The organism is Mucilaginibacter sp. GW821-FHT07H05 (assembly GCF_059418485.1).
This window is the reverse complement of record NZ_JBWKPY010000001.1, coordinates 346027-403697: the sequence shown is the minus strand read 5'-3', so window position 1 is coordinate 403697 and position 57671 is coordinate 346027. Positions and strand designations below refer to the sequence as shown.

Below are 57671 nucleotides of genomic sequence, written 5' to 3'. Positions count from 1 at the left end.
ATCATCCGGCACACCGGCCATAACTGCCTTAATATCTTCGGGGACGGCCTCGCGGTTAAAGGTAGCTATGCAAATAACCGTAAGCATTATGCATATTATCAGCAATGCTTTTACATTGCTGTGCAAATTTTTTATCCTGTAAACTATATCGGGCATAGATCTATATTGCCGGCAGATGCCATCGTAACAATGTAAAGATGGCGTAAGAGGCAAAAAAGGGTGAATGAATTGGTTGAAATGTTTTCATGAGAGCGTTCCCAATATATGGGAGCATTCCCAAAGAAATATAGCCTGACGATAGCGGTCCATCCCCTGGCGCGCCGGCTATATTTGACAGGCATGAAACAGGAAATTTAATCGCCCCTCATGCATCAATTACAAACCAAATAAACCTACTTACCAATGGAATTTGCGGGAAGAAGAAATTTCATAAAACTGAGCGGACTGGCAGCTTCAGCCCTATTGCTACCGGTTTATGCCGATGCGCATTTGCTTCATGCAGACGATAATCATAAAGCTGATGAAAATATTACCGATCCTGCCTACGATTTTAACGATCTGCATAGCCTGGGTTACAACCTGTTGAAACGATGGGGCGATGGCATGCTGGCCATACAGGTTACCGACCCTAAACTAAAAGGCGTGTATGGCGGTTTTTTATGCCCTGCCTGCGCCTGCGTACACGGCCGTAATGCCGATGCCATATTCCCGATGATGTATCTGGCGCATCGTACAAAAGATAAAAAATACCAGGATGCCGCCATTAGGTTGTACAATTGGATGGAAAGCAAGGTGAGCATGCCCGATGGATCATGGGTGAGCGAGATCAGCGTGAGCGACTGGACGGGTATTTCGGTTTTTACTGCCGTAATGCTGGCCGAAACATTAACCCATTTTGGCGATATGCTGGACAAAGCCACTAAACAAAAATGGGATGCCCGGCTAAAAAAGGCGGCCGGGTTTTTGTATCGCGATTTTACCATCCACACGGGAAATATCAACTACCCGGTTACCTGCAGCTATGCCTTAGCTTTGATAGGCACCTATTTTAACGAGCCCCGCTATATAGCCCGCGGGAAGGAACTGGCCTACCAATGCCTGGAATATTTCACCCCTAAAGACCGTTTTTTGTTTGGCGAAGGGCACCCTGAAAAAGAACCATCCCCACAGGGCTGCTACTCGATTGATTTGGGTTATAATGTAGAAGAATCATTGCAGGCACTGGTTTTTTATGCCAAGTTAACTAAGGACGCCAAAATACTGGAAATAGTTTTAGCGTCGCTAAAAACCCACATGGAGTTTATGTTGCCCGATGGCGGCTGGGATAACAGCTGGGGTACGCGTAACTTTAAGTGGACCTACTGGGGAAGCCGCACCAGCGATGGCTGCCAGCCCGGCTACGCCCTGATGGCCGGGCACGACCCCCGCTTTTACCAGGTAGCTTTACGCAACACACAGTTGCTGCATAACTGTACGTATAATAACCTGCTGCATGGCGGCCCCCATTTTGCCAAACATGGCGAGATGCCTTGTGTGCATCATACCTTTTGCCATAGTAAGGCGCTAACGGTAATGTTATTAAAAGCGCCAAAGGTTAACCCTGCCAGCGCTGCAGCAAAAACACCAAGGCAACTGACTTATGGAGTAAAATCATTCCCCGAACTGCAAACCTGGCTGGTAAGCAAAGGAAAATGGCGGGGTACGGTTACCGCTTATGATGAGGAATACCTGATGAAATCGGGCCATGCTACCGGCGGCGCTTTGAGCATGCTTTGGCACGAAGCGCTGGGGCCAGTTTTGGTAGCCAGCATGACCATCTACCAAATGGTTGAAAATTTTAACCAACAAAGAGATAAAGACCCGAACACCAGGTGCCTTACCCCCCGTTTTGAGCTAATGCAGGACAAACGCCTGTATACCAACATCCACGATTTGAAAGCGGAAGTAAAACAACAGGAAAAGGATGGGCGCATTTTATTTGAGACCCGGTCTGCTTTGCTGGATGATAGCCAGGCACCCTTAAAAAACAACCCGGTAACTTGCCATATAAGTTATAGTTTTACAGATACGGCCATAAAAATCACAGCCGAATATCAGGATAAGGGCGATGCGAAACCTAAATACATGCTGCCCGTTATTGCCACCCAGGAAGAAAAAATGACTAAAGTATCCGACAGTGAACTCAGCATTGCCAAAGCGGGCGGCACCTTGCGGATTAAATCAAATGTCCCGTTCAGCCTGTCCCCTACGCTTGACGGGCGGATATTTAATTTTGTACCCGGTATGATGGCTATTCCGCTGGAGTATAGTGGCCAAAAAATTGAAATAACGTTATCAGTGGGATAAACATTTTGTTACCATTAGGTTACCCGATTTGCAGCAAGCGCCAATGACTTTGCCCGTATATCCGGATAATCTTTGTCACAATCGCTATACACGATAAGTTTATTTAGCAAATAGCAATAGTATTACGTTCAGTCCACAATACTTTGAGTACCTTTGCAACACATGAGGCAACTAAAGATCACCCAATCCATTACCAATCGCGAATCCCAATCGCTTGACAAGTATTTAAGCGAGATAGCCAAGGTGGATTTAATAACGGCGCAGGAAGAAGTTATCCTGGCACAAAAGATACGTGAGGGTGATAAGGTGGCGCTGGAGCGCTTAGCCAAAGCCAACCTCCGTTTTGTGGTATCGGTAGCTAAACAATACCAAAACCAGGGCCTTACACTGGGCGACCTGATTAACGAAGGAAACCTGGGTTTAATTAAAGCCGCCGGCCGTTTCGATGAAACTAAAGGGTTCAAATTTATTTCGTACGCCGTTTGGTGGATCCGTCAGTCTATTCTGACTGCCGTTGCCGAGCAATCGCGGATTGTGCGCCTGCCCCTTAACCAGGTAGGTTCGCTGAATAAGATCCGTAAATCGTCATCGAAACTGGAGCAGCAATTTGAGCGTGTACCTACGCCCGAAGAGCTGGCCGAAGATTTGGAAACTACGCCTGAAAAGATCTCGGACGCATTAAATAATGCGGGCCGTCATATTTCAGTCGACGCGCCATTTGTAGCAGGCGAAGAAAACACCCTGCTGGATGTTTTACAAAGCAGCGCTGCCGGTACAGACAGCGACCTGATGATTGATTCGCTTACACAGGAGATCAAAAGATCGTTAGGCATATTAGCTGAGCGGGAAAGACAAGTGCTTGTTTTGTTCTTCGGTTTAAACAGTGTTGCAGCGCATTCACTGGAAGAGATCGGCGAAAAATACAGCCTTACCCGCGAACGTGTACGCCAGATAAAAGATAAAGCGCTGATGCGTTTACGTCAAAACTCAAAGTCGAAATTATTACAATCATACCTATAAGCTAATAGCTTTTATTGGATATTAAAAAGGCCTGTTGATTTTTAATCAACAGGCCTTTTACTTTAAATACGCTTTAATGATCGGTTATTTCTTACCTATTACGTAAAACACCGACATGGTAAGGCCATCGTTAGCAAACCCGGCGCTAATGTTATTATAGGTAGTATTGCCCGTTGCCACGCCATTCTGTTTAGAATGAACGTAATTTATACCAGCTAATGATGCTGCTATGCCCAATTTTTTAGTAGGATAAGCTACCAGCTCAAGGCTAAGGTTGCCACTGTAAGCGTTAGTTTTAGTATCGTAATTATAGAAGTTGTTTGGGAACGAGTAGCTGACTTTTGTATTACTATGCCCATAAGTGAAGTGGCCGCCAGTGCGCAAACCTATTTTGCCATCATATAAAAAATATTTGCGCATATAAACGCCTGCGCTGTAGCCGTGGTCATCTTGTTTAGATGCCGTTGTATTATTATTTTCCTGGCTGCTTGTATTGTAATTTAATAAAAAGCCAAGGTCAATATCTTTAGCGACAAAAAAACTGTAATCGGGCCCGATATTAAAAGAAGTAGTTTTTTGCGATTGATTAAATGAGGGATTGTTATTATTATCAATTTTAAGATGAGCGAAACTCAAGTTAAGGCCCAGGTTTTGTGTGCCCTTTTCGGTTTGGGCGTTGGAGATTTTGACTACGCATAGCAGTGCAATAATTGCGATTAGGATTTTTTTCATGTGTTTGGGTTTTTGTTGTTTTGTTGATTGAACGGTGAAAAAATGGCGATATTTTGCCGAAAAAATAAAAGTTAATTATTTGTTAAAAGGCCCGAAAGTAATATACCATATTCGTAAAAACAGCGTTTTACTGAGTTTCTGCCCATAAAAAAACTCATTAACCTGACTAACAGGTCAGTATTTTTAATACCTTTCCTTCATGTCCTCTTTAACCGATTCATCAGCCATATTCCACTACCACCGGGCTATGATCAAAACGCATGGCCCGCAAAGCAGCTATGCCCAGGGCTGGCGCGATACGGAAAGCCAGTTGATCCGGTTTAAACAATTAGCAGCAATAGCCGATCTGAACGGTCACTCCGTTTTAGATGCCGGCTGCGGTTATGCCGACCTGCTGCCGTATTTACAAGGCCTCTATCCGCAGTTACGCCATTATTGCGGTATTGAGCAGATTCCCGAATTACTGGACGAGGCGATGAAACGCTATGGCAATATCCCCGGCACAACCTTTATATCAGGCAATTTTATAACCCGCAACCTGCCGCTGATGGATTATGTACTGGCCAGCGGATCCCTCAATTATGCCAGCAGCGACCCCGAATTTATTTTTAAAGCCATAACCAGGCTGTACCATAGCTGCAATAAAGGCTTAGCTTTTAACCTGTTACAGCATGTTCCAATAAATGGCCTGCTGGTTGCTTATGATCCGCAGGAAATATTAAACTATTGTGCCCAGATAGGTAAAGATGTATCATTAAAACAAGGCTATACCGACGAAGACTTTACGATATGGATGTACCATTAAAGATCACCGCTTATGTGATATTTATATTACACAGTTAATTTCATGCCGGTACATGGTATCTGCTACCTTTTTTGTTTATTATATTTGATAAAATGAAGCGCCGCATCAAATACCTACTGGCTTTCAGCCTTTTACTGTTATCGGCTATCGGCCGGGCGGCTTCCATATTAATCCCGATGGACGATGTGCAGAAGGATCACTTAAAATCGTACGGCATTGCTTTTTGGGTATTAAAAAATGGCGGGACGGTAGACTGGCTGCTGAATTACCGCGGCGGCAGCTTTATGACCAAATACGATAAAAAAACCGAAGATGAATGCAAGGTGCGCGGCATTACTTTCGAGGTTTTGGCCGATGCCAGCGTAAACAGCATCCTGGTACAGATCAGCGATCCATCGGTAAATATGGATGTGGTAAAGCTGGAGAAAGTCCCCAAAATAGCCCTCTATTCGCCCAAAAGCAAGGGCAATATGGAAGACGCCGTTGAACTGGTACTAAAATATGCCGAGATACCCTTTGATTATGTTTACGATACCGAGGTAATGAAAGGCGACCTGATGAAATACGACTGGCTGCACCTGCACCACGAGGATTTTACAGGCCAATACAGCAAAATGGGTGGTTTTGGCGGAGGTTTCCGTGGCGGTTATGGCGGCGGCGGTTATCCCGATTTTAATGGCGGAGGTGGTGGCGGACGCCCGGATTTTAATGGCGGCGGAAACCGGAATACCAATCCCGAAGACAACCAGGAGAGCAAGGTAGTGCAGGAGGCGACGGCCAAAAAGCTGGGCTTTAAAAAAGTATCTAAAATGAAGCTGGCAGTGGCGCAGCGCATCCGCGATTTTTGCGCTAACGGCGGCTTCTTATTTGCCATGTGTTCGGGCGCGGATAGTTTTGACATTGCACTGGCCGCGGCGAATACCGATATTGTGGATACCCAATACGATGGCGACCCGCCCGATGAAAACGCGCAATCAAAGCTTGATTTTAATCAGACGCTGGCTTTTCAAAACTTTAACGTGGTGATTGGCCGCGGGCGCAGGTTTAGTGATATTGATGTATCGGATACACGGAATGTGGAACGGTCGCGTGATTTTTTTACGCTGTTTGATTTTTCGGCTAAGTGGGATGTGGTGCCCAGTATGCTAACACAGGACCATGACCATGTGATAAAAGGTTTTAAAGGCCTGGCTACAGCTTTTGATAAAACCAAGCTAAAGCCTGGCGTTACCATTATGGGCGAATTAAAATCGGCTAATGAGGCCCGTTACATTCACGGCGAATATGGCAAAGGCCAGTGGACCTTCTACGGTGGCCACGACCCCGAAGATTATCAACATAGCCCTAACGAACCACCAACCGACCTGGCCCTGCACCCCAACTCGCCCGGTTACAGGCTGATCCTGAATAATATATTATTCCCGGCCGCTAAAAAGAAGAAACAAAAAACCTGATTGGCATCATCGCTTTACAGCGATTCGTCTTTTTCCTGCTTATCTTCTTCGGGCTTTAATTCAGATGCCATTAAATCCTTCTCAAAGCTTTTTTTATCTTTCAGGTTACGTCTGATCAACCATATGACCAGGATGATCATTAACAATATAAATAAGCCAAGCCACCAATTATTAAAAACCATAGTTCACAATTTAATTAAGGTAATTTAAACATTATATATAAAATGCAGGTTAAATTGGGGTGAAATATTTACTATCGCACCAGCAGCTTACTAAAGGCCAAACTATCGCCCCGGAAGGCGTTAAAATCAACTGTGTGGTTAATGCCGTTCACTTTTGCCCTATCCGAGTGCTGCCAGAACTGCCAGTTGGTTTTCGGGTCGATCGCTAAATCGGCCTGGTGGTAATTGGCTATCCATAAAGTATATTGATCAAAGTATCCCGCCAGGTAATCGGCATAAAAGCTAAGGTTGGTATAAATAACCGGCCTGATCTTAGTTTGCGATTCTATATGGTTTAAAAAAGCTTTCAGCTCTTTACGCATGGTAGCAGGCGATGTATTGTTCAGCACTTCAATATCGGCTACAGGCGGCAGGTCGCCTTTTTCGGTCTTCGCGTTTTGCAGGAAAAACCGCGCCTGCCATAATCCATTCTTTTCCGGGTGAAAAAAGTGATATGCCCCGCAGGTTATCCCCACTTTGGGTGCTTCGCGCCAGTTACGTTTAAAATAAGGATCAACCGTAAGCAAACCCTCGGTAGCCTTTACAAAGGCAAAACTGATATGCACGCTGTCTTCCTGCATGGCTTTAACCCTCTGCCAGTCTATTTTACCCTGCGCGTAGGATACATCAATACCATGGATATGATATTTGGACGGGATGCGGATCTGGAAACTTTTATAGGTGCGGTAGTGCGGGTTTTCGCCTATATCCTTAAACCATTGCCAGGTGGTAGAAAATAGTTTCAGTACATATCCATAATAAAAGGGCGACAGGATGATCAGCAACAAAACAATGGCCACCCGCCATAGCAAGCGATTGCGCTGCGTATTTTTGCGCTTAGCCGGGGCCCTCTTCTTCGGGGTAGTTTTTGCTTTTGGGATAGTAGTTTTTTTGGGGACTGCCACGCCGCTAAGTTAAGCAACGGATGGCTTAATCAAACAACTCGTCCATCCATTTATCGTGTACAAATTGATAACTTAATACTGGCTTTATCTTAATGCTATCAACAGTTTTTTGATCAGGCAATTCGTTTTTAAAAGTTGGCACCGCTAAACCAATTGTTTGTGTGGCGCGCGTATAAAAAGCGGCACGGGTTGGATGATCGGGCGCGGAGGCATTGAATACCTGCCCCCAGGCATTTTTTTCAAGCACAGCTAAGGCAACATCTACCGCGTCATCCAAATGCAGCAGGTTAACCGGGCTAAGGCCATTAGGAACATCCTTTTTCCCGGCAAAAAAACGCCCCGGGTGACGACCCGGCCCTACCAGGCCGCCAAAGCGGATAATGGCAGCTGAAAAATCAGCCTGGTTTTGGAAAAGCTGTTCAGCCTGCAGCAGTAATTTACCCGAACCATCATCCGGCACGGGCTCAGTCAACTCATTAACCATTCCCTGGTTTGCGCCATAAACAGCTGTTGAACTGATATAAATGACTTTCTGTATTTGGTATTGCTTTACAGCGCTGATGATCTGCTTTATCTTAGGGATAAAGTCTTCGGTCTCCCCTTTTCTGAATTTTGGCGTGATGCTAACTACCAATACGTCGCAATCAAAAAAGCCGGTATCATTATTTTCCCCATCAGGGAAATTGATCAGATAAGGTGATATACCCAATGCGGATAATCCGGCCAGTTTTTCAGGACTGGTGGCAGACCCTTTTACTTTGATACCCTTTACTATTAAGGCTGCCGCCAAAGCCCGGCCAAACCAGCCGCAACCTAATATGCTGATCACCATATCTATCCTTTATACTTGGCCAGCAACCCTTTAGCCTGTTGTTGTATCTTGTTTTTCATAAACGGTGTCCAGCCTAATAAATAGCCTGTTAAACCCATAGCCTGGCCCGCCCATTTCCAGATATCAAAACTATCGGTATGCCGGATGATCTTACCATCTTTAAACTCAAAAACTGCCGATACCCGGTTGACCACCGGCCTGCCTGTACGACTGAATGTGTATTCAGCTACCCAGTTGGCGCTGCCTGTTTTATCATCGGCCTTAATATCGCTTACCGTAATTTTAAGGCCGCTGTTATTCTTTAGCAGCACGCGCCACATGTTTTTAGCATCGTCGCCTTTTAACATGCCAAAAGCGGGGTCTTTAAACTCAATATCATCGGCATAACAACTAACCATACCTTCGGCATCGCGCTCGGCAAAAGATTGGTAAAATTTTTGGATGAGTTGCTGATGATCCATAATGCCTGGTTTATCCGCACAATGTACAATATTTTACAGGCATGCTTAAGCGCTTATTGGTAAAAAAACAAACAATGCGGCTTATCCGTGTTTAGTACTACAGATATGGCTTCATCCAAAACATCTATTTACGGGGCGCTGATTGCTAACCTGCTGATTGCGATTACCAAGTTTATAGCAGGGATTATCGGTAAAAGCGGATCGATGATATCAGAAGGGATACATTCGCTGGTTGATACCGTGAACGAGGTATTATTACTGCTGGGCCTGCACCGTGCTAAAAAGGAACCCGACGCGCTGCACCCTTTCGGCTATGGAAAGGAACTTTATTTTTGGTCGTTCATTGTTTCGATACTCATCTTCGGACTGGGCGGCGGTATTTCCATTTACCAGGGGATTATGCACATCCGCCAACCCGAGCCCCTTGGCGACCCAACCATGAGTTACTGGGTACTTGGCCTTTCCGTTTTGTTTGAAGGCGCATCGCTGGTGATTGCCGCCCGGCATTTTAAGCTGGTGAGGGGTGAAACCCCGTTATGGGAAGCCGTTGTAAAGAGTAAAGACCCATCAAATTTTTTAGTTTTATTTGAAGATAGCGCCGCTGTGGCCGGTTTATTTATTGTAGGGATATGCCTGTTCCTGAACCAGCATTTACACCTGCCTGTGCTGGATGGTGTAGCCTCGGTACTGGTGGGACTGATACTGGTAGCAGTATCGGCTATACTGGCCCGCGAAAGCCGCAGCCTGCTGATGGGCGAAGGCATTGCCCCCGAAACCAAGGACAAAATATGCCGAATGGTGCAAAAGGACCAATCAGTTGTGAAGGTGCTGCACATCATGTCAACCTACCAATCGCCGGATGAAATTTTGCTGATGCTGATTGTTGAGTTTAAGCATAACCTGGATACGGTAACGATAAACGACGCTATTGACCGTATCCGCGAAACCGTAAAGGCCGAGTATAAACTGATGCGCTATATCATTATCCAGCCCGATATACTGGATGATAAATTAGACCGACATAGTGATAGAGGTGCGCATGATATGGGGATATAAGTTATGCGCTCGGCTAAATCTTCCGGGCGGGACGTATTAATGCGCCTTCCGCATGTAATCGGTTGATCGCCTGCAAAGCTCTTCCAACACGCCCGTATCAATATCACTTATCCGTTTAAAGTGCAGGCAACTACCCTGTACCTTATGCTTACCCAGTTTATCCAGCAATTCCTGGCGGCCGTCAAAATTGCGCAGGATATACAAACTGAATTTTCCTTTCCGCGGCGAAAAGCCGATCAGGCATGCATCACCTTCGCGGCCACTTTCGTATTTATAATGGTATTGATCAAACCCTACTATTGCCGGCCCCCACATTTTAGCCGGGTGCCCGGTCACCTTTTCCATTATATCAATCAGGGTGTCACAATCCTTACGTTCCTGCGGGTCGGCAACCATAGCGTCGAGTGCGGCCGATACCGATTCTTCTGTTAATTGGGTTTTGTTGGTATTTTTGGCCATATTGATAATTGTTTGGGTTTAGATATAAAGTTAAATAATCCTGCTACAATCTGCAAAGTCTGTTAATTACATCCGCATGCCGGGGATATCGGGCTGCCAGTGCTTGTCGTTCTGCCATTTCAAACTCGTTAAAATCAAATGCCGGGGCTACCGCGCAGCTTACCAAAACAAAGCCGGTAGCCATTGGTATTTCCGCCGCGAACCACTGACCGGCAGGTATCACTATCGAAAGACGGCCTGTTTCAGTATCAGATAACTCATGTATCATATAATTCCCCCGTTGATCGATAGCATGAATATGCAGCGGCGAGCCTTTATGGAAATACCAGATTTCGTCGGACTGAATACGGTGAAAACCGGAATAATCAGTACCTTCCAATAAATAATAAATAGAAGTGCAGGCTTGTTTAATTTGATTGGATAACACCCTGGTGACATCCTCTCCCGAGCGGAAAACCTCCCGATAAAAACCACCCTCGGGATGTGGTTGCAGCTTTAAATGATCTATCCAATAAGCGCCGTTTTGTCTGTTTACCATAACCCGATCAATTTAAGGTTTTTGGTCGTACTGCCAAAATAGCTGTTCGGGCAGCTGCCTTAAATAAGATTGACGAATAGTTACATCGGCTGGTGTTAAGGCCACAATTACAATAATGATTTTAGTCACATTCATCAATTAAAAACCCAATCTGTCAAACTAATTTTCACCGGCAGGGTTTTATTATACAACAGTAAAACTATCAAACCATGAACCCAGATAACATTTATCCTGAACTTGAGAATGAAGATGAGGACAGGGACCGCACTTTAAAGGATGACCTTGGCGAAACCATCGACAAGGAAAATCTGAATTATAATCCTGAAAAGAACAGCTTTGAATATGATGTTAAAAGCGACGACCCGGATTACGACCATCCCGACCCATACGATACTACAGTAAAAAATGGCGACGATATCAGCTCCACTTATGACGAGGCTAACCCCTACGATGTTAACGGGGAATATGATGCTAAACGAAGTATAGAAACCGATGTTGACGACTTAGGCATGCACATTGATGATGGTGAAATTGTAGAACTTGACCCGGCCGATGCAGCCCTGGCCCGTACCCCCGAAGATGATCGTGATGATTTGGACGAGGAAGGCTATCCAAAGAATGATGGGGATTATGTGAAGTAGCACCCCTCCTAATCCTCCCCTTCGGGGAGGACTTCAAACTCCCTCTCCTTTGGAGAGGGCTGGGGTGAGGTTTTACTCCAAATCCAGGTTAAACCGCTTGCGCAGCTCTACCAGTTGCGGGTTTTTGGCAGCCATGTGCTGATATTTTTCTACAGCGGTATAAGGGCGCTTGCTGGCAATATGCTCATCAACCCGGGTGGTTACCGTCAGGTCATAATTTTTCAGAGCGGCGCGCATATAGTTCAGCAGGTCCGGCTTCTCTTCACGGAAGGCGGCTTCCTGTGCTTTGGTACTAACAGCAATTTCAAAATCAGTAGCACCTAACTGCCTCGGCGCTTCGCCCGAAAATATGGTAACCAAGGTGGGTTTGCCATCTCTTTTTAATTTCGCGGTATAATCGTTCCAGCATTTCAAAAAGTCGTCGTAGGTAAAACGCTCTTTATCGGTACCTTTTATATATGGATCGTCATCTTTGGCGGCTTCTTCCTCTACCTGCTTACCCATTTCGCTAAACGACGGGATCTTGATAGAGGTACTGCTGTTTTGATTGGGAATAAACACTTTTGGGCTTGCGGCAGCCAATGCTACAGGTGCTGATACAGCCGCTGCAGGTACCTCTTTAACCGGGGCCACAACAACTGGTGTTACAGGTTGCGGTGCTGGGTTAACTTCAATAACCGCGGCCGGCAGTGGTGTTGGCGCCGGCGGTTTTTTTTCCGCTTCGGGCGTTATTGCTGGGGTATCAGGTTTTTTTTTTAATTGCCCTTCGGACATTGCAGGCATCGCAGCCATATTAAAGGCCGATGGCAGGTGGCAGATCTTCAGCAGCGCCAGCTCAACCTGAAGCCGCTGATTTTTACTGAGGCGGTAATTCAGGTCGCACTGGTTGGCAATAGCCATAGCCGATAGCAGGAACGATACCGATGTAGCCTGCGATTGCTGCAAGTATTTAGCTTTAATACCATCACTTACTTCCAGCAGTTTCAAGGTATTGGCATCTTTACCTACCAGTAGATTACGCAGGTGCGCTGATAGCCCGGTAATAAAATGGGCTCCATCGAAACCTTTGCTCAGGATTTCATCAAACAGCAATAAAACCTTAGCCGTATCTTCTTTCAGCAGGCTATCGGTAATGCTGAAGTAGTAATCATAATCCAGTATGTTCAGGTTATCAATAACCGAACTGTAGGTAACATGCCCGCCCGAAAAACTTACGATTTGATCGAACATCGACAAAGCGTCGCGCAAGCCGCCATCAGCCTTTTGGGCGATGATGTGCAGGCCGTCGTCTTCGTATTTAATGTTTTCCTTAACGGCAATGCCGGCCAGGTGATTGGCCATATCATCAACCTTAATGCGGTTAAAATCAAAGATCTGGCAACGGGAAAGTATGGTGGGCAGTATTTTATGCTTCTCAGTTGTCGCCAGTATAAAAATGGCGTAATGCGGCGGTTCTTCCAATGTTTTCAGGAAAGCGTTAAACGCCGCCTGCGATAGCATGTGCACCTCATCAATAATATAAACCTTGTAACGAGCACCCTGTGGTGGTATGCGCACCTGATCAATCAGGTTGCGGATATCATCAACCGAGTTATTGCTGGCGGCATCCAGTTCGTGGATGTTAAAGGAGTTACCGTTTTGGAATGATTTGCAGGAGCTGCACTCGCCGCAAGCCTCGCCATTGGGCTGCAAATTTTCGCAGTTAATGGTTTTAGCCAGGATGCGCGCGCACGTTGTTTTCCCTACCCCACGCGGCCCGCAGAATAAAAACGCCTGTGCCAGCTGATTATTTTTGATCGCGTTTTTGAGGGTGCCAGTAATATGTTGCTGACCAACAACGGTTTCAAAAGTAGCAGGACGGTATTTACGGGCCGAAACAATAAAATTCTCCACGGGTTCTAAGATAATAACAAGTTGGGAGTTTTCAGTTGGGAGTTTTGGAGTTTTTTCCACATAGATAAGGCCTTGGGAAGTCGGGGCTCTGTGCGATTCCCCTCTTGAGAGGGGTGGAGGGGTGTGTCCTTTACCCGGCATGCAATTTCGCAAGGACACACCCCTTGTCCTGCACTTGCCAACGCGCCCCCTCTCAAGAGGGGAACTAAAAAAGGAACGCGCTGTGCCAGCGCGCCCTTCTCTCTCAACTTTAGGAATTAACTATTAGCAAAGACGCAGGCCTATTGCCTCTCTGCTCACAACGCTCTTTATACCCATCCAAATCACCTCCCCTTTGGGGAGGCCGGGAGGGGTGTTACTCCGCGGCAGCCCTGAACATCAGCGCCCCAACGGTTAAATTTGTTCTACTATCTATCAAAATGGCACGGCCATTAGCTTTGTTTTGCTGGTAAACATCAAAAGCCAGCGGGTCGGCAGTTTTGATCACTATCCGGCCAATATCATTCAGCTTAAATTCTTCATCATACAGCTTCTCCAGTGTATTGATCTGCATTTTGTACAGCACCTCGCTAATCTTACAGCGGGTTACTTTGCTGTTATGCTGTATCAAATAAGTCAATGCAGGATCAAGCGGCCTGGTATCCATCCAGCACAGATCAGCCTCAATCAGTTGCGACACGATGGGCGGCTGACTGCTTTTTACCAGTATATCCCCGCGACTAATATCTATCTCGTCCTTCAGGTGCAGGGTAACCGACATACCGGCCACGGCTTCTTCCGGCCGCTTATCAAACAACTCTATCCTGTCCAGCGTGGTGGTAAAGCCCGACGGCAGTACCGTAATGCTATCGTTCAGTTTAAAGGTACCGCTAAGTACTTTGCCGGCATAACCGCGGTAATCGTGCAGTTCATCTGTCTGCGGCCGCACTACCCATTGTACGGGCATGCGGGTAAAATTGTTATCCTCATCTACATGAGTTTCTACGGTTTCCAGGTAATCCAGCAAGTTTTTGCCTTTGTACCAGTACATTCTGTCGGATGTATAGCAAACGTTATCCCCCTTCAAGGCGCTTACCGGGATGTATTGCACATCTTTCAGATCCAGTTTAACCGAGATCAGGGCTTTATAATCGGCAACGATCTGGTTGAAAACATCCTCGCTGTAATCAATCATATCCATTTTGTTAACGCAAACAATGACATGCGGGATAGCCAGCAGCGACACCAAAAACGAGTGCCGGATAGTTTGTTCGATCACCCCTTTGCGGGCATCTATCAAAATAATGGCCAGCCCGGCATTGGATGCGCCGGTAACCATGTTACGGGTATATTGGATATGGCCCGGGGTATCGGCAATAATAAACTTTCGTTTTGCGGTCTGGAAGTATTTGTAAGCCACATCAATGGTAATGCCCTGCTCACGCTCGGCTTTTAGTCCATCGGTTAATATGGCCAGGTCTATCGTACCATCGTCGTTTTTACGATTGCTGCGCTGCAGCGCTTCTAACTGATCATCAAGAATAGAATCGGTATCATACAACAGGCGACCGATGAGGGTGCTTTTACCATCATCAACACTGCCGGCTGTTAAAAATTTAAGCATGTTCATATTAAAAGTATCCTCCCTTCTTACGGTCTTCCATGGCAGCTTCACTTACCTTGTCGTCCATACGTGCACCGCGCTCGCTAATATTGCTGGCGCTGATCTCGTTAATAATATCGTCTATCTCAAACGCATACGACTCTACAGCTGCAGTACAGCTCATATCGCCCACGGTACGGAAGCGCACATTTTTGCGTTGTACCACATCCTCATCATCCATATTTAAAAATGGTGAAGCGGCCATCAGCTGACCGTTGCGGGTAATTACTTCACGCTCATGCGCAAAGTAGATGCTGGGCAGCGGGATCTTCTCGCGGCGGATATAGTTCCACACATCCAGTTCCGTCCAGTTACTGATGGGGAACACCCGTACATTCTCGCCTTTGTGAATTTTGCCATTGTACAGGTCCCACAGTTCGGGGCGCTGGCTTTTGGGGTTCCATTGGCCAAACTCGTCGCGTACCGAAAATACACGCTCTTTTGCCCGGGCTTTTTCTTCATCTCGGCGGGCGCCGCCTATACAGGCGTCAAACTCATGTTTAGCTATCGTATTTAACAGGGTAACTGTTTGCAGTTGGTTGCGGCTGGCGTTCTTTCCTTTTTGCTCTACCACGCGGCCGGCATCAATATCATCCTGTACATAGCCTACTATCAGCTTTTCGCCAATGCGGGCTATCATATCATCGCGGTACTGTATAGTTTCCTCAAAGTTATGACCGGTATCAATATGCACCAGCGGGAACGGGAACTTACCCGGGCGGAAAGCCTTTTCGGCCAGGCGCACCAGCGTAATCGAGTCCTTACCGCCCGAAAACAGCAGCGCCGGCTTTTCAAACTGCCCGGCAACCTCCCTTAAAATATGGATGGCCTCGGCCTCCAACTCATCTAAATAATCCGGTTTACTCATTCTCTCTATTCATTCGTGCCTTCTAAGCGTAACGTCATGCCGAACTTGTTTCGGCACCCCATCACGCAAGGAGACCTTGTTTGTATTTTTACTTTGCAAGTGGGTTGCCGAAACAAGTTCGGCATGACACGTGCTTATTTATCTATCTTTTTAGGCGATGCCTTCGGCCCGGGCTTTCCGTTCCAAATCCTCGCCTTTCCTTCGCTGAGCCCTATCCCGCGCTCCGGGTTTTCCACTGCAATCCCTATCGCGGGGACTCACCCCGACTACGCTTCGCTGGTCGACCCTCTCTTCGCTGCGCGGAAAGAGGGCAAGAATTGCTGTTTAAGACTTACTAAGTTTTAAAACTTAGTAAGTCTGTTACCTCACAGTTCCCTCCCTTGGGAGGGGTGTGTCGGCCTATGTAGTGGCAGGGAGGGGTCTCTGCTCAAACTATAAACCCACCCCTGCCATCGCACTATCTCACGCGCCCCCTCCAGGGAGGGGAACTTGTCCTTACAAAGGCTTCAATTCCTTCGTCTCTTCATCAATGGCCGAATCCACACTATGCAGTCCGCATTCCTTCTTCGATTGATCTTCCCACCACCATCTGCCGGCGCGGAAATCCTCGCCGGGTTGCACCGCACGCGTACAGGGTGCGCAGCCAATACTGGGGAAGCCCCTGTCATGCAGGGTATTGTAAGGCACATTATTGTCGCGTGTGTACTGCTTTACTTCGTCCAAATCCCAACTATAGATCGGGTGAAACTTGATCAATTTGTTACCTTCGTCCCACTCTACATCTGCCATAAACTGGCGGTTGGCCGATTGCTCGGCACGGATGCCGGTTATCCAGCATTGGTTACCTGCCAAAGCTCTTTTTAAAGGTTCTATTTTGCGGATATGACAGCACTCCTTACGGTTATCAACCGACTCGTAAAAACTGTTTGGCCCTTTAACGCTCACCATTTGCTGTACTTTTTCAGCATCCGGGAAATAGGCATGTATCGGTTTGCCATACATTTCCAGTGTACGGTTCCACACGTAATAAGTTTCGGGGAACAGGCGACCGGTTTCCAGTGTAAATACCTTGATGGGAATATTATTGGCGAAGATCATATGCGTGATCACCTGATCTTCCCAACCGAAGCTGGTAGAGAATACCACCCCGCCGGGATAAGTATCCGCTAAAAGCCTTAAGGCCGCTACCGGTGATAAACCACTGGTCTGTTTTTTTATATGTTCTATCAACGCGTTCATTTATATCACCTTCATTAAAAATAAAATAATACTACGCAAACTGGTCATCATCACTACAACAGCCACCGCTACCATAATAGTTTTGGTAGAGATTTGGTTAGATACCCTTGCTGCTATAGGCGATGCCAGCGCGCTTCCGATAATTAAGCCTGCAACCGCATCCCAATGGGCGCCGTTAAGCATGGTAATAAAAGTTAAGGAACTCATCAACGCTATGAAAAAACGCGATAGCTTTACGGTACCCAGCGAGAAACGCGGATTACGACCGCCTGCTATCAGGGTAGACAGTACGATAGAGCCCCAGCCGCCGCCGCCAACGGCATCAATAAAGCCACCGCCAAAACCCAGCAGTGATACTTTTTTAATCTTATCTGCCGATTTTTTGCGGTGATTAGCAAATGCTTTTTTAAAGATAACCACGCCTAAAATAAAGGTGTACAGCGATACTACAGGCTTGGTATAAGTGCTGTAATGTTCTAACGACGATAGCAGGTAAGCGCCCAATACCGCGCCGATAATACCCGGCACCAGCAGCAGCTTAAACAGTTTCCAGTTGACATTATTCAGCCGGTAATGCATCCAGCCGGCAATACCGTTGCTCATGATCTCGCTTAAATGCACGCCCATACTGGCCGAAGCCGGGGGAATGCCCATACTCAACGAAAAACTGGTTGAAGTTACTCCGTACGACATGCCGATGGCGCCATCTATTAAAGCCAGAACAAAGCCCGCGCCCAAAAAGTAATAAAACGTTGCCGGGATATCCCGCATAAACGTCTGCGCGTCGGGGTCCTTAAACCAAAGTGCGGTAACGGTAATGACCAGCGACAATACAATGGTGCCCCATATCAGCCACTTGAAGTTCTTTTTGGTTTCTTCGGCAGGCTTTTTCTCTACCAGCACGGCAGTCAGCTTGTTTAACTGGCGCACCTTTTCGCTAAAATCGCCGTGAAGCGCGTTGCGCAAATGGTTTACTTGTGTAAGCGTAGTATCTATTTCGTCGGGGATGCCGTCGTTTAAAACCTCTTTAAGGCGTTTAGCAACCGTAGGCGATTTACCGTTGGTAGAGATCGCTATTTTTAAATTCCCTTTTTGTACGATAGAACCTAAATAAAAATCGCACAGGGCCGGTTTATCGGCAATATTCACCAACAACTTACGGTCGCGTGCCGACTGGCGGATATAATCATTCAGTTCGGGATTACCGGTAGCGGCTATCACCAGGTCGGCAGTATCCAGATCTGTATCTGCAAAAGCCTTTTGAATAATAGCAATTTGCGGATAGCGGGAAGCCAGTTCATGCATCTCCGGCAAAAAATCGTTGGCAATAATGGTCACCCTTGCCTGCGGACTGTTACCCAACACGGCTGTCAGTTTTTCCAAACCAACATTACCCGCGCCAATCAGCACCGTATGCAATTCGTTCAGCTTTAAAAATACCGGGAACAATTCGTTTGTTTCCGATACCTTATCTGCCTCACCAGGTTGTCCGTTATTCTTTGTCAGCAATGGCATAAAAATCTTTTATAAGCTGGAAATTGGGATGAAGCGAAACCACTTCGCCCAAAACAATCAGCGCCGGGGCCTTAATTTTATTCTCTTCAACTACCTCTGCAATGGTATCCACCACACCGATGGCCACTTTTTCATCCACGGTCGATCCGCTTTGTATTACCGCCACCGGCAGTTTACCACGGCCCTCATTTTGATACAATTTAACTATTTCTTTCAGTTTTTGCAAACCCATCAGCACCACTACGGTAGCACGGCTGCGGGCCGCATCGTACAAATCGTTTGATAATAAACCGTTTGAGGTAGTACCTGTTACCACCCAAAAACTTTCGGCTAAGCCGCGGTGCGTTACCGGGATCCCCTGCAAACCGGGCACGCCAATTGAACTGGAAATACCCGGAATTACCTGCGTTGGGATGCTGTATGCTGCCGCATGGTCTACCTCCTCGTACCCGCGGCCAAATACAAACGGATCGCCGCCTTTTAAACGTACTACATGGCCGTAATTAAGGGCGTAATCAACCATCAATTTGTTAATGGCGGGTTGTTCGTAATAATGTTCGCCGCTGCGTTTGCCTACATATACTTTCACCGAATGGGAAGGGGCAAATTGCAATAATTCTTCGTTAACCAACGCGTCATACAAAACCACATCTGCCGATTGCAGGGCGATGAGGCCTTTAATAGTGATCAGGTCCGCATCGCCGGGGCCGGCGCCTACTAAAGTAATGCGCGGTTCTTTCACGTGTTTGTCCGTATTGATCATACCTGCACCGCTTCCTCTCTTTTTGCCTTTACCTGGTCTAAAAAAGCTTCGGCCGTCCGCAGGTATTCGGTAGCGAATGCTTCCGACGGTTCGTTTTTATTGATCTGTAATACCAGTTCCTCAAAGGTGCCGGTTGTTAGTGGCAATTCTCCTGTAGCTATATACTGTTCGTCAAATGCTTTAATCACAGCGGTTTGGGTACTGCTATTAATACCCCTGTCCAGTAACAAAGCCTTAGCGCCGCCAACCAAAACACTGTACGACCGGTAAATACTATCGGCCCAACGCCCTTCGTTATAAGCATCGTTGGCCCATTCTAATTTCTCGTCACATTCGTACAACAGCGTCGCAATCAAATCAATCACTACGCCGGCACACTCACCTACGCCAATTGCCGTCTTGAAGGTTTCCTCGTGGCCCCAGTCTACAAATTCCTCATCGGTTAGAGTGCTCAGATCGGCCAGTGGTTTTAGTAGCTGGTAGAAATAATCCTTGCCGTTACGGTCGTAATAATCGTGAAAAGGCTCGTCAGCTATCGATCTGGTTTTATAATCATCCAGGACCCAGCGCACCACATTGGCGGCACGCTTGGCCGGTACTTTAATCACTTTATCAGCCGCGCGGCCAATGCCATCGCCCACGGTACCGCCGCCCAGCAATACCTGCATAGATGGCAACACACGAGTGCCCGCTTTTAACGAGCTGCCATGGAAACCAATATGGGCCAAGCCATGCTGTCCACAACTATTCATACAACCGCTGATCTTGATCTTGATATCGCGGTTATAAACCAGCTCTTCGTATTCGGTATAGATCAGGTTTTCCAGCACTTTGGCAAAGGTCATGCTGTTGCTGATGCCTAAATTACAGGTATCGGTACCCGGGCAGGTAGTTACATCGGCAACACTATCAAAACCCGGCGCGGCCAGGTTAACAGATGCCAGGGCGGCATATACGGCCGGCAAGGCTTCTTTACGCACATACTTTAACATCAGTCCCTGGTTAACGGTAATGCGGATCTCGTCGGCTACCCATGGCCTTAAGCCTTCTACCAGTTTGCGGGCATTAGCGGTAGGGATATCGCCAATTAATACCTTTACATTTACACCGTAAAAACCGCTTTGCTTTTGTTCAAAAACGTTGGTTGCCAGCCATTGCTCGTAAGCCAGACTGGGTTCGATATGCGGGTAATCGGTATTTTGCGGGATAGCAGGTGTGCTAACAGTGCTCCTGTCAATAGTATAGGTTTTTACTTTATTGGCTACCTTTTCCAGGGCTACCAGTTTCAGCAATTCTTCCAAACCTATTTTGGCCACCAAAAACTTCATGCGGGCCTTGTTGCGGTTATTCCGCTCGCCGTGACGATCGAACACGCGGATCACCGATTCAATGAACGGGATCAGCTCATCCTCGGGCAAAAACTCGTGCACAATGCTGGCAATGGATGGCTGAGCACCTAAACCGCCGCCTAATAATACTTTAAAGCCGCGCTCCTCTCCTTTCAGCTTGGGGATAAAACCCAGATCGTGGATATAGGAAAATGCGGTATCCAACTCGTTTGATGAAAAGGAGATCTTAAACTTGCGGCCCATTTCCTGGCATATCGGGTTACGCAAAAAATACTCGAAGGTGGCTTGCGCGTAAGGCGAAACATCAAAGGGTTCCAGCGGATCAATACCAGCCGCTGCCGACGCCGTTACATTACGTACTGTATTGCCGCAGGCCTCGCGCAGGGTAATATCATCCTGTTCAAGTCTGGCCCAAAGTTCGGGCGTACGGTCAAGACTTACATAGTGGATCTGGATGTCCTGACGCGTGGTTAAATGCAGGTTACCACTGCCGTACTCGTCGGATATATCGGCGATCTTGAGCAATTGCTTAAAGGTAACCTTGCCAAATGGCAGTTTAATGCGCACCATTTGCACGCCGGGCTGCCGCTGGCCGTATACCCCGCGCGCCAAACGCAGGCTCCTGAATTTTTCCTCGTGGATCTTTCCTTCACGAAAGGCACGGATCTTTTTCTCCAGATCGATAATATCTTGCTCCACTATGGGGTTCTCCAGCTCGGTTCTGAAGCTCTGCATCTTTTATATCAATTTATGTATAGTACGAAAAAAAGCCCCCGCGGCGTTGGCTGAAGAGGCTGATATTTAATTTATTATGTCCCTTACAAACCCGTGCGATTGCTATGCATATAGCAGCAATTATGGGTAATTTGATAGAGGGTAATCATCTTCATACGCCAAATATATATAAAGTCTACAGAAGTTATAGAATTTATTTTCAATTTGTTTGACCGTTGAATATTGTCTGAACCGTTGATTTAGAATGATTGGGGTGATGGCGCTGATTTTTTACGGACTAACCAATCAACGAAATCAAAAAAATCACCCTAAATCAACGGTCAATTCTTTCCGCATGCAAATACTATCGGGCAAATCAACATAGGGCCCGTACTTTGGGATATCCACATAACCCGATTTGCGGTAAAGTTTCTGCGCCGCTATGTTTTTACTGCCGGTTTCAAGTACGGTGTACTTAAAATCCAGTTCGCGCGCCCAGGTTTCCAGTCCGCCGAGGATAAGTTTGCTGATGCCTTTTCCCCTTGCATCAGGATGCACAAACATGCGCTTCAATTCTACCGCTTCATCATCAAAAGGCTTAAAGCAGCCGCAGCCAACCGGGGTATTGTTAAGGTAGGCAATTACTACGGTATCGTTTTGCTCTATCATGTTATGCTGATCGTAAGTATCCATCAGTTCGGCGTACATTACGCGTAGCTCGGCATCCAGTTGGTTGACTAAGGTGCGGAAGTCGGGGTTGGCGGAGGTGGTGCGGATAAGATGGGCTTGGTTCATCGGGCTAAGATAATTGAAAATCGCGGCCGGTTCAAGCGTCCACGCTTGAACTTATATCCTGATTAAGCGTCCACGCTTAATTTAAACGTGAGCGTGGACGCTCACTTTAGTATTACGTTCAAGCGTGGACGCTTGAACGGGCAGGGTACGGATGAGGTTGGGAGTGGGCATGTATCGTTATTGAGGGTTAACAAGCATTTTTTGTATTCGTATTAATTTCTCCTCATCATTAGCACTTGCATTTTTAAATTTTGCTGGACAGATGCTAATTCCTAAATAAACATTGTAACAGAGCACCATTTCACATCCTTCAAAATCAAAATCCCAATACAAATCATCTAATCCATCAAACTTTTTTTTATAATGAATATTCAATAATCCTGTTAGTTTTTCGGCATACTGATAATAATCGCTATAGTCACAATTGTCATTTATCACCAATTCTGAATACCCAGCTTTATTATAACTTACGTTCATTGATGTTACAATTTAAGTTTGATGTTTTATAATCTTAAATGCTCCCACAAATGGATCACAAACACCCTGTCCAGTAAAAACAGCGAAGCAAACACTACGCTGGCAATACCATTGGTAGTCATAAAGGCAAAGTTTACGCGACTGAGATCGTTAGGTTTAACCAGCAGGTGCTGATATACTAACATACTGCAAAAGAACAGGATGCCCACATAATACAGCACCCCTACCGATGTGAAAAACACCGGCAACATAATAAATATAGCCGACAGCACATGCAAAAAGGTAGATAGATGCAAAGCGTTCACCTTACCTAAATAGGATGGGATAGAATGCAGGTTTTGGCTGCGGTCAAAGTCTTCGTCCTGCAGGGCATAGATAATATCAAAGCCACTTACCCAGCACAGTACCGAAAGCGAGAAGAACAAGGGTAGCATCTGGAACTCACCCGTTACCACCAGGTAAGCCCCTATGGGCGCCAATGATAATCCCAACCCTAAAACCAAATGGCACAAAGCCGTAAACCTTTTGGTAGCGCTATACCCCAGCACCACCAGCAAAGCCACCGGCGACAGGTAAAAGCATAGCGGGTTAATAAACCAGGTGGCTGCAATAAACAGCAGGCAGTTAATGATGGTAAACGTTAACCCTGCCTGCGCACTGATCCTTCCGGCTGGTATGTCGCGCTGTTTGGTGCGCGGGTTTTTAGCATCGATATCCCTGTCCAGGTAGCGGTTAAAGGCCATAGCCGAGTTACGGGCAAACACCATACACAGCACCATCAGCACCAGCAAAGTCCATTTAAAAGGATGATGTGTGGTGGTCACCGCCAAAAAGAAGCCGATAAAGGCAAACGGCATAGCAAATATGGTGTGGGAGAAGGTAACTAAGGACAGATATTTTTTCATTTGTAAACCAAAATGGTTTACAAATGTAGTAATGTTTCGGCTTATTTCGTTGATTAGCGACTGTGCTTTGATGAACGTTTGTCTGCTCATAGCCGCAGGGGCCTATTACTTTTTCTTGAAAAAAAGTAACAAAATTCAATACAGCGCTAATGCTTCCTTTGCCGCACTGGCCTTTGCCCGCATCATGCAAAACCACGGGCCGCAAGAATTTGCCCCTGCTCTCGCTCGCGCAGGTCTACGCTTCAGGCAAATTCGCTTCCCTTTCCACACACAGGCCAGCATCGTTTTGCCTGATCTTCCCGGAAGCCGCACCGCTGTCGGGAGAGGTAAGCGTAACGGGTAAGAAGCGGAGCTTTGCTCCGTTCGTCCGTCGGCCGAAGGCCGTCAAAAAGAGCGTGGGCCTGTCAAAAAAGCGAGCCAGCGTTGGCGGGAATGCCTGTGGCAACCGCCTCCGGCGAGGAGTTGCCACAGCAGGGCGGGCTGAAGCTTTTTTTTGACTTGATGTTATTCACGTTTGGTTTGTTTTTAAGGTGTTCATGAGATCGCTGCGCTAAGTCTTGGTTACTTTTTTTATCAAGAAAAAAAGTAACAGCTCTCCGCGGCAATTGAGCGGACTGACGTTCAGAACGCACAAACCTATCTACCGGGGATCGTTCGCTATCGCTCACGATGACGAAATGATACCTACTCAAAACTCTTATAATCCGGCACTACAAACTCCCGGTTTATGCCATCAATAAAATTCAGCACTTCATCTTTACCCAGGGCACTTTCGGACGAGGTGATAAAAATATCAGGCACTTCTTCAAAACTGGCTAACAGCGCCTTGCGGAATTTGGCCACGTTCTGATCTGTTTTTACAGGCGATTGTTTATCGGCTTTGGTGAAGATGAGCGCGAACGGCAAGCCTTTTTCGCCTAACATATTGCAAAACTCAAGGTCTATTTTTTGAGGTTCCAGGCGGCTGTCTATCAGCACCATTACACACTGCAGGCTTTCGCGCTTGTTCAGATAATTGCGGATAAACTTGTCCCAGTCTTCTTTTTTGCTTTTAGAGATCTTGGCGTAACCGTAACCCGGCAAATCTACCAGGTACCAGTTTTCGTTGATCAGAAAATGGTTGATCAGTTGGGTTTTACCCGGTGTTTGCGATGTTTTAGCCAGGCCTTTTTTATTCACCAGCATATTAATCAATGATGATTTACCTACGTTTGAGCGGCCGATAAAGGCATACTCGGGTTTTACCGGCGGTGGCAATCTTGATATCTGGGTGTTGCTGACAACAAAGTCGGCTGATTTAATGATCATACGGCAAAGATACGGATTACAGTCGGGAAGTAGGAAAACCTGACTATCCGATAGATGATCAGGATTTTTAATCAGATATATTTACAATCAAATAACACATATCATTAAATAACACGGTAAATTTACATGTTTAAACATATAATATCATGAGTGATTATAAAATCCCGGCCCAAACCCGTATCGGCCATGTACATTTAAAGGTAAGCGATCTGCAACGTTCGCTTGATTTTTACTGCGGTCAGCTTGGTTTTGAACTGATGATGAAATACGGCGATCAGGCCGCGTTTATATCCGCTGGCGGGTATCATCACCATATCGGCTTAAACACATGGCATAGCAAAGGCGCCCCGCCTGCTCCAGAAAATGCGCCGGGTTTATATCATACCGCTATCCTGTTCCCCGAAAGGAAAGATTTAGCCATTGCCCTAAAACGCTTACTGGATACCAGGTACCCGATAACCGGCGCATCCGATCACGGCGTATCTGAAGCGATATATTTGAACGATCCCGATGGAAATGGTGTTGAACTATACTGGGACCGCCCCAAAGAGCAGTGGCCAAGAGATGAAGATGGCGAATTAACCATGTTTACACGCCGGTTAGATATTGAAGGATTACTGGCATTATGCCCCCCGACCCCCTGAAGGAGGAGCAAAGGAATGGGCAGGGTATCTAAAACATACTCTTTAAACCATCTATAATACTCTCAAAAAACGTTGGGAAACTTAGTCCATTGTGGTAGTTAAAATACAGGAAGATGAGGAAGATAACGGCCGCGATGATAATAAACCGTTTAAACAGGTAACCCAATAATACCAATGCCAGCGGTATCACCAGCAGCCAGCCCCAGCTAATGTGAAAAGGTACCAGCTTTTCATCGTGCTTGTACACATAATACAATTTTGCATGGATGCCCGTATCATTGTTATGGCGGAGATATAAAAAAATGGATTTCTCTAATTTGGGGCCGTAAAAGGCAACCCCTTTATTAAATACCAACTGCTGGTCGAACCCGTTAACTGTAAATGTAAAAATGCCGTTCACCTTTTCTAATGGTGCATCCACCGAGTCGGTGGCGACAACGGCTATCTGGCTTTGGCCAAATGGGTTATCCTTAATAATAAAATGATTGATGGTAATGGTATCGGCCTGTGCAAAGCCGTAAATAACAAATAGCGTTACCAGTGTTAAAGAAAGACGTTTCAGCATCATTTTATATATTTTTAACCAATGGCTAATTTAAACAATTTAATGGTTCGGTACATGAATTGCAAAATTAAGTATGCCGGTAAAATAAACGCTGATTACCGGTGTATAATCTATACGGATAAGCAACAGCCGCTTCAGTCCTGCACGGCCAAACCATATTAAATGCGGTGCTGTTGAAAAAAATATATTAAAACTATAGGGAAACTTATATTTTTTCAGAATATTTGAGCATACAAGCTAAACGTTACCATAATTATATATAATTTTGCTACTTAACTGGTCAAATGCTTTCCAAAAAAACCAAATATGCCATTAAGGCATTAGTGATACTGGGTAAACACCGGGACAAACCACCACTGCAAATATCGTGGATAGCCGAACAGGAAAAAATACCCAAAAAGTTCCTGGAACAAATATTACTCGACCTGCGCAACGCGGGCTTCCTGTACAGCAAAAAAGGAGCGGGTGGTGGCTACAGCCTAAACAAAGACCCTAAAGATATTTACCTGGTAAACGTACTGCGCATTACCGATGGCCCTATTGCCATGGTGCCCTGCGCCAGTTTAAACTTTTACCATAAATGCGATGAGTGCCACCAGGAAACCACCTGCGGTATCCGTGATGTATTTATCGATGTGCGTGATGCTACGCTGAAAATCTTGAGCGAAACCAGCATTGCGGATATTATTGACAGGGAGACCACCCTGATAAATACTTAGCGTTTATTAATACTCAGCAAACACTTCATCTGGATAACACCATAGCCACCTTTCGCCCGGCTGGGCCGAACTGATTACGGGATGTTTGGTTGCGTGATAATGCGCGGTCATGTGCTTCATCGGCGAATCATCGCAGCATAAGGTTGCACCACAGGTTTGGCAGGTACGCAAATGCACCCATGGACTATTGGTTTTAATGCATATCTCGCAAACTAATTCATCGGCCACCTGCAAGGTGGTAAGGGCTTGGATATGCTGACAGATTTCGGGCTGATCCATAGTTGTTTTTTTATATGTGAATATGTCATTTCGACAAACTGCGATGGGCTGAGTAGTTGGGTGAGGGAAATCTTATACACAATGAAGTCTTAGCATATCGTATAAGATTTCTCTTTCGCTCCTTCACACAATCCCAGTCCTGGCTCTATCGAAATGACATAGTTTATTTATTTACGATCCTTTTATACCGACATAAGTTACTTCACCTCGGCCAGGTATTTATGCACAAAACTAATGGCCATTGATCCCTCTCCTACAGCCGAAGCTACCCGGTTCATAGCCCCTGCCCTTACATCGCCGGCTGCAAAAATACCCGGACAACTGGTTTCCAACAGGTACGGATCACGCTTTTGTTTCCAGATCTTATTAAAATCGCCGTAGGTTTTTAACTCGCGGCCGGTTTCAATAAAGCCTTTGCCATCCTTAATAATGTCCAGCTCAATCCACTCGGTAAATGGCTTAGCGCCGATAAAAATATACAAAGCGGCAGCGGGCTTGGTTTCAACCGCATGGGTATCCACGTTGGCAATATCCAGTTCCTGCAACCTATCAGCCCCACGGGCTTCGGTTACTTCGGTTTTAGGCAGCACATGGATATTATCTGTAGCCTTGATCTGGTCTATCAGGTAGGCCGACATGGTGCTGGTTAAATCCTCTTTCCTGATCAGGATATAAACGTTCTTCGCAAATTTGGATAGGTACATGGCTGCCTGCCCGGCAGAATTGCCCCCGCCTACCACATATACTTCTTTATCCTTACAAGCAGTGGCTTCGGTCATGGCGGCACCATAATAAACGCCGGCACCTGTAAAATCGTCGATACCGCGGGTATCCAGTTTGCGGTAATCTACCCCGGTAGTAATAACCACGCTGCGGGTGTTGATCTCGGCTGCGTCTTCCAGGATAATTCTTTTGTAGCCGTCTTTTTGCTGAATGGATTTTACCGATTGCGGCGAAAGAAATTCGGTACCCAGGCGTGCGGCCTGTGTAATGGCACGGCGCGTCAATTCGGCACCGCTTAGCCCCGTCGGGAAGCCCAGGTAGTTTTCGATACGCGAACTGGTACCGGCCTGTCCGCCCGGCGCGCGCCGTTCTATCAATAAGGTCTTTAATCCTTCGGATGCACCGTAAACACCTGCTGCTAAGCCGGCCGGGCCTGCGCCTATGATTACTACATCATAAATATCCTGCCTTTTTACTTGCGGGTTTAAGCCAATTCTGGCAGCAATTTCTACAATGCCGGGGTTAGATAAATAGCTGCCATCTTCTAAAAAAACAACCGGCAGGTCCTTTGTTGTCAATCCGTTAAGCGTTAATAACTGCTCTGCTTCTGCTCCTGCTTGTGTATCGAGCCATTGGTACGGCACCAGGTTGCCCGCCAAAAAGTCCTTTATCTCGTGCGATTTACGGGAATACTGGTATCCTATTACTTTAATACCTCTAAACTCGGGTTGATAGTCGCATTCCCAATCTTCCAGCAGGTCATCAATTACCGGGTAAAGCTTTTCCTCGGGCGGGTCCCAGGGTTTTACCAGGTAATAATCCAGCTTAACGGCATTAATGGCTTTTATAGCCGCGTCTTTATCCGAATATGCGGTTAACAATACCCTTTTAGCTTCGGGGTAAAACTTCATGGCACGTTCTAAAAAGCCAACGCCGTCAAGTTCGGGCATACGCTGGTCCGAAATAAAGAGCGCTACCGTTTCGCCTTTGTTTTTCAATTCCAGCAAACTATCCAGGGCTTCCTGTACCTTATCGGTACTCAGCACCCGGTAATTTTCCCGGTATTTATTTTTCAGGTCGCGCGTTATGGCGCGCAATACCTGGGTATCATCATCAATACAAAATATAATAGGCAGATTCATTAATATCCTTCGCTTTCTTAATGTTATAAATATACAAAACCGGCGCTAATTACCGTTGATCGGGAACTCTACAATAAACGCTGTGCGGCCCGGTACCGAGTTCACTTTGATACTTCCGTGATGCTGCTGTACAATGCGTACCACTACATCCAAACCCAGTCCCGTGCCTTTCCCAACCTCCTTGGTTGTAAAAAACGGGTCGAAGATTCTGCTTTTAATCTCGTCGGGTATGCCCGGTCCGTTATCAATAACCGATACCTGCACGCAATCTTTAGCGGGGGCTGTTTTTATCTCCAACACACCATTACCATTAATTTCCATGGCATCCAGCGCATTGTCTATCAGGTTAGTCCATACCTGGTTCAGTTCACCTATCATGGCATTTACCGGGGGCAGCGACAGATCAAAGTCCTGGTTAACAGTTATATTCCCTTTTTTAATCTTATACTGCAGCATGGTCAACGTATTGCGGATCCCGTTATGGATATCCGCATACTGCTTGCCATGGCCCTGGTCCATATGGGTGAAATTTTTAACAGAACCTACCAGATCGGCAATACGGCGGGAGGCATCCTCAATATCGATCACCATTTTTTCGGTCACCAGGTTATTATTGATCCAGTTAAAAACAGCCGATATGGAATCATCGGGGATATGTTCTTTAAAACCATCCAGATCTTTAACCGTAAAGCCAAATTCGGTCATATTTTCGGCAATCTCCTGGCTGTTGGTTACGTTGTAATCAGCCATCCAATCGTACAGGTCATCTTCCATAGCCGATCGCTGCATCATGGTAAAATGCGGCTTATCCTTCCGGTTCAATACGGCAAACAGCTGATCGTTTATAAAATCAACTTCGGCAATACTCATACGTATTGCCATTACCTTTTTAAAAGTTTCGGGTGTTAACTTTAAGTGTTTTAACAACGAAGCCGCGCCGCGTACCACCGCTGCTGCGGGATTATTTAATTCGTGCGCTAAGCCTGCCGACAGTTTACCCAGCGCCATCATTTTTTCGCTTTGCTGTTCAAAGGCTGTAAAATTGCGTACACGAGTAGTCATGATATGTACCAGCGCCTGTGTCAGTTCAAACTGTGTACGGATCATTTCATCCATTTTATCAACCGGCATAAACAAATAGCGCATAGTTGATACCACCTCGCCAATACCGTTTGTTGTTTTTGCTCTTGAAAAAGGCAGGTAACCGGTTATAGCCTTGGGTTCAAAAACAAAAATTTCGCGCATCTCGCCATTTTGCGGCATGCACAGCCTAAACTTGCCTTCGATAATAATATAGGTGCCTTTAATCGGGTCGCCGGGTTTAAATAATTGCCCGCCAACCTGCGTCACCAGTAATGTGCTGTGGTCTATCAGCCATTGCAATTGCCCGGCGGGTACCTCTTTCAAGGCATCAATGCTTTGTAGCCATTGTACGTTTACCTCGTTCATTGGGATATGGTAGTGTAAGGCCTAAAATTAGGCAAAAAAGGATAAATAGTTTGATTAAAATACGGTTTAACCGAATGTTATCATACCATTAAAATGGCAAGCCAATACCAAAGTTCAGCTGCATAAAGTTGTAGGTATCGCCATGGATAATATTATATACTTATTATTTATCTATTTTATCAACTTATATATATATTCGAAAACCATAAACTAAACCTATCATGTTCGATTTTAAAAAATGGGGTTTCGATCCTAAAACTGCAGCAGTAACTTTATTAATCATTCCTATACTATTAGCTATAAAGAAAGTTGTTTTAAAACATTTAAAAGAACTGACTGAATATCTATGGGAAGGAATAATGTACATACTAAGCAAGTATATCAAACAATCCCTTGCTGCATCTTTAAGTATGAGGCGTTATTGTAGATTGCAAATAGGAAATGAAAGCATAAAATTCCTGCATATTCCTTCAAGCTTGGATATAAACTTAGATATTGATAAAATATTTGTTAACCTAACAATAAGTTATTTGGAGGAGCAAGAAAATAATTTCAACCATAAAGACTTTTTAAATATTGGAAATAGAATAAAAGTGATGGGTGATCCTGGAGCAGGTAAATCATCCTTAATAAAAAAGGTTTTTAGAGACTGTTGTCAAGCAGGTTTAAAAAAGCCAAAAAAAACCAAACTTCCAATTCTATTAGAATTGAAAAATATCACCCCCCCTCAAAAGAAAAATATTGACTTGGGAAAATGGCTTTATGACTATATTAAAAAAGACCTTTCTGAAAATAAAATATTTAAAATGGATGAGTGTTTTGATAATTATGTCGCCACAAGGGGAGTTTTAATATTGCTTGATGGCTTAGATGAAGTGTCATCTAATAATTACATTATTACTGCAAAATGTATAAATGATTTTAGTAAATACTTAAATAAAATTAGCCCCAATAATGTTATTGTTCTAACAATGAGGACACAATACTATCAACAAATTAAAGGTGATTTTAATACAAACTTTCCTCATTCTACATTTTTAAAGCCTTTTACCCCATCTGATGTCTATGAGTTTTTATCGCGCTGGCATTTTGAAAAAGAAACCGAAAGTAATATATCGCGAATATATAAAGACTTGACAGATAGGCCAACACTGAGAGAAATGTGTAGCAATCCCCTAATCTTATCTATGTACGTTGCCGAAGATCAAATTTCTAAAGGCAATTTATCACCAGAATCAAGAACCCAATTCTACAAAAAGGTTACTGAAGAATTGATAATTAAAAGAAGGATGATGCAAAAGTCGTCGATAACAGGTTCTTATTCATCTTTGAAAGAACAAAGAGAACAGATTTTGGGTAAAATAGCTTATAATCATCTTATTAATATTAAGGAATCAAGAAATACATTGAAATGGAAGAATGCGATTTCAACAATCAAAGAAGTCTTAAAATGTGATGATGCAAAAGCTGAAGCAATTTTTTATGAAATTTCAAAAGAAACCGGATTAATTACAGAGGAAAGACAGAAAGAAACTTTTAGATTTATACACCTAACGTTTTGTGAGTTTTTAGCTGCTTTCGAAGTTGCACAAGGCATAGCTGATGGTTGGAATAAACTTGTAAGCTATCACATTTCTTTTATAAAAATTAGCAATGAAGGGAAGTCAAGATTAATTGAAGTAATCCCATTCACGGCTGGGCTTTTACCAAGAATCAACCGAGAACAGGCATTGAAAGATATATCATTACTAAATGACGTAAATTTAATGTCTAGATGTTTTCTGGAAACAAAATTGTATAATCATGACTATTGGAATGAGTTCATAAAAAATTCAAAAAGCAACTTATTAAATAATTATGGTAGCCGATTAGATGAAAAGTGGTTACAAGATTTGCATTTATTTAACGTCGTAATAAGAGATGCAAATTTAGCTGCGGAAAATATAAATATTGATCAAAATATAAATCTTACTCAATTTTATGAGAATCTATTAGATAAAGATAAAACTATATTAAACGAAATATTAACATCATTTGCAAGTCAAGATGCTGCTGCTGTTTTTAGGCTTTGTGAAATAGGTAATATCAACTTGCTTAATGATTTCCCCAATATAATTATTCAAAACTGTGACCAAATTCCCTTTTTAGGATTAATTAAAGATAAAATTTTGCAAAACACAGTCGAATCTGATAATTGGGTCGTATTGTTAGTTGAGTCTGCATTAAGAAAAAAATTGGTATGTTATCTTTTAGATGATATGCCTGTGAACGACGATTTGTCAAAAAAAATAAACTCTTCTTCAGATTATAGAATATGGTATTATAAGAATATCATAAAAGAAACTTTTTTTACACAATGCGTTACAATTGCGTCCAAAAGAGATCCGAATAATATGGTTTTAAAGAACCTAAATCTTTTAATGGAATTGAAATCACCATTTGAAAATCGCAATAAAATCAATAGTTATATTTATCTACCTTTTTTATGTATTGCAATTTTTGGTGCATCTATATTCTTTAATCGTTATTTTCATGACTTACCTTATCATAGAACCATACTATACTCAGTATTATTTGTTCTTTACATTTCTACACCTTATCTTTTTTTCAAAAAAAGGAGTGTAGTAAACTTTTATAGATTAGCATTAAACTTAACATCAAATGATAGTCTTACAAGAAAACCAAAGTTGATGATTTCAAAAATAATATTATTTTTATATTTTGGTCAAGGTAGTTTCATGAGGAAAAAAGATCAAGATGCTTTAAAGAAATTGACTTCATTAAGAGGTAATCCATAATGTTCGTTACTAATTTCATAATTAAAGAAACCACCAGATGATTAAACTTCTTCAGTTGTATTTGAGAAACTCATTATTCTAATTAAGAATATAATCTCTAATTAATAACGTACATAAATAACTACAAGCTTTAAAACGGCAAGCCAATACCAAAGTTCAGCTGCATAAAGTTGTAGGTATCGCCATGGGTGGCCAGGTAATTGCTTTTAAAGTTACCGCTGTGAAACAGTTCGTTAGCATGGCGCAGCAGCACCCACTGATCGCCTCCTGTAAATTGAGGGTCCTTAAATTTAAAGGCAGCATCTAATCTAAACACAAAGAAATTAAGATCAAAACGCAACCCCGCGCCTAAACCAATAGCCGTACTCTGGAACAAATTACTAAAACTAAACTGCCCGCCCGGACTTTCCACCTCTTTGTGCAGGCGCCATACGTTACCAAAATCAGAGAATAACGCGCCTTTAAGCTTTGTTCCAAAAAAATTGTCGGCTATTTTGTACCGGTATTCTATGTTGCCCAATATTTTTATTTCGCCAAACTGGTCTAAATACTTCAGCCGGTTACGCGTGGTGCTATCCGGATAAATGGCACGGTTAAACTGACCGGGACCAAGTGTGCGGGGCAGCCAGGCACGGTTATCGTTAGCGCCCCCTGCATAAAAATTCTTTTCGAATACCAACTGATTGCTGTTGCCGTAAGGGATCCCTATACCAGGGTTAATGCGAAAAACAAACTGCCGCTCGCCCCCAACATTACGGTATACCCTAAAATCTATCTCGGCCTTGGCGTATTGCGAAAAAGCCTGCCCAAAAATAGTGCGCTGATTAGCGGTATCGCGGGGGGTATTAAGCGCTTTGGTTAACAAATTCATGGTATTGCCCGCTACATCCAGCGATCCCCTGAAATATTCAAAGCTGCCCAGCGAGTTCAATATATCGGCATTTACCTGGTAAGTGTACTGGCTGCCCACCGTAAATATGGTACGGCCAATTAAAAAGATATACGAATAGCGGTTAATATCCAGCAAGGCTTGCCGGGCAGCCGGATCGATCCGGCCGGTGGAGTATTCGATATTAATCGGAGTTAAGGTATGCAGTTTGTGGCCGGTTTCGGCAAAATCATAGGTAAGCGAATTAATAAAGCTTTCGCGCTGCACCAGCCCTTTATAATAGAACAGGGAATAGTTGGAAGAGAAAGTAGTATGCGGCACACCGTATTTACCCAATATAGGCAGTTTAAAAGGTGTAATGATACGCGGATAGATGAGGCTGACACCCGTTTTAAACTCCTGGTTTTGAATACCTGCTGCCCCCTGGCCATTAGCTTTATCAAATAATACGCTCCAGTTTATTTTAAACTGAAGTATTTCGGCACGCTTAAACAGGTTTCGGTTGGTAAAGGTATTACCTACGTTGTAACCATAACGGCCACCATTAAAAATAAACTCGCCCTCCACGCGGTCGCTCATTTTTTTCAGTGGTACAATGTCAATTTTTGTATTCAGCCGGTTAGTACTGTCGGGAAGTTTTTCGTAGGTGGGGTTAGGCACGTTCCTGAACACGTTTAACTCGGAGAGCCGCGTGGTGGTTAACGATTGTTTATCAATATCATACAACTCTCCTTTTTTCTGGAATACGTAATAAGTTACCGCCTTGGGTTTAAAGTTGCGCGAAAAATCAACAAACCTGAACTGGGAATCTACCTGCAAGGTATCGGCTTTACCCGGATTGCGTCCATAACTGTTTGATATAGTAATAAGTGTATTATTGATGGTATAAACCGGATGTTTGATTTTCCCCACCGGGTTATTGATCCTCATTTTTATATCCACCACACTGTTATTAAATGTGGTATCAAACTCGTAGCTAACATACTGGCGGTAAAAATCGTAATAACCATTACGTTTCATCAACTGGTATATCTCATCCCTATCGTAAGCCAAACTATCCTTATCATACCGGCCGCCGGGTTGTATATGTGAAAACTGAACACGGTTTGCACGGTACAACGATTCTACACTTTTATCGGATATATCATCCGAAAACTTGCGGATCCTGAACATGGGCCCTTCAACTGCTGTAAAAACCAGTTCAGCTTTTTTCTTTTTGATGATAATGGAATCGGTTACCCGGGCCTTTAGATAACCCTTATTTTGCAGGAATTTTTCTATCTGCAAGCGCGAGTATTCTACCAAATTGCTATCCAGTATGGATGGCGGTTCGCCAACGTCATTCTTCCCGTTCTTACTGAAGGTATAGTATAAATTGAGGTTTATCCAGTTATTGGGCTGCTGTTCTTTATCTACATAAGCAGGGGCCGCCTCGCTAAATTCTTTATCTACGCCTTTTATCGTAATTTTGCGCACCAGCGATTCATTTGGTTTTAAACGGCGCGTTAAACTGCATCCTGCTAACAAGAAAACCGATAGAATAACTAATATTGTGAAGCTTTTATGTTTTAAACCTGTATATGCTTTCAAAATCTCAGATTAGTTTATTTAAATCTTTACAACATAAAAAGTTCCGCAATGTTCATGGATTATTTGTGGCCGAGGGATTTAAATCTGTCGCAGAGTTTATTGCTTCAGGTTATCCCATCCAAACCGTTTACCATACAGATGCAGCCGCCCCAAAATTGCTGAAATTATCGGCAAAAATAAATTTTCAGGAAATTTCTTTAAACGACCTGGCTAAGATAAGCAGTTTAACCACACCGCAGGAAGTTATTGCATTAATAAAAATACCTCAATGGCCGGCTTTGGATGCTGCCCTGCTAAAAAACAAATATGCTTTAGTGCTGGATGGCGTACAGGACCCCGGCAATATGGGTACCATTATCCGCACGGCCGATTGGTTTGGTATCACTCATATCATTTGTTCACACGATTCGGTAGACGTATACAACCCCAAGGTTGTGCAGGCTACTATGGGTTCGCTGGCGCGGGTAAATGTATATTATACCGACTTGTCATCGGCTATCCCTCAATTAAAAATACCGGTTTACGGCGCTTTATTAAACGGGCAAAATATTTACACCACCAGCTTTAACACCGAAGGCTTAATTGTGATGGGTAACGAGGGTAACGGAATAAGGCCCGAAATACAAAAACTGGTAGATACCCCTATCACTATACCCGGCGCCGGCGCAACCGAATCGTTAAATGTGGCGATAGCTGCCGCCATATTTTGTTCGGAGATATTTAGAAATCGTTTTTAAATAAAAAATTGGCTTGCAATAAATATTTATTAACTTTGCACTCCTGAAAAATGGTCGGGTGGCCGAGTGGCTAGGCAGAGGTCTGCAAAACCTTGTACAGCGGTTCGAATCCGCTCTCGACCTCGAGGTTAACATTTTATAAAGAGATTATCATGGGCGTTACACGTTTAAAAAGAAAAGACAGGAAAAACAAGACTACTTCACGCTTAGAAGTACAGTTTTTAAAATTAGCTACTAACATTGAGTTAGGCAGCCGTTCTGCTGAGTCGAAACACAGCCAGATCGCAAAAAACAACGAAGTGTTAGCGAAAGCTATCGCCGCTTCAAAGTAATTTTTTCGGTTAACCGAAGATGATTTAAGTCCTGTTAGCGTAAGCTGGCAGGATTTTTTGCGTTTTATACTGTGGATGATGGCATTTAACCAATTTTAACACATTTAGCCTGTTTTAAGCCATTCGCTACTATTATCTTTAGGCATGTTTCGCTACCTGCTATTACTGATCCTCTGCTGTTTATTATTTACTACTGGATACGCGCAGCAAACCATTAAAGCCGTTGTTTACGAAAATAAAACCAGGATCCCTTTAAACGGCATCCGCATACAAAACCTGCGCACCAAACAACGTACGGAAAGTGATGCCGATGGCAAGTTCAGCATTAAGGCGTCGGTGAATGATATACTGGTATTTAATGGTTTTAATTATCTACCCGATACCGTTATGGTTACCGACATCCGTACCAACGCTTATTTTATGGAACCGCAAACAAATATGCTGAAAGAGGCTAAAGTGGTTACGCCCGAAATCCATACCGGCAGCCTGATGGATCCCGAGTTTCATGGGCAAAGCGTGATTTACACGCGCAATAAAAACGGATCGTACAAAGGCGGTGTCACGTTGAGGTTACACTACTGGAAAAAAGATGAGCGCAAGCGGGAAAAACTTAAGCAAAAGCAGGATGAGGAAACTATACGCCTGCAAATTGACAAGGTTTTTAACGATGACACATTGATGAAATTCCTGCCCCTGAAAAAGACGGAGGTTGGCACGTTCATCTCACTTTATGTGCCATCGCCAAAGGTTTATATGGCTAACGATTTTAATCTGCTATACTACCTGGATACCCGTTATAAACAATTTATGAAACTACCTCCCGAGAAAAGGGCGATGGGCTCCCTCTCCACCATCCCCTATTGAAAGCAATGGCCTATTATTAGATGTTTTGGGTAGCCCCTGGCCGGGGCATTATGGTTTCTGTTACGTTTTCTACAAACAGGTAGTCCCTCCAGGACACAGAAGCATCACCGAATAATGGATTTGCTAAAAACCGATTATTGTTCGGTTAAATTATAAACCTTCAACTTACCGACACCCTGTTTTTTTATGACGGGCCCAAAATACGAAGGCCGGTTAACGCCCCAGGTAACCGAGCTGTTCCTGATGGTGATCGTTTCGGCGTTATCCAGGTAAAATGCCGAGGTATTGGCTTTAAGCAATCCTTCCACTTCACTTGGCCTGCGGTCGTAAATACTGCCGGGGATATTGGTTGTTTTATTGATGAACAGATCAACCTGATCAAACACAATCCCCGAAACTTTATCAGGACTTTCCCCGCCAACATACACGCCGTTTTCGCTCACACATTTAATATTGCTGAAATAAATTTGGCTCACCTTACCAACGCTGCCTTCTGTTGCCCCCTTTGGCAAGCGCCACCCCGCATCTTTATTATTAGTATTGGCCCGGCGATAAGCGGTTACATAAATAGGCTCGGATTTGCCCCACCATACATCCGAAAACAGGTGCGAATCGATCAGGATATTTGAAAAGATCACATCGGTAACCGTACCCTCGTCCCGGTTTTGAATGCCGATACCGCGATTACTTTTTTTGATGATACAGTTATTGATCAGCACATGACTGATCCTGTCCATATTCTCCGACCCGATCTTAATAGCGCAGGAGCGCGACGTCATGGTGCAGTTACTAACAGTAATATTTTCGCAGGCGCCAAATTCCTCGTACTCGCGGCGGTTTTTAAGGCAGATACAATCGTCCCCCGATTCGATATAACAGTTGCTGATGCGTACATTTTTGCTGTGGTCCAGATCTATCCCATCACTGTTGCGCACCTTCAGGCTGTTAAGCAATGTCAGGTTATCAATAGCTACATCATCGCACCCCACCAAATGCACCGTCCAATAAGCCGAGTTGCGGATGGTAAGATCGCGGATGCGGATATTTTTACCGCCCACAATAGTTAGTACATGCGGACGCGGATCAACTATATGAAATGATTTTAACACGTACGAATCTTCCAGTTCGGCCCCCATAAAGGATATGCCGTTGCCATCAATAGTACCGCCGCCGCAAATAGTTATGTTACTGAGGTTTTCGCCGCCAATCCAGATGGTGCCTTCGCCTTTATTATCGCGAAAAGCGCTCTTTTTATAAACCCCTTCGTTACCATTGGCTAAAACCGTGGCATTAACTTCCACCACAAACTCAATGTTTGATTTCAGGTTGAACGGCCCGGTTAAATAAGTTTTCCCCGCTGGTATAATTACCTTACCGCCACCAGCGCCTGATGCCGCATCTATGGCTTTTTGCATAGCCGCAGCATCATCGGTCTTACCATCGCCAACAGCGCCGTAATTAATAATATTGTAGCTGTTGTTTTGCTGCGCATCAGCACGATAACACATAGCGGCAAGCAAACAAATACCAACAAAAGTGAGCCTCTTAATCATTTCAAATAGGTTTAATTCCGTTTATTTGGTTAGTCCTTTAGGCTGATCGGCCGGGTTAACCGCCCAGTTAGTTGCAGGTTTATCCTGAAGGTATAATTCGAGCAGGCCGCCTTTCATGATATCATTATAGCGTACAAAATTGCGGTTGAATTTAACGCCGTTCCATTTAGCCATTTTGATATACTGCGCGGTGGCGCTGCTTTTATGACATACTATTTCAAACTTTTTGCCTTGCGCTAACGCGATAGTTACCTTGTTAAAAACAGGCGACGATAACAAATACTCGCCGGATACAGGGTTTACCGGATAAAACCCCATGGATGCAAACAGGTACCAGGCCGACATTTGCCCGGCATCGTCATTCCCGCCCAGGCCGCCCGGCCCGCTACTGTATTCTTCTGCCAATATTTTGCGTACCTCACGCTGTGTTTTCCACGGCGAAGCGGTGTAGTTATACATGAAAGGAATTTGGTGCCCAGGTTCGTTACCATGCCAGTATTCATTTTTGATGAACAGGCTATCCAGCGATTGCTCTAATTTGGCAGTGCCGCCCATTAAACGCGCCAACCCGCCTACATCCTGCGGCACATAAAAAGTGTATTGCCGTGGGGTACCTTCGGTAATATAGCTTACTTTTTTATCAGGCTGATAGGGCGATATCCAATTGCCATCGGCATAACGGCCGCGTACCATCCCGGTCGAGCGGTCAAAAACGTTGGCATAATAACCCGCCCGTTTAATCAGAACGTTATAATCGGCATTTTTATGGATGGCTTTTGCAAACTGCGCTAAGGCATAATCGTCATAGGCATATTCCAGCACCCTGCTCACTTGTTCCTGCTTGTGAAACGCGTCTTTAACACTGTCTTCCAGCGGAATGTAATGATATTTTAAATAACTATCTAATGCCCTGCGGCCTTTACCTTCCACATAGTCGCTTCTTTTTGCAGGAGTTTCAAACGCGTTGCGCCTGAGCACCTGGTAGGCCTCGTTCACATCGTAATTACGGATACCTTTTAAATAGGCCGAACTAATTACGGAGACGGTATGATCGCCGATCATTTCGGATGTATAGCTGTTCCAGCAGGGGAAAATAGGCATCCAGCCACCTTGTTTTCCTTTTAAAATGAGCGATTGAACAAGATTATTAATAAAAGGCGGGTTCAGTATTTCAAACAAGGGGATTTGCGCCCGGTAGATATCCCACATCGAGAAATCATCATAGTAATTCCCCTGGGTTAAACTGGCGTTTTTATAGTTAGATGAGAACATGGGATAGCGGCTATCCACATCGTTATATAGCCTTGGCTGTTGCATGGCGTGGTAAAACGAGGTATAAAATATTTGCTTATCTGCCACATTCTCTGTTTCAACTTTTATCTGGCCCAATGCCTTTTCCCATGTAGCTTTGCAGCGATTGACGGTATGATCAAAATTATAGTCCGGCATCTCGGCATCCAGATTTTTACGGGCGCCGGCAAAGTCCGTGAAGGAAGTACCGATACGGACGGTCAGCTTTTCACCTTTGTTCATTTTAAAGCTCACATACGCGCCAATATGGGCCTGATTTTGGATACTGTCGCCGGTAAAGAGCTGATCGCCGGCAAAGGTCCCATGATTGCTTGTCCCCTTTTCAAACCTGATCACAAAATAGCCGCTAAAGCCTGCCCTTTGCCCCCATCCCTGATAGATACGATGCGCCGGGTTGTAGCCATAAACTTCGCCTTTGGCGGCATCAAACTTAATATAACCTTCCTTATAATCGCTGTTTGGCATCATCAACAGGTGCAGGGTACCGGTTTTATCCATGGTAAACTGCATCATGCCGCAACGCGGGGTAGTGGTTACCGCGGCTGTAATTTGCAATGCTTTTAAATTAACCTGGTACAGGTAAGGTGTGGTTATTTCATCGCTATGCGTAAAGGTTGTACCAAAATTGGTTGTCTGGAGTTTGCCGGTTAGGGGCATAATGCTTACACTTCCATAATCCTGCGTACAGGAACCGCTTAACCAATGCGAACCGCGGAAGCCTAAAAAAACATCGTCTTTATAATAATACGGGGCGATGCATTTGTTTTCGGTAGCCTTTGTTTGCGGCGTCCACTGCGTCATGGCAAAAGGTGTGGTAACCGCCGGGATGGTATTCGCATTTAATTCGAGCCCGCTACCATGTTTTAAAGCCGCTTTTGTTGTCGCAGCCGCTGTACCCGCCATTGGTTGCACATATTGCACCAGGTTTTGGGCGCCGGCAGTAAAGCTGCTGCCGGCAAACAGCATACCACAAATGCTGTTCAATATTATCCTCATCGGTTTAAATAAGTTTTTATCAGGTATCATCATTATCATATGTTATTTACCGGCGCCCAATACTTTTTGTACAGCTGTTTAGCTTTTAAAATAGCGCTGCCTTGTGGTTTTGCCGGGTAATCCTTCCTGGTGTTAACCCATTTCCATTCCCAGTCTTTAATCTGCTTTGTAAAAGCTTCTTTATCAAATGCCTGCTTACCTTGTATCTCCAGCGTCAGTCCGGTAAAAAACTGTTGCCACCGGGGTTTGTAAAAATCGTTGAGCAAGCCGCTCCATTGTTTACAGGCATATTCATTTAAGGGGCAATCCTTATCGCCCCAAAGCGTAATTAAATCTTTGGCATTCATCTCATACAAGGCTTTTTCGCCCGGTGTTATACCCCATCGCCGTGCATCTGCAACCCAGGCGCCTAATAAAAAATCTTTACGGGTTGCCAGCAGCTGGTCCATATCCTGGATCAGATCAATAAATTCACCGCTATACTTTTTAAAAGATACCAGATCTTTCTGTTGATATGCCAACACAAATTTGCGCTGTAACGACAGTGCATGATTAGCTAATACCTGCCTGGTAAGATCAACCAGATCAAACCGGAAACCATCACTGCTTTGCAGTTCATCAGCGGCACCGATCATAGCCTGCCAGGCGGGCAGTAAATCCTGGGCGCGGTAGTTTAGTTTGGTTTTAGCCCAACGGGTAGCACTATCTAAAGTAGGCCTGCCCTGGATAATAGATTCAGCTCCGTCGCGGATATAACGGTCGGCCGGTACGCTGTAAACTGTTTTTCTTAAAATATCCCAGGCCTTAAGCGCCTGCTTATTTTTTTTGCCATACCTATTTTGTACATACTCAGGCAGCCAGGTATCCACATTTATGGGCTGGTTTCGCCAGGTGTTATCGGTTAATAATTCGTATAATACCGGGTTTTGTTCAATGCCTTCCATGGTTAAACCAATGCCTTTCATTTGTCCGCTTTGCGGATCGTGATAAGCATCGGCCGGAGCGGTTGCCACCACATCCATCCGGCCAAACAGGTTAGTATTGGCGCCAAAATTATTGAGCATGTTCCAGATCCATGGTTTACCGTAAAAGGCGCTGGTGCGCTTCCATACCGGCTCAATCTCTGTAGCCAGATCAAGGATGATCATCTTATTGTTTGGTACCGCTTTCAAAAGAGCTTCGGTTTGGGCATCTTTCCAAAACTTACGGTCGCTATAAAACAACCAGCCCTGCATCACCCATACGGCGGCGGTATCGGCCTGGCGCATACCTTCGTACACGCGTGCGCTAAGCTTTCCCAGGTATTCCGGCTCATCCGATGGCGGTTCATTTTCGTTGAAGGTATCGGCCGAGTACAGGTGATCGGTACCCAGCATAGCGGTTTGCTTCTGTAAAAACGCTTTACCTATCCGTGCAAACATCGGGTCTTCCGAATCAAGGATATACGTGTCGGCAAAGCCATTTTTCCAGTTGGTAGCTTTTAGCTTTGCGTTTGGAAATTTAGTTTTATAAGCAGCCGGAACATGCCCTGTAAAAGCGGGCAGTACGGGTTTCATGCCCAATGCACGTTCGCGCTGTAAAATCTTCTTTTGCAAATCAAAATGCGTTTGCATCCAGTGTTGGGATAAGGGACCGCCCCATTTATCCATATTCCCCATCCAAAACCACGAAAAATAAGAGGGACCCGTAAAAAAGCCATTCAAATCGGCATCCGTAAATCCCATCTCCTTATACACCTGGTACCAGGTGTATTCTTCGCCGGTTATAGCCAGGGGCATATTAATGCCATGTAGAGCCATCCAGTCAATTTCTTTCTCCCACCGTGTCCAGTCCCACCAGCTCATGCTGTAATTAAAAGTGCAGTAATTAAGATAATAGCGATACTGATAAGGTGTTTTCCGGGTGATCTTAGCTTTAATTTGAGGTAATACGGCCGGTAAATTAAGATTAGTACCATTCCAGGTAACCTGGCAATGGGCGTATTCGGTTAAATAATAATACAGGGCCGATGCTATGGCTACCCCATTATTACCTCTTAGCACAATTTTATTATGACGACTTTCCAGTTCAAAAACGTCCAGGTTACTTGCCGAACTAATGGGCTCTATCTCAAAAGCCGCAGCATGCCGGGGTAACAGCCGTTTTATCAGTTCCCTTGAGGATTGCAAGGTTGATTGTGCATTTGCATTAAACGCCAGCAGTATGATAAAAGCCGTAAATAAGAGATTTTTAAATTTCATTCCTATTATTTAACAATAGTATAAGGTATTGATAGACATATTATCCGGGGATCAAAGTTTTAAGAACATTTTTTTCCGGTACAACAAACGTAATAGTAAAAGCTGTATAAAAAGCACGCCTATCCATATCAGCGCATGCTGCCATTGCCCGGGGACCTTATTAATGAGCCCTCCAAATAAAAAGCCAGAAGTGGTTTCAAAATTGATCAGCCCGTGTGCCGCCAGGTAAATTAATATCGAATTTGTACCTATCCAAACAAAAGGCAGGCACCATTTTTTATATCCGGCAACGTCAATAACACCGTAAAAAACAGCAAGCAATAACAAACTCCAACCGCCGGCATACAATGTAAAAGAACTTGTCCACATATTTTTATTGATGGGAAAGTAAATGCCCCAGACTAAACCAAGTATAATCAGTAACACCGAAGCGGCAAGCATCAGCAGCATTTTTTGCAGCGGTTTTAATTGATCACCTGCTCCCCCTTTTAAAAAACGCCCGGTGAATATGCCTAACATAGCGGTAGCTATTGCCGGGATGGTTGATAGTAACCCTTCGGGGTCATATATTATGCGATGCAGTTTTCCGGGGAGGAAGTACTGATCTATATATGCTGAAAGGTTTCCGCCGGGCGTTAATACCCCGGCACCGTAGCCGGGTACCGGCACCCAGGCCATTAGCGCCCAGTATCCCAGTAAAATAGCGCTAAACCATAGCAATTGCCCCTTTAACGAAGTATTAAGGTAAATGATGGCGGCAAAAAAGCAGGCCAGCGCAATGCGGCCTAATACACTGGCTATCCTTGTTTGTTCGTATCCGTTAAATTTTAGCAGGCCGTTTACTACCATACCTAAAAGTATTAACAATACAGTACGTTTAAACAACTGCAAATAGCGCTGTTTTTTAATGGCTCTTGCATCAGCTGCAGATACTTGATGCTTACCATACGAAAATGGCATAGAAACCCCGGCGATAAAAATAAACAGCGGGAAGATGAGATCGTAAAAGGTAAAACCGTTCCAGGGGGAGTGATGGAGTTGGTTGCTGATACCAATCATTATACGTTCAGTCACTGATAATCTTTCGTCGGTAGTTATGCGCCAGTTAGTTGGATTACGCATCAAACCATACTTGTCTTTTACAACATCGGCAAAGCCATGAAATATTTCCTCGCCGCTGATGATCCAAAACATATCAAACCCGCGCAATGCATCAAGCGATAAAAGTCTTGTGCTTTTTTTTATTTGATCTTCGGGAAGGTTTGTTACTGAAGCTGGCATGATCATGTACTAAGATACATCGGGTAAACAAGCGGTTAATAAAAACCTCCGGCAAAAAAATTCGCCGGAGGTTTTATTTGTATTATTAAACCCGATTAATAACCCGGATTTTGCACCAGGTTGGGATTGGTAGCAGTAGCAGTACTCGGTATAGGGAAAATACGGCGATAGGTATCGGTATTCGTTTTGCCTAAGCCATAGCTTGTTTCAAATTTACCAAACCTGATCATATCATTACGGTGCCAGGCTTCCCAGGTAAACTCGCGGCTGCGCTCGGCATAAATATCATCCAGCGTAAGGGCTGTTAAAGCTGCCGAAGTAGTACGGTTTGAACGTACCGAGTTGATTAATGATAACGCAGTAGCGCCCAAAGTTGCTGTACCACCTCTAAAAATAGCTTCAGCTTTCATCATCACGATATCCGAATAACGGAACAACGGCACATCGTTATTTTGGTTACGGCTGATAGTGTTAGTATAATCTGGCAGGTACTTAATATTGCGGTAACCGGTGTTCCAGGCAATTTCATCCTTACCAAGGTCATAGGATGTTGCACCAAGGCGCGACGCGCCCAGCGGGGTTAAGTTTAACTGGTAAGTATACGATGCGGACGGGCTTCCGCCTGTGTAAAACTGGTTATAACCCAAATTAGTAGTATTTACCATAATTGGCGAACCATCCTGCCAGTATTGCAAGCCGGTTAACCATTGCTTATTACGCACATCATTAGGGTCATTAAAATACGCGTAAAACTCGGTAGTGGTCATACGTGGTCCGCTTGGTTTAACGTTGTTCAGTCCGCTGCCGCTGCTCTGGTTCATAATAGGGTTAGTTATTCCCCCCGGGGTAGATCCCGAATACAGGTACCGGATACCTTGGTTGCGGTTCAAGTCATACCTTGCAGGGAACCAATAGCCATTAGAAGTTGAAGCATCAAACGGAATGGCAAAAATAAACTCCTTTTGCGATGGCCCATTAGTGGGATAAAACATCTGCAAATAGGTACTCGCCGGTTCAATAGCATACAGTCCCGAACTGATGATTTGATCGCAGGCAGCAATACAATCATCATAACGGTTGGTGCCAGTATACACGCCAGCGTTCAAATACATTTTGGCCAGTAAAGAGTAAGCCAGGTATTTGGTAGGTAAACCATATGTGGCCTGCCCCGATGTTGTTTTTAAATACGGGATTGCGGCTTTTAATTCACTTTCTATATAAGTGAACACTTTAGCACGCGGGGTATTAGTCTTCAGATCTGTAGCCCCGTAAAGGGTATCCAGCGGTACGTTACCAAAGCAGTCCAACATCATAAAATAAGCCAACGCACGCATGGTCTTTAATTCGGCCAGGCTGGTGTTTTTGGCAGCCCCTTCAGGCGCTGAAGATTTGATTACTGAAATGGTTTGGTTAGCTGTACCAATCATATTAGTCATATAGCTCCATTCCCCGGCTACCCAGGCGTTATCTTTAGTCCAGGTGTGTCTGTGCAATTCCAGGTACTTATTACCATCTATCCAGTCGGTAGCAAAAATAGGCAGTACGGCTTCGTCTGTTGAGCAGCTTTGTAAAAACCAATAACCCTGGTAATCGCTTCTTAAACTAATATAAATGGGGCCTGATGCCGAGGTAAGCTGGGCCGCTGTTTGCGGATAAACATCCGGCGTAAGTTCGGCTGTAGGAGGGGTCTCTATCTTATGACAGGCAGAGAATATAGCAACCAGCGAAAGCATGCTTACTATTCCAAAAAATATCTTTTTCATGTCTTTAAACTTTCTTTATTAAAATGATACGTTAACACCGAACAGGAAGGTGCGTGTTTTGGGGTAGAAATTGTTATAATCTATCCCCGGCGCTACACCGCCCTGGTTAATTTCAGGGTCAATTCCTTTATATCCGGTTATGGTAAACAAATTATTTGTCGATGTATATACTCTGATGTTACTAATATTTTTAAAAGGGTTTTTGAAATTGTAACCCAGCGTGGCGTTGTCTAAACGCGCGTACGATCCATTTTCAATATACCTGTCCGAATATACAGAGTTACGGGTATCAGCTATTTTATCATTAGCCGCGCTATTCAATATATTGCTGGTAGCCGCACCTGCTGTGTAGGAAAGGTCGGCACGTGTGGCGTTAAATATTTTGTTGCCGAAAGTGCCGCGGATAAACACATTTAAATCAAGATTTTTATACCTGAAAGTGTTGCTCCAACCCATGATAATGTTGGGTTGCGGACTGCCTAAATAAAAATAATCGGTACCGATGAGTGGCAAGTTTACGGTAGAACCATCGCGTTTGTAAAACTGCGAGATGCCGCTGGCGTCTTTACCTGCGTATTTGGCGGTAAAAAACTGGCCAACAGGATATCCTACTTTAAGCAATTGCAGGGTAGAATTGGTTTGGCCCGGTCCTTCAGGATCTGAATAGCGTACCGAGTCGCCGTTAGCATACGGCCCTTGCAAACTTGTGATCTTATTTTTGTTGTAGGCCAGGCTCATATTGGTTGCCCAGCTAAAGCTTTTGCCGTTTACCGGTGAAGCAGCTAAAGTTACCTCGATACCTTTATTGTTGATACTGCCGCCATTAGCTACGATACGGCCACCAGGAACCAAGGCTGCCGAAACGTTATAAGAAAACAACATGCCAGTGGTGTTTTTATCGTAAACGTCTATCGAACCCGAAAGTTTATTATTCAACACAGAGAAATCGACACCTAAGTTTTTGGTGGCTGTTTTTTCCCATTGTAAATTAGGGTTTGCACCTTGATAAGGCGCGTAAGCCGCAGTTTGCACACCGTTATTATAATATGTACCAGCAGTTACATAAAACAACTGACTTGTGTAAGCGCCTATACCTGCCGAGTTACCGGTTTCGCCATAGCTGGCACGTAATTTCAGGTCGCTAAATAGAGTCTGGTTCTTCATGAAATCTTCCTGTGTAATACGCCATGCCAAACCTACCGACGGAAAATAACCCCAGTGGTTATTAGCACCAAAGATAGAGCTGCCATCGCGACGGATAGAACCCTGGAACAGGTATTTATCTTTGTAGCTATAGTTTAACCTGGCAAAATCTGATATCATCAGGTATTTACTATAGGTAAGATCGTTACCCAGGTTTATACGATAGGTTGATATAGCGTATGGGTTACCCAAGGTAAGGTTTGAATAACCAGTATAATCGGTAGGGAAATTGGTACTGGATGCCTGGAAGCCATCGCCCAGTATATTATCCTGGTACGAGTAGCCTACTACCGCGTCGATAGTATGATCGCCAATCTTTTTATTCCATGCCAAAAATGTCTCTAAAGTTTTAGTAGTATTCTCTAAATTATAGCGCAAAGCCGAACCATTAGATCCGAAAAGAGAACCGATAAGTGTATGCGCTATGCCGATACCAGGATCGGGGTTGTTATAAAAATTTGATGTTGGATACTTGCTGAAGTAACTGCCATAATACTCGCCATGTGCTGAAGTTGTACGCTGGTATGACAGGTTTACATTATAAGTAAAACTAAATGGTAATTTTACCTGTGTGTTGAAGCTACCCAGCAATACGTTGTATTTAGTTTCGTCCTGAGCATTGCCAACTATGGCCAGCGGATTAAAATACCCGGTGTTGTTCAGGTTTTCAAAATAAGTACCATCGGCATTATACACTGGTGACACCGGCGAGTGTTTAGCTGCCTGCAGTAACACAATGTTTTGCAAAGGTTCGTTAATGGAGTTGCTCGACGAGTTTGAAACGTTGAGGCTAAACTTCAAATTATCGTTTAAAGCGTATTGCTCCAGGTTTAAACGGCCTATTACGCGCTCAAGCGAGCTTTCGCTAAGGATACCTTGTTTTTTAAAGTAGTTTAAGCTGGCGCTGTAGGTGCTGTGATCTGTACCGCCGCTTAACGAAATGTTGTGGTTATGCGAGTAAGCGGTTGAACGCTCTATCGCTTTCATCCAATCGGTATTGGCACCCTTATCATCATTTGGCGAAAATGCGCTACCGTTTGCAGCGATGAACGCGCGTAATTGATCGGCATTCATCAGATCAAGCGAATTGCTTACTTTCTCGGTACCAAAGTAACCGCTATAGGTTGCCTGGGTGGCCCCTTTTTTGCCGCGTTTGGTAGTGATCATAATTACACCGCTGGCAGCCCTGTTACCATAAATGGCGGTAGCCGCGGCATCCTTCAATACGTCGATAGACGCGATATCGCCAGGCGCTACAGCGCTGATATCAGCTCCGGGGATCCCGTCAATAACGTAAAAGGGGGCACCGGGACTATTTACAGTTGATGCACCGCGCAAAATTACCGCAGCTGGTTTGTTAGGGTCGCCGCTGGCGGTAATGTTAAGGCCTGCAACTTTACCTTGTAGTAATTGCCCCACATCAGATATGGCGCCTTTGTTCAGGTCGCCCGGCTTGATGGTAGTGATTGCGCTTGACAGGGTTTCGCGTGTAGTGGTACCATAACCAATAACTACCACTTCTGTCAGCGCGGTGTTGGCGTCGGCCAGCTCTACTTTGTAAAACTTTTCGTCGGTAACGGCAACTTCTTTAGCCGTATAACCTACCGAAGTAACTACCAGCACATCGCCAGCCTTTGACAAAATACTGAACTTTCCATCAACACTTGTTGCTGTTGATTTAGTGGTGCCTTTTACCACTACGGTAGCACCGGGGATCGTTATCCCCTTCTTGTCGGCAACTACGCCCGTAATCCTGTTATCTGACTGTGAAAAGGCCGTAACAGAAACGTTGACAAGGAATAGCAAGAGCAGTAGGCCCATCCACCTGCCCTTGTTGAATTGTAAGTTTAATCTCATGATTTTAGTAAATTTGGTTCATATTAAAAAGGTGATTTATTGTGTTATATATTAAAATTTAAGATTGGCTGGCAGATATTTAGCTACCAGATCTTCGTAATACGGCCTTAATTCGTCCCAGCTTTTTTGATTAGGGTTTTTCGAGTACAGATCGTACGGGTTAAAAAGATCTACCCATTTAAACATCTCGTGGTCATGGTCATTCATTAAATGATTATAAGCATGCTCCCGGTGCTGTGAGTAAAATGAGTGATAACGCAGCATATATAAGCCCGGTTCGGGTATATAATCTTTCATCATATGATACACATATTCATCGTGCCCCCACGATAGGTGAACGTTATCCAGTCCGCAGTTACGTGTATATATTCCCAGTTCGGTATTGTAAGTTGTGTTATAACGATCGGGGTTTTGCTCAAAAAATTCAGGATAAACGATCTTATCAGAAAAAGCGCAGCCTACCGGGAAGGTATCGCCTACTACAGCCCATTGAGGCTCGCCAAAAAGGCATAATACTTTACCCATGTCGTGTATTAAGCCTACCAGTACCATCCAATCGGGGTGGCCGTCGTTCCTGATCGCTTCCGAGGTTTGCAACAAATGCTGCATTTGATCAAGGTCTGTATCGGGGTCCGAATCATCAACAAGCTGGTTCAAAAACTGAAAAGCATCCCAGATAGGCATTTCCTTTTTATCGAACTTCAAAAATTCGGCCTTCTTTTCCATCACATAATCAAAAGTTTGGAAGGTATGGTTAAGGCGGTAAAACTCCTTTACACCATTTTTTTCGGTTTGCTCGTAGTTCCTGAATTCCTCGGCTTTTTTATCCTCATTGATAGCCGAAGGGTCCGGATAACGCTTCAATATATCGGCTTCCCAATCATCCAGATTAGAAAGTGGTGCCAGATTGCTGCCGGCAAGAGAGTTATTAGCATACATATGACAAATATTTTTTAGTATTGTAATGTTGACAATTATTGGTTTTTGCCTTAAAATAAGTGGTACTTGTACTAATTGGTTTATTGGACTAATTTCACCAAATTGTTACACAAATCTTTATTTTATTAAATAAAATTTACGTAAACGATTAAGTACAGACATTACAAATTGCATTTTCCGGGGTTATAAAACGCTATATGAGCAGTATTACTATAAAGTTTCTTGCCGAACAATTACATCTTTCAACCGCTACCATATCCAAAGCCTTGTGTGATAGTCACGAAATAAGCGAAGCGACCAAAAATCGCGTACAGGCGCTGGCTAAAGAGCTTAATTACGTACCTAACGTGTATGCGGGAAGCCTGAGGAGGAACAAAAGCAAAACAATTGCCGTATTGATTCCGGAGGTAGCCGACAGCTTTTTCTCGCTGGCTTTAAATGGCATAGAAGAAGCCGCGCTTGAAAAAGGTTACCACACCCTTATTTATTTAACGCACGAAAAAATTGAAAGAGAACGGGCCATTTTAAAGGCTCTCGGTGGCCGTGTAGATGGCGCTATTATGTCTATTACTGTAGAAACCAACACATTTGATCATATTGAAGAGTTTAACAGCCACCTCCCTGTTGTATTTTTTGACAGGGTTTGCCAGGAGATAGATACGGCCAAAATAACCACTAATGATTTTGAGTGCGGCTACAAGGCCACTAAACATTTGATAGATACCGGATGCCGGCGCATAACTTTGCTATCCATATCTGATAATCTTTCCATTATTTCTGAACGGGTCAGGGGCTTCAAAACGGCTATTGCCGATCATGCCATGAACGAATCGGATCACCGTATTGTCCATTGCACGCAAGACCCTGAATATACTTATAACCTGGTTAAACAAATGATGCAGGGCCCCGACAGGCCGGATGGCATAATTGCTACGGTAGAAAAGCTGACCATAGATATTTACCAGGTATGCCAGCAGTTAAATATCCATATACCCCAACAGGTAAAGGTGGTGTGTTTTTCAAATGATACTTCGGCTGTTATTCTTACTCCGTCGCTTACTACTATTACTCAACCTGCCTTTGAAATGGGTAAAACTGCCGCGACAGTTTTACTTAAATCATTAAAAAACAACAGCACTATCCTGAAAGAAGAAAGCGTTGTTCTGCCATCTGCCTTAATTATCAGAAACTCGACAGCTGATATTTAAATGCTATGATTTGCTCCGTATCTGATATTTAATATTGGACACGTAAAAATATCTTTCTTTATATAGCTTTGTGTAATATGGATCAAATCCATAAAACCTAAAATTATATATATGATCAAGCAAAAAAATACATGGGCCATACTCTTGTTGGCGGGTATTACTTTTACATTGTCAACAGCCTTTAAATCTATGAATGTTACGGTTAAATATCCGGCTTTTTTTAGTATCGGGCACAGGGGCACCAGGGGCCTGATGCCGGAAAACACCATACCTGCAATGAAAAAGGCTATTGATTACGGAGCCAACATGGTAGAAATGGATGTGCATATTACCAAAGATGGTAAAGTAATTGTTTACCACGATGACTCTTTTGACCCTAATTACACACTGATGCCTGATGGCAGCGAAATAGATCCTAAAAAACGGAACGACTATATTTTTTACCAAATGAATTACGCCGATATCCGCCCGTTCATTATCGGTACAAAAAAATACAAACAATACCCTTTGCAGCAAAGTGTGGCTACCTGCACTCCCCTGCTTTCTGAACTGATAGATTCGGTAGATCATTATACCCAAATAAATAAGCTGCCCAAAGTATATTACCTGGTCGAAATAAAATCCGACGAAAAAACCGATGGCATCCATCAACCTGTGCCCGATGAACTGGTGAAAAAGGTAATGGAAGTACTAAAACCAAAAAAACTTGGCCAGCGGTTAATTATACAATCATTTGATATCCGCCAGTTAAAGGTCGTACATCAAAAATATCCGGGTGTAGCTACGGGCTTTTTAATTGGCGATAATAAGGTAAGCTTTGAGCAGCACTTAACCGATATGGGTTTTACACCCACATTTTACAACCCGCATTATGGTATGGTGAACGAACAGTTGGTAAAACAATGCCATGAAAAAAACATGCTGATCTGTCCATGGACGGTAAATGACCTATCCGAAATGAAGCGTGTGAAAGATTTAAAGGTTGACGGCATTATTACAGATTTCCCTAATTATTTTGCCGGATTGTTAAAGTAGTAAACATACTAACGATGGTTGTATTTAGTACTTTGCGTACATAGGTTGTTTCATCATGTCAAAAATATTCCCCGCTTTATTCATTAATGCTTTATTGTGTATCGGCATTAACTTGTTTGCGGGCGATATAAAAACAATTGGTGTACCCTATATCCAAAATTACTCCAAAAGTATTTATGGTTCGGGCAACCAAAACTGGTCGGTAGCGCAGGATAAAAACGGAATGATGTACTTTGGCAACGCCGAGGGCCTGCTGGTTTATGATGGCCGCTACTGGCAGCAATATATGATGCCGCACCGGCAGATAGTACGGTCGGTAGCGGCAGATAACAATGGCCGTATTTATACCGGCAGCTACGGCGAGTTTGGTTATTGGGCGTTTAAAAACAACAAGTTTGTATATCACTCGCTTATTGGCCTGATACCTGATACCCACATGCTGGCCCAGGAAATTTGGAAGATTTATATCGACGGCGACCGCGTTATTTTTCAATCATTCTCTACCATTTATATTTACAACCACCAAAAGATCAATGTAATAAAAACCGATGCCCCTTACCTGTTTTTACATAAAGTTGGCACCCGGTTTTTTGCGGAAGGATTAAAACGCGGTTTATTTGAATTAACCGGCGATAAATTGATCCCGGTTGCCGGCAGCCAAAATATAAAAAGTGTGCTTTCCATACTGCCCTATAAAGGCAACCGCTTTATCATCGGCACAAGTAAGGATGGTTTGTTTATTTATGATGGAAAAACTTTCGAGCCTTTTAACACCCCGGCCAATGCTTTTTTACAAACTTTTCAATTAAACAATGGTACCAGGGTATTGGATAAATATTATGCTTACGGCACCATATTAAACGGCCTGATCATTATTGACGAAGAGGGGAACGTTATACAGCAGATCAATAAAAACACGGGGCTGCAAAATAACACGGTATTAAGCCTGTATGCCGATAGCGATCAAAACCTTTGGGCGGGCCTGGATAATGGAATTGACCGGGTGGAACTAAACTCGCCCCTGTATTTTTATTTTGATAAAACAGGCAAATTCGGCACGGTTTATTCCAGCATCATTTTTAATAATAAAATTTACCTGGGTACTAACCAGGGCTTATTCTACAGTAACTGGACGCAGCAAAACAATTCGTTTAACTTTCAGATTGTGCCAAACTCGCAAGGGCAGGTTTGGGACCTGAGCCTGATAGACGGCCAATTGATCTGCGGCCACAATAGCGGCACCTATAAAGTGATTGGCGACAGAATAGAACGGATTTCGGCGTTAAGCGGCGGCTGGACCATTAAACGCTTAAGCAATTCGCCCCCGCATTTAATACAGGGCACTTATAACGGACTGGCTTTATACAGCAGGGCCGATAATGGCAGTTGGGCGTTTACATCGCAAATAACTGGTTTTAACGAGCCATCGCGGCATGTAGAAGAGGACGATAAAGGCGAAATATGGGTAAGTCACGCTTATAAAGGATTAAATAAGTTAACCCTTAGCCCCGATCTGAGAAAGGTAACCGCCAACCAATATTTCGACGAAAAAAACGGCTTGCCCGGCAATTATAATATCAATGTATTTAAGCTGGAGAACAAGATCGTATTCTCATCCGACTCGGGTTTTTACAGGTACGATGACCTGAGTAACCGGTTTAGCAAGTACGATGTATTAAATACAAAACTGGGCGCATTTGCGACTTCTAATAAGATCATCAGCGCGGGGATGCATCAATATTGGTTTATTAACCATGGCAGGGTGGCGCTTGTCGATTTTTCTCAACCGGGCAAACTCACCATAAACTCAAGTGTATTTAGTGTGCTCGACGGGCATATGGTGCAGTATTATGAAAATATCAGCCGTATTAGCAATAACCTGTACCTGATAAGTGTAGATGATGGATTTGTAATATATAATACGGGCGAAGATAATAATGCCAGCACCACTACTTCATTGCCTACGGTACTCATCAGGCGGATAGAGGACATCACCGACAAGTACAAAACCCTGAGCGAAAACGGCAGTAATAATAACACCCTGCAAATACCGGCCACCCGTAATAATATCCGTATTGCCTATGCATTACCTTATTACAGGCAGGCAAATATCCGGTTCCAGTATTATTTAAGCGGTTACTCCAGCGAATGGTCGGACTGGACCACAGCTACCCAAAAAGATTTTACTAATCTATCGGCTGGCACCTATCAGTTCAAGGTACGGGCCAAAATCAATAATACTACAATAAGCAGCATCACAGTTTTTGATTTTGAGATACTACCACCATGGTATGCTACCAAATTAGCCTTCCTGGTTTATTTTATATTGCTGATAGTAGTATTACTTATCGGAAAAAAAATATATGAACGCAAGCTGCGTATAGATCATCAAAAAATAGCTTACCGTCTGCAAAAAGAACAGGATGAGATATACCGGCTGGAAGCCGAAGCTAATGAAAAGCACATTGCCCGCCTGCAAACCGAAAAACTGCAAACCGAACTGGACTCAAAGAGCAGAGAACTTGCTAACACCGCCTTATCCTTAACTTATAAGAACGAGATATTACAAAAGCTAAGTGAGGAATTATTGAAAATTAAAGACAGCACCGGTAAAAAACTCCCTGAATATCAGTTAACTAAAATACAGAAAGTGATAAACGAGGGCATGGATAACGAACGGGATTGGAACCTTTTTGAGAAGAGTTTTAATGAAGCCCACGAGAATTTCTTTAAAAAACTATCGGCCCACCATCCTGATCTTGTTCCTAACGATCTGAAGCTTTGCGCCTATTTAAGGATGAATATGAGCAGTAAGGAATTAGCCTCATTATTAAACATTACACTACGCGGAGTAGAAATACGGCGTTACAGGCTCCGCAAGAAGCTGGACATACCACATGATACCAACCTTGTAAAGTTCCTGATAGAGCTTTAGTACTACATCATTACCTCTCATACCCCATCAGGCCCCCTACTACATAATCATTTTTGATGATTCATAAAATATTGATAATCAATTACTAATCCGATTATCACCCACATCATTCCTCCTACACATCAATCAGATGTATTAATGTAGAGTTTTATTTTTTGGACAAGCCGAAAAACAAACTCAACTTCGATTTTGTAATACCCATTATTACACCACACCAATTATTTAACCATTTATCTAAAAAAGTATGAAAGGAATTTTTACTAAAACTTCTGTTTTAATTGCCTTTTGCTGCCTCTTATTAATTACATCAGTTTCTGCACAAACTACTACCGTAACAGGTGTGGTTACCGACGGACTGGCCAGGGTTACTTTGCCCGGCACAAGTGTTATTATCAAAGGCACAACCACAGGCACCCAAACAGATGTTAATGGAAAGTATACCATTAACGCGCCCAAGAATGCCATTTTGGTATTTAGCTCTATCGGTTACGACAAACAAGAAGTAGCACTTAATAGCCAAACCGAAATTAATGTAACCTTAACTGCTTCAACCCAGCAACTTAACCAGGTTGTGGTAGTAGGTTACGGTACACAGCGTAAACGCGACCTTACCGGTGCCGTTAGCAGTGTAAAGGGCGAGGATATTGCCAAGTTTACCGTTACTAACCCAGTTGCTGCCCTTCAGGGTACTGTTGCAGGCCTTTCGGTGGTTAACTCGGGCACACCGGGCGCAGCGCCGGTTGTACGTATCCGTGGCGTGGCCAGTCCTAACAATGCCGACCCTTTATACGTGGTTGACGGTTTATTACAAACCAATATCGACTTTTTAAACCCGAACGACATCGAAACTATCGATCTGTTAAAAGATCAGTCTTCAACAGCAATTTATGGTTTAAGGGGTGCCAATGGTGTAATAGCTATTACAACCAAACGCGCGGCACGGGGCAAAACTACCGTAAGCTTTCAAACTAACCTGGGCGTTCAGCACGTGTCAAACAAAATTGATGTAGTTGACGCCGCGGGTTTCAAAAAGTTATACAGCGCCCAACTGGCCAATTTAAATGCCGCTCCGTTTGATTATACCAATTATACGGCCAATACCAATTGGCAGGATTTAATTTTGCGCAACGCTATTATCAGCACCAGTAACCTAACAGTATCTAACAATACTGACAAAAGCACAACCGTGTTTAACGTAGGTTACAGCGATCAGCAGGGAGTTGTTAAATACGGCGATTACAAAAAATACCTGGTACGTCTTAGCGAAGAGATTAAGATTAACAATAACATAAAATTTGGCGGAAGCGTTAACGGGTTTAAATGGACACAGGACCCAACCTCTGTTGGTCTTAATTCGGGCATTAACGCGGCGCCAATTGCTCCTGTGCAACAACCAGGTTCTGGTTTATATTACACCATGCCATCCTTCCAGCGTGCGCAGGTAGGCAACCCGGTCTATGCAATTGAACGTGGGAGAGGCACTTCCCTTAATGGCGGCTATCGGGTTAACGGTAATGTATTTGCCGAAGTAAGGTTCCTTAAAGATTTTGTATTCAGATCAACCTTCTATACCGATCTGGGTTTCAACAATGCCCGTAGTTATAACCCGCTCCCTTATACCGTTGTTAACTTAGGCGAGGGCACTAACCCAACTACTACATTTTTTGATAATACCGTACGT

At 44.1% G+C, this 57671-nt stretch carries 49 protein-coding genes and 1 tRNA gene (2 of these 50 only partly in view); 18 read left to right on the top strand and 32 right to left on the bottom strand.

The annotated features are described in order from the left end of the window. Nucleotides 1-87 carry the 5' end (the start) of a DUF1553 domain-containing protein gene (locus AC07M6_RS01795; protein WP_494887076.1) on the bottom strand. 3075 nt of this gene lie to the left of the window's left edge, so 87 of the gene's 3162 nt are visible here — the first part of the coding sequence; the start codon lies at nucleotides 85-87; its stop codon lies beyond the left edge, outside the window. A 315-nt stretch (nucleotides 88-402) separates the two neighbouring features. On the opposite strand from AC07M6_RS01795, the gene AC07M6_RS01790 reads away from it, so the two are divergent. Beyond that, a complete protein-coding gene (locus tag AC07M6_RS01790) occupies nucleotides 403-2346 on the top strand; it encodes an ulvan lysase-like protein (protein ID WP_494887075.1) in 1944 nt (647 codons plus the stop codon). 162 nt (nucleotides 2347-2508) lie between these two features. Continuing rightward, complete coding sequence (locus AC07M6_RS01785; protein ID WP_494887073.1) at nucleotides 2509-3366, top strand: sigma-70 family RNA polymerase sigma factor; 858 nt, start codon at nucleotides 2509-2511, stop codon at nucleotides 3364-3366. A gap of 84 nt (nucleotides 3367-3450) precedes the next feature. Here the strand turns inward: AC07M6_RS01785 and AC07M6_RS01780 are convergent, their stop codons facing one another. Then, entirely contained in the window at nucleotides 3451-4098 is a 648-nt protein-coding gene (locus AC07M6_RS01780) for an autotransporter outer membrane beta-barrel domain-containing protein (protein WP_494887071.1), read from the bottom strand. A gap of 199 nt (nucleotides 4099-4297) precedes the next feature. On the opposite strand from AC07M6_RS01780, the gene AC07M6_RS01775 reads away from it, so the two are divergent. Both AC07M6_RS01775 and AC07M6_RS01770 read left to right on the top strand, forming a co-directional pair. After that, nucleotides 4298-4903: a class I SAM-dependent methyltransferase gene (locus AC07M6_RS01775; RefSeq protein WP_494887070.1), complete on the top strand. Its 606-nt coding sequence runs from the start codon at nucleotides 4298-4300 to the stop codon at nucleotides 4901-4903. 92 nt (nucleotides 4904-4995) lie between these two features. Continuing rightward, nucleotides 4996-6357 carry an asparagine synthetase B gene (locus AC07M6_RS01770; protein WP_494887068.1) on the top strand — a complete coding sequence of 454 codons (1362 nt, stop codon included), beginning with the start codon at nucleotides 4996-4998 and terminating at the stop codon, nucleotides 6355-6357. 14 nt (nucleotides 6358-6371) lie between these two features. On the opposite strand, the gene AC07M6_RS01765 is transcribed toward AC07M6_RS01770, so the two are convergent. From AC07M6_RS01765 to AC07M6_RS01750, 4 genes are all read right to left on the bottom strand, one after another. Further along, entirely contained in the window at nucleotides 6372-6539 is a 168-nt protein-coding gene (locus AC07M6_RS01765) for a hypothetical protein (protein ID WP_494887066.1), read from the bottom strand. A gap of 71 nt (nucleotides 6540-6610) precedes the next feature. Then, nucleotides 6611-7483, bottom strand: a complete 873-nt coding sequence (locus tag AC07M6_RS01760) for a glycoside hydrolase family 25 protein (protein WP_494887064.1) — start codon at nucleotides 7481-7483, stop codon at nucleotides 6611-6613. 25 nt (nucleotides 7484-7508) lie between these two features. After that, nucleotides 7509-8315 (bottom strand): SDR family oxidoreductase, encoded by an 807-nt coding sequence (locus AC07M6_RS01755; RefSeq protein WP_494887062.1) that lies wholly within the window; start codon nucleotides 8313-8315, stop codon nucleotides 7509-7511. Between the two features lie 2 nt (nucleotides 8316-8317). After that, complete coding sequence (locus tag AC07M6_RS01750) at nucleotides 8318-8776, bottom strand: nuclear transport factor 2 family protein (RefSeq protein ID WP_494887060.1); 459 nt, start codon at nucleotides 8774-8776, stop codon at nucleotides 8318-8320. A gap of 105 nt (nucleotides 8777-8881) precedes the next feature. Between AC07M6_RS01750 and AC07M6_RS01745 the strand changes: the two genes are divergently transcribed. Further along, nucleotides 8882-9832, top strand: coding sequence for a cation diffusion facilitator family transporter (locus tag AC07M6_RS01745; RefSeq protein ID WP_494887059.1), 951 nt, complete (start codon nucleotides 8882-8884; stop codon nucleotides 9830-9832). 36 nt (nucleotides 9833-9868) lie between these two features. Here the strand turns inward: AC07M6_RS01745 and AC07M6_RS01740 are convergent, their stop codons facing one another. From AC07M6_RS01740 to AC07M6_RS01730, 3 genes are read right to left on the bottom strand one after another with little or no spacing between them, the layout of a single operon-like run. After that, nucleotides 9869-10291: a DUF1801 domain-containing protein gene (locus tag AC07M6_RS01740; RefSeq protein ID WP_494887057.1), complete on the bottom strand. Its 423-nt coding sequence runs from the start codon at nucleotides 10289-10291 to the stop codon at nucleotides 9869-9871. Nucleotides 10292-10334: 43 nt separating this feature from the next. Further along, the gene (locus AC07M6_RS01735; protein ID WP_494887055.1) at nucleotides 10335-10829 is read right to left on the bottom strand and encodes a cupin domain-containing protein; all 495 of its coding nucleotides are present in this window, start codon (nucleotides 10827-10829) and stop codon (nucleotides 10335-10337) included. 12 nt (nucleotides 10830-10841) lie between these two features. After that, a complete protein-coding gene (locus AC07M6_RS01730; RefSeq protein WP_494887054.1) occupies nucleotides 10842-10964 on the bottom strand; it encodes a hypothetical protein in 123 nt (40 codons plus the stop codon). A 74-nt stretch (nucleotides 10965-11038) separates the two neighbouring features. Here AC07M6_RS01730 and AC07M6_RS01725 point away from each other — a divergent pair, with 74 nt between their 5' ends. After that, nucleotides 11039-11470: a hypothetical protein gene (locus AC07M6_RS01725; protein WP_494887052.1), complete on the top strand. Its 432-nt coding sequence runs from the start codon at nucleotides 11039-11041 to the stop codon at nucleotides 11468-11470. Nucleotides 11471-11542: 72 nt separating this feature from the next. Here AC07M6_RS01725 and AC07M6_RS01720 read toward each other — a convergent pair whose 3' ends face one another. The 10 genes from AC07M6_RS01720 to AC07M6_RS01675 form a co-directional block, all read right to left on the bottom strand. After that, a complete protein-coding gene (locus tag AC07M6_RS01720; RefSeq protein WP_494887050.1) occupies nucleotides 11543-13363 on the bottom strand; it encodes a DNA polymerase III subunit gamma/tau in 1821 nt (606 codons plus the stop codon). Between the two features lie 355 nt (nucleotides 13364-13718). Beyond that, on the bottom strand, nucleotides 13719-14972 hold the full coding sequence (locus AC07M6_RS01715) for a sulfate adenylyltransferase subunit 1 (protein WP_494887048.1): 1254 nt from the start codon (nucleotides 14970-14972) through the stop codon (nucleotides 13719-13721). Nucleotide 14973: 1 nt separating this feature from the next. Further along, complete coding sequence (cysD, locus tag AC07M6_RS01710; protein WP_494887046.1) at nucleotides 14974-15873, bottom strand: sulfate adenylyltransferase subunit CysD; 900 nt, start codon at nucleotides 15871-15873, stop codon at nucleotides 14974-14976. Nucleotides 15874-16368: 495 nt separating this feature from the next. Next, on the bottom strand, nucleotides 16369-17112 hold the full coding sequence (locus AC07M6_RS01705; protein ID WP_494887044.1) for a phosphoadenylyl-sulfate reductase: 744 nt from the start codon (nucleotides 17110-17112) through the stop codon (nucleotides 16369-16371). Further along, complete coding sequence (locus tag AC07M6_RS01700; protein ID WP_494887042.1) at nucleotides 17113-18627, bottom strand: TSUP family transporter; 1515 nt, start codon at nucleotides 18625-18627, stop codon at nucleotides 17113-17115. After that, nucleotides 18605-19390, bottom strand: a complete 786-nt coding sequence (gene cobA / locus AC07M6_RS01695; protein WP_494887040.1) for a uroporphyrinogen-III C-methyltransferase — start codon at nucleotides 19388-19390, stop codon at nucleotides 18605-18607. The genes AC07M6_RS01700 and cobA overlap by 23 nt, the downstream gene beginning before the upstream one ends. Beyond that, nucleotides 19387-21474: a ferredoxin-like domain-containing protein gene (locus AC07M6_RS01690; RefSeq protein WP_494887038.1), complete on the bottom strand. Its 2088-nt coding sequence runs from the start codon at nucleotides 21472-21474 to the stop codon at nucleotides 19387-19389. The genes cobA and AC07M6_RS01690 overlap by 4 nt, the downstream gene beginning before the upstream one ends. A gap of 303 nt (nucleotides 21475-21777) precedes the next feature. After that, nucleotides 21778-22248, bottom strand: a complete 471-nt coding sequence (locus AC07M6_RS01685; RefSeq protein ID WP_494887036.1) for a GNAT family N-acetyltransferase — start codon at nucleotides 22246-22248, stop codon at nucleotides 21778-21780. A gap of 177 nt (nucleotides 22249-22425) precedes the next feature. Further along, nucleotides 22426-22725 carry a DUF3630 family protein gene (locus tag AC07M6_RS01680; RefSeq protein ID WP_494887034.1) on the bottom strand — a complete coding sequence of 100 codons (300 nt, stop codon included), beginning with the start codon at nucleotides 22723-22725 and terminating at the stop codon, nucleotides 22426-22428. Between the two features lie 26 nt (nucleotides 22726-22751). Then, a complete protein-coding gene (locus AC07M6_RS01675) occupies nucleotides 22752-23630 on the bottom strand; it encodes a UbiA-like polyprenyltransferase (RefSeq protein ID WP_494887032.1) in 879 nt (292 codons plus the stop codon). 31 nt (nucleotides 23631-23661) lie between these two features. On the opposite strand from AC07M6_RS01675, the gene AC07M6_RS01670 reads away from it, so the two are divergent. Continuing rightward, complete coding sequence (locus AC07M6_RS01670) at nucleotides 23662-23973, top strand: hypothetical protein (RefSeq protein ID WP_494887030.1); 312 nt, start codon at nucleotides 23662-23664, stop codon at nucleotides 23971-23973. Nucleotides 23974-24314: 341 nt separating this feature from the next. Here the strand turns inward: AC07M6_RS01670 and yihA are convergent, their stop codons facing one another. Beyond that, complete coding sequence (gene yihA / locus AC07M6_RS01665) at nucleotides 24315-24938, bottom strand: ribosome biogenesis GTP-binding protein YihA/YsxC (protein WP_494887028.1); 624 nt, start codon at nucleotides 24936-24938, stop codon at nucleotides 24315-24317. Between the two features lie 146 nt (nucleotides 24939-25084). Here yihA and AC07M6_RS01660 point away from each other — a divergent pair, with 146 nt between their 5' ends. Further along, nucleotides 25085-25582, top strand: coding sequence for a VOC family protein (locus AC07M6_RS01660; RefSeq protein WP_494887026.1), 498 nt, complete (start codon nucleotides 25085-25087; stop codon nucleotides 25580-25582). Nucleotides 25583-25610: 28 nt separating this feature from the next. Here AC07M6_RS01660 and AC07M6_RS01655 read toward each other — a convergent pair whose 3' ends face one another. After that, nucleotides 25611-26150 carry a hypothetical protein gene (locus tag AC07M6_RS01655; RefSeq protein WP_494887024.1) on the bottom strand — a complete coding sequence of 180 codons (540 nt, stop codon included), beginning with the start codon at nucleotides 26148-26150 and terminating at the stop codon, nucleotides 25611-25613. 281 nt (nucleotides 26151-26431) lie between these two features. On the opposite strand from AC07M6_RS01655, the gene AC07M6_RS01650 reads away from it, so the two are divergent. Continuing rightward, the gene (locus AC07M6_RS01650; protein WP_494887022.1) at nucleotides 26432-26866 is read left to right on the top strand and encodes an RrF2 family transcriptional regulator; all 435 of its coding nucleotides are present in this window, start codon (nucleotides 26432-26434) and stop codon (nucleotides 26864-26866) included. A 6-nt stretch (nucleotides 26867-26872) separates the two neighbouring features. Here the strand turns inward: AC07M6_RS01650 and AC07M6_RS01645 are convergent, their stop codons facing one another. The 3 genes from AC07M6_RS01645 to AC07M6_RS01635 form a co-directional block, all read right to left on the bottom strand. Beyond that, the gene (locus tag AC07M6_RS01645) at nucleotides 26873-27145 is read right to left on the bottom strand and encodes a UBP-type zinc finger domain-containing protein (protein WP_494887021.1); all 273 of its coding nucleotides are present in this window, start codon (nucleotides 27143-27145) and stop codon (nucleotides 26873-26875) included. A 197-nt stretch (nucleotides 27146-27342) separates the two neighbouring features. Beyond that, nucleotides 27343-29010 (bottom strand): NAD(P)/FAD-dependent oxidoreductase, encoded by a 1668-nt coding sequence (locus AC07M6_RS01640; protein WP_494887020.1) that lies wholly within the window; start codon nucleotides 29008-29010, stop codon nucleotides 27343-27345. Nucleotides 29011-29055: 45 nt separating this feature from the next. Continuing rightward, nucleotides 29056-30459: an ATP-binding protein gene (locus AC07M6_RS01635; protein ID WP_494887019.1), complete on the bottom strand. Its 1404-nt coding sequence runs from the start codon at nucleotides 30457-30459 to the stop codon at nucleotides 29056-29058. Between the two features lie 221 nt (nucleotides 30460-30680). Here AC07M6_RS01635 and AC07M6_RS01630 point away from each other — a divergent pair, with 221 nt between their 5' ends. After that, on the top strand, nucleotides 30681-33257 hold the full coding sequence (locus tag AC07M6_RS01630) for an NACHT domain-containing protein (RefSeq protein WP_494887018.1): 2577 nt from the start codon (nucleotides 30681-30683) through the stop codon (nucleotides 33255-33257). A 130-nt stretch (nucleotides 33258-33387) separates the two neighbouring features. Here AC07M6_RS01630 and tamL read toward each other — a convergent pair whose 3' ends face one another. Beyond that, complete coding sequence (gene tamL / locus AC07M6_RS01625; RefSeq protein ID WP_494887016.1) at nucleotides 33388-35736, bottom strand: translocation and assembly module lipoprotein TamL; 2349 nt, start codon at nucleotides 35734-35736, stop codon at nucleotides 33388-33390. Between tamL and AC07M6_RS01620 the strand changes: the two genes are divergently transcribed. The 4 genes from AC07M6_RS01620 to AC07M6_RS01605 all read left to right on the top strand — a co-directional run bounded on the left by AC07M6_RS01620 (nucleotide 35727) and on the right by AC07M6_RS01605 (nucleotide 37669). After that, nucleotides 35727-36473 (top strand): TrmH family RNA methyltransferase, encoded by a 747-nt coding sequence (locus AC07M6_RS01620; protein ID WP_494887015.1) that lies wholly within the window; start codon nucleotides 35727-35729, stop codon nucleotides 36471-36473. The genes tamL and AC07M6_RS01620 overlap by 10 nt on opposite strands. Nucleotides 36474-36525: 52 nt before the next feature. Continuing rightward, nucleotides 36526-36596 (top strand) — tRNA-Cys (locus tag AC07M6_RS01615). A 29-nt stretch (nucleotides 36597-36625) separates the two neighbouring features. Continuing rightward, nucleotides 36626-36805 (top strand): spore protein, encoded by a 180-nt coding sequence (locus tag AC07M6_RS01610; RefSeq protein ID WP_494887014.1) that lies wholly within the window; start codon nucleotides 36626-36628, stop codon nucleotides 36803-36805. Nucleotides 36806-36949: 144 nt separating this feature from the next. Continuing rightward, complete coding sequence (locus AC07M6_RS01605) at nucleotides 36950-37669, top strand: hypothetical protein (protein ID WP_494887013.1); 720 nt, start codon at nucleotides 36950-36952, stop codon at nucleotides 37667-37669. A gap of 134 nt (nucleotides 37670-37803) precedes the next feature. Here the strand turns inward: AC07M6_RS01605 and AC07M6_RS01600 are convergent, their stop codons facing one another. From AC07M6_RS01600 to AC07M6_RS01570, 7 genes are all read right to left on the bottom strand, one after another. Then, nucleotides 37804-39222 (bottom strand): glycoside hydrolase family 28 protein, encoded by a 1419-nt coding sequence (locus AC07M6_RS01600; RefSeq protein WP_494887012.1) that lies wholly within the window; start codon nucleotides 39220-39222, stop codon nucleotides 37804-37806. A gap of 21 nt (nucleotides 39223-39243) precedes the next feature. After that, nucleotides 39244-41529: a GH92 family glycosyl hydrolase gene (locus tag AC07M6_RS01595; protein WP_494887010.1), complete on the bottom strand. Its 2286-nt coding sequence runs from the start codon at nucleotides 41527-41529 to the stop codon at nucleotides 39244-39246. A 35-nt stretch (nucleotides 41530-41564) separates the two neighbouring features. Beyond that, entirely contained in the window at nucleotides 41565-43769 is a 2205-nt protein-coding gene (locus AC07M6_RS01590; protein ID WP_494887008.1) for an alpha-N-acetylglucosaminidase, read from the bottom strand. Between the two features lie 51 nt (nucleotides 43770-43820). After that, complete coding sequence (locus AC07M6_RS01585; RefSeq protein WP_494887006.1) at nucleotides 43821-45050, bottom strand: acyltransferase family protein; 1230 nt, start codon at nucleotides 45048-45050, stop codon at nucleotides 43821-43823. Between the two features lie 95 nt (nucleotides 45051-45145). Further along, on the bottom strand, nucleotides 45146-46813 hold the full coding sequence (locus AC07M6_RS01580) for a RagB/SusD family nutrient uptake outer membrane protein (RefSeq protein WP_494887004.1): 1668 nt from the start codon (nucleotides 46811-46813) through the stop codon (nucleotides 45146-45148). 18 nt (nucleotides 46814-46831) lie between these two features. Next, complete coding sequence (locus tag AC07M6_RS01575) at nucleotides 46832-49873, bottom strand: SusC/RagA family TonB-linked outer membrane protein (RefSeq protein WP_494887003.1); 3042 nt, start codon at nucleotides 49871-49873, stop codon at nucleotides 46832-46834. Between the two features lie 51 nt (nucleotides 49874-49924). After that, nucleotides 49925-50812, bottom strand: a complete 888-nt coding sequence (locus AC07M6_RS01570; RefSeq protein ID WP_494887002.1) for an inositol oxygenase family protein — start codon at nucleotides 50810-50812, stop codon at nucleotides 49925-49927. 197 nt (nucleotides 50813-51009) lie between these two features. On the opposite strand from AC07M6_RS01570, the gene AC07M6_RS01565 reads away from it, so the two are divergent. From AC07M6_RS01565 to AC07M6_RS01550, 4 genes are all read left to right on the top strand, one after another. Continuing rightward, nucleotides 51010-52020 (top strand): LacI family DNA-binding transcriptional regulator, encoded by a 1011-nt coding sequence (locus AC07M6_RS01565; protein ID WP_494887001.1) that lies wholly within the window; start codon nucleotides 51010-51012, stop codon nucleotides 52018-52020. Between the two features lie 111 nt (nucleotides 52021-52131). Further along, nucleotides 52132-53055: a glycerophosphodiester phosphodiesterase family protein gene (locus AC07M6_RS01560; RefSeq protein WP_494886999.1), complete on the top strand. Its 924-nt coding sequence runs from the start codon at nucleotides 52132-52134 to the stop codon at nucleotides 53053-53055. Between the two features lie 55 nt (nucleotides 53056-53110). Further along, the gene (locus AC07M6_RS01555) at nucleotides 53111-55990 is read left to right on the top strand and encodes a two-component regulator propeller domain-containing protein (protein ID WP_494886998.1); all 2880 of its coding nucleotides are present in this window, start codon (nucleotides 53111-53113) and stop codon (nucleotides 55988-55990) included. Between the two features lie 244 nt (nucleotides 55991-56234). Further along, nucleotides 56235-57671 carry the 5' portion of a SusC/RagA family TonB-linked outer membrane protein gene (locus tag AC07M6_RS01550; protein WP_494886997.1) on the top strand. It continues 1602 nt past the right edge of the window, so 1437 of the gene's 3039 nt are visible here — the first part of the coding sequence; it begins with the start codon at nucleotides 56235-56237; its stop codon lies beyond the right edge, outside the window.

Bases quoted from the DNA above. Each gene is read 5' to 3' on its own strand.
- AC07M6_RS01730 (WP_494887054.1), bottom strand. From the start codon at position 10,964: ATGAATGTGACTAAAATCATTATTGTAATTGTGGCCTTAACACCAGCC.
- AC07M6_RS01570 (WP_494887002.1), bottom strand. From the start codon at position 50,812: ATGTATGCTAATAACTCTCTTGCCGGCAGCAATCTGGCACCACTTTCT.
- AC07M6_RS01740 (WP_494887057.1), bottom strand. From the start codon at position 10,291: ATGGCCAAAAATACCAACAAAACCCAATTAACAGAAGAATCGGTATCG.
- AC07M6_RS01735 (WP_494887055.1), bottom strand. From the start codon at position 10,829: ATGGTAAACAGACAAAACGGCGCTTATTGGATAGATCATTTAAAGCTG.
- AC07M6_RS01560 (WP_494886999.1), top strand. From the start codon at position 52,132: ATGATCAAGCAAAAAAATACATGGGCCATACTCTTGTTGGCGGGTATT.
- AC07M6_RS01690 (WP_494887038.1), bottom strand. From the start codon at position 21,474: ATGCAGAGCTTCAGAACCGAGCTGGAGAACCCCATAGTGGAGCAAGAT.
- AC07M6_RS01610 (WP_494887014.1), top strand. From the start codon at position 36,626: ATGGGCGTTACACGTTTAAAAAGAAAAGACAGGAAAAACAAGACTACT.
- AC07M6_RS01745 (WP_494887059.1), top strand. From the start codon at position 8,882: ATGGCTTCATCCAAAACATCTATTTACGGGGCGCTGATTGCTAACCTG.
- AC07M6_RS01725 (WP_494887052.1), top strand. From the start codon at position 11,039: ATGAACCCAGATAACATTTATCCTGAACTTGAGAATGAAGATGAGGAC.
- AC07M6_RS01580 (WP_494887004.1), bottom strand. From the start codon at position 46,813: ATGAAAAAGATATTTTTTGGAATAGTAAGCATGCTTTCGCTGGTTGCT.
- AC07M6_RS01635 (WP_494887019.1), bottom strand. From the start codon at position 30,459: ATGAACGAGGTAAACGTACAATGGCTACAAAGCATTGATGCCTTGAAA.
- AC07M6_RS01785 (WP_494887073.1), top strand. From the start codon at position 2,509: ATGAGGCAACTAAAGATCACCCAATCCATTACCAATCGCGAATCCCAA.
- AC07M6_RS01555 (WP_494886998.1), top strand. From the start codon at position 53,111: ATGTCAAAAATATTCCCCGCTTTATTCATTAATGCTTTATTGTGTATC.
- AC07M6_RS01755 (WP_494887062.1), bottom strand. From the start codon at position 8,315: ATGGTGATCAGCATATTAGGTTGCGGCTGGTTTGGCCGGGCTTTGGCG.
- AC07M6_RS01590 (WP_494887008.1), bottom strand. From the start codon at position 43,769: ATGAAATTTAAAAATCTCTTATTTACGGCTTTTATCATACTGCTGGCG.
- AC07M6_RS01605 (WP_494887013.1), top strand. From the start codon at position 36,950: ATGTTTCGCTACCTGCTATTACTGATCCTCTGCTGTTTATTATTTACT.
- AC07M6_RS01780 (WP_494887071.1), bottom strand. From the start codon at position 4,098: ATGAAAAAAATCCTAATCGCAATTATTGCACTGCTATGCGTAGTCAAA.
- AC07M6_RS01565 (WP_494887001.1), top strand. From the start codon at position 51,010: ATGAGCAGTATTACTATAAAGTTTCTTGCCGAACAATTACATCTTTCA.
- AC07M6_RS01575 (WP_494887003.1), bottom strand. From the start codon at position 49,873: ATGAGATTAAACTTACAATTCAACAAGGGCAGGTGGATGGGCCTACTG.
- AC07M6_RS01675 (WP_494887032.1), bottom strand. From the start codon at position 23,630: ATGAAAAAATATCTGTCCTTAGTTACCTTCTCCCACACCATATTTGCT.
- AC07M6_RS01630 (WP_494887018.1), top strand. From the start codon at position 30,681: ATGTTCGATTTTAAAAAATGGGGTTTCGATCCTAAAACTGCAGCAGTA.
- AC07M6_RS01650 (WP_494887022.1), top strand. From the start codon at position 26,432: ATGCTTTCCAAAAAAACCAAATATGCCATTAAGGCATTAGTGATACTG.
- AC07M6_RS01640 (WP_494887020.1), bottom strand. From the start codon at position 29,010: ATGAATCTGCCTATTATATTTTGTATTGATGATGATACCCAGGTATTG.
- AC07M6_RS01645 (WP_494887021.1), bottom strand. From the start codon at position 27,145: ATGGATCAGCCCGAAATCTGTCAGCATATCCAAGCCCTTACCACCTTG.
- AC07M6_RS01680 (WP_494887034.1), bottom strand. From the start codon at position 22,725: ATGAACGTAAGTTATAATAAAGCTGGGTATTCAGAATTGGTGATAAAT.
- AC07M6_RS01765 (WP_494887066.1), bottom strand. From the start codon at position 6,539: ATGGTTTTTAATAATTGGTGGCTTGGCTTATTTATATTGTTAATGATC.
- AC07M6_RS01700 (WP_494887042.1), bottom strand. From the start codon at position 18,627: ATGCCATTGCTGACAAAGAATAACGGACAACCTGGTGAGGCAGATAAG.
- cobA (WP_494887040.1), bottom strand. From the start codon at position 19,390: ATGATCAATACGGACAAACACGTGAAAGAACCGCGCATTACTTTAGTA.
- AC07M6_RS01770 (WP_494887068.1), top strand. From the start codon at position 4,996: ATGAAGCGCCGCATCAAATACCTACTGGCTTTCAGCCTTTTACTGTTA.
- AC07M6_RS01595 (WP_494887010.1), bottom strand. From the start codon at position 41,529: ATGAGGATAATATTGAACAGCATTTGTGGTATGCTGTTTGCCGGCAGC.
- AC07M6_RS01600 (WP_494887012.1), bottom strand. From the start codon at position 39,222: ATGATTAAGAGGCTCACTTTTGTTGGTATTTGTTTGCTTGCCGCTATG.
- AC07M6_RS01775 (WP_494887070.1), top strand. From the start codon at position 4,298: ATGTCCTCTTTAACCGATTCATCAGCCATATTCCACTACCACCGGGCT.
- AC07M6_RS01670 (WP_494887030.1), top strand. From the start codon at position 23,662: ATGTTTCGGCTTATTTCGTTGATTAGCGACTGTGCTTTGATGAACGTT.
- AC07M6_RS01660 (WP_494887026.1), top strand. From the start codon at position 25,085: ATGAGTGATTATAAAATCCCGGCCCAAACCCGTATCGGCCATGTACAT.
- yihA (WP_494887028.1), bottom strand. From the start codon at position 24,938: ATGATCATTAAATCAGCCGACTTTGTTGTCAGCAACACCCAGATATCA.
- AC07M6_RS01705 (WP_494887044.1), bottom strand. From the start codon at position 17,112: ATGAACGCGTTGATAGAACATATAAAAAAACAGACCAGTGGTTTATCA.
- AC07M6_RS01655 (WP_494887024.1), bottom strand. From the start codon at position 26,150: ATGATGCTGAAACGTCTTTCTTTAACACTGGTAACGCTATTTGTTATT.
- AC07M6_RS01685 (WP_494887036.1), bottom strand. From the start codon at position 22,248: ATGAACCAAGCCCATCTTATCCGCACCACCTCCGCCAACCCCGACTTC.
- AC07M6_RS01585 (WP_494887006.1), bottom strand. From the start codon at position 45,050: ATGCCAGCTTCAGTAACAAACCTTCCCGAAGATCAAATAAAAAAAAGC.
- AC07M6_RS01750 (WP_494887060.1), bottom strand. From the start codon at position 8,776: ATGGATCATCAGCAACTCATCCAAAAATTTTACCAATCTTTTGCCGAG.
- AC07M6_RS01790 (WP_494887075.1), top strand. From the start codon at position 403: ATGGAATTTGCGGGAAGAAGAAATTTCATAAAACTGAGCGGACTGGCA.
- AC07M6_RS01715 (WP_494887048.1), bottom strand. From the start codon at position 14,972: ATGAACATGCTTAAATTTTTAACAGCCGGCAGTGTTGATGATGGTAAA.
- AC07M6_RS01620 (WP_494887015.1), top strand. From the start codon at position 35,727: ATGCTTTCAAAATCTCAGATTAGTTTATTTAAATCTTTACAACATAAA.
- cysD (WP_494887046.1), bottom strand. From the start codon at position 15,873: ATGAGTAAACCGGATTATTTAGATGAGTTGGAGGCCGAGGCCATCCAT.